Origin of the sequence: Aeromonas sp. SER (assembly GCF_038739615.1) — a bacterium.
Lineage (GTDB): Bacteria > Pseudomonadota > Gammaproteobacteria > Enterobacterales > Aeromonadaceae > Aeromonas > Aeromonas jandaei.
This window is the reverse complement of record NZ_JBCGFC010000019.1, coordinates 1-56,590: the sequence shown is the minus strand read 5'-3', so window position 1 is coordinate 56,590 and position 56,590 is coordinate 1. Positions and strand designations below refer to the sequence as shown.

General features: G+C 61.1%; 54 protein-coding genes and 2 rRNA genes (1 of these 56 cut by a window edge). 20 read left to right on the top strand and 36 right to left on the bottom strand.

Features of this window, described 5'->3' with window-relative positions; genetic code table 11:
* Positions 1–242, bottom strand: the 5' portion of a protein-coding gene (locus AAHA41_RS20595; protein ID WP_201968388.1) for a DeoR family transcriptional regulator. 619 nt of this gene lie to the left of the window's left edge; 242 of the gene's 861 nt are visible here — the first part of the coding sequence; its start codon is at positions 240–242; its stop codon lies beyond the left edge, outside the window.
* Positions 243–516: 274 nt separating this feature from the next.
* On the opposite strand from AAHA41_RS20595, the gene kbaZ reads away from it, so the two are divergent.
* The 10 genes from kbaZ to AAHA41_RS20545 all read left to right on the top strand — a co-directional run bounded on the left by kbaZ (position 517) and on the right by AAHA41_RS20545 (position 10,480).
* Positions 517–1,830 (top strand): tagatose-bisphosphate aldolase subunit KbaZ, encoded by a 1,314-nt coding sequence (gene kbaZ, locus AAHA41_RS20590; RefSeq protein WP_203130044.1) that lies wholly within the window; start codon positions 517–519, stop codon positions 1,828–1,830.
* 12 nt (positions 1,831–1,842) lie between these two features.
* Complete coding sequence (locus tag AAHA41_RS20585; protein ID WP_323070468.1) at positions 1,843–3,012, top strand: SIS domain-containing protein; 1,170 nt, start codon at positions 1,843–1,845, stop codon at positions 3,010–3,012.
* The gene (agaV, locus tag AAHA41_RS20580; protein ID WP_323070469.1) at positions 3,012–3,485 is read left to right on the top strand and encodes a PTS N-acetylgalactosamine transporter subunit IIB; all 474 of its coding nucleotides are present in this window, start codon (positions 3,012–3,014) and stop codon (positions 3,483–3,485) included. Before AAHA41_RS20585 ends, agaV begins: the two co-directional genes overlap by 1 nt.
* A 15-nt stretch (positions 3,486–3,500) precedes the next feature.
* Positions 3,501–4,274 carry a PTS N-acetylgalactosamine transporter subunit IIC gene (agaW, locus tag AAHA41_RS20575; RefSeq protein WP_005354369.1) on the top strand — a complete coding sequence of 258 codons (774 nt, stop codon included), beginning with the start codon at positions 3,501–3,503 and terminating at the stop codon, positions 4,272–4,274.
* On the top strand, positions 4,264–5,142 hold the full coding sequence (gene agaE, locus AAHA41_RS20570; protein WP_139733326.1) for a PTS N-acetylgalactosamine transporter subunit IID: 879 nt from the start codon (positions 4,264–4,266) through the stop codon (positions 5,140–5,142). Before agaW ends, agaE begins: the two co-directional genes overlap by 11 nt.
* A gap of 48 nt (positions 5,143–5,190) precedes the next feature.
* Positions 5,191–5,631: a PTS galactosamine/N-acetylgalactosamine transporter subunit IIA gene (gene agaF, locus AAHA41_RS20565; protein ID WP_323070470.1), complete on the top strand. Its 441-nt coding sequence runs from the start codon at positions 5,191–5,193 to the stop codon at positions 5,629–5,631.
* Positions 5,631–6,830, top strand: a complete 1,200-nt coding sequence (gene nagA, locus AAHA41_RS20560) for an N-acetylglucosamine-6-phosphate deacetylase (protein ID WP_323070471.1) — start codon at positions 5,631–5,633, stop codon at positions 6,828–6,830. The genes agaF and nagA overlap by 1 nt, the downstream gene beginning before the upstream one ends.
* A complete protein-coding gene (locus tag AAHA41_RS20555) occupies positions 6,821–7,675 on the top strand; it encodes a tagatose bisphosphate family class II aldolase (RefSeq protein WP_043849849.1) in 855 nt (284 codons plus the stop codon). The genes nagA and AAHA41_RS20555 overlap by 10 nt, the downstream gene beginning before the upstream one ends.
* Before the next feature lie 104 nt (positions 7,676–7,779).
* Complete coding sequence (gene malX / locus AAHA41_RS20550) at positions 7,780–9,249, top strand: maltose/glucose-specific PTS transporter subunit IIBC (RefSeq protein WP_231556890.1); 1,470 nt, start codon at positions 7,780–7,782, stop codon at positions 9,247–9,249.
* Positions 9,236–10,480 carry a PatB family C-S lyase gene (locus AAHA41_RS20545; protein ID WP_323070472.1) on the top strand — a complete coding sequence of 415 codons (1,245 nt, stop codon included), beginning with the start codon at positions 9,236–9,238 and terminating at the stop codon, positions 10,478–10,480. Before malX ends, AAHA41_RS20545 begins: the two co-directional genes overlap by 14 nt.
* Positions 10,481–10,577: 97 nt before the next feature.
* On the opposite strand, the gene pdxJ is transcribed toward AAHA41_RS20545, so the two are convergent.
* The 10 genes from pdxJ to rpoE all read right to left on the bottom strand — a co-directional run bounded on the left by pdxJ (position 10,578) and on the right by rpoE (position 19,302).
* Positions 10,578–11,315, bottom strand: a complete 738-nt coding sequence (gene pdxJ / locus AAHA41_RS20540) for a pyridoxine 5'-phosphate synthase (protein ID WP_005335389.1) — start codon at positions 11,313–11,315, stop codon at positions 10,578–10,580.
* Positions 11,316–11,399: 84 nt separating this feature from the next.
* The gene (gene recO / locus AAHA41_RS20535) at positions 11,400–12,110 is read right to left on the bottom strand and encodes a DNA repair protein RecO (RefSeq protein ID WP_058056975.1); all 711 of its coding nucleotides are present in this window, start codon (positions 12,108–12,110) and stop codon (positions 11,400–11,402) included.
* Positions 12,111–12,124: 14 nt separating this feature from the next.
* Positions 12,125–13,024 (bottom strand): GTPase Era, encoded by a 900-nt coding sequence (era, locus tag AAHA41_RS20530; protein WP_033112795.1) that lies wholly within the window; start codon positions 13,022–13,024, stop codon positions 12,125–12,127.
* Positions 13,021–13,692: a ribonuclease III gene (gene rnc / locus AAHA41_RS20525; protein ID WP_033112794.1), complete on the bottom strand. Its 672-nt coding sequence runs from the start codon at positions 13,690–13,692 to the stop codon at positions 13,021–13,023. Before rnc ends, era begins: the two co-directional genes overlap by 4 nt.
* On the bottom strand, positions 13,693–14,616 hold the full coding sequence (gene lepB, locus AAHA41_RS20520) for a signal peptidase I (RefSeq protein ID WP_323070473.1): 924 nt from the start codon (positions 14,614–14,616) through the stop codon (positions 13,693–13,695). It abuts the gene before it with no gap.
* Positions 14,617–14,619: 3 nt separating this feature from the next.
* Positions 14,620–16,413 (bottom strand): translation elongation factor 4, encoded by a 1,794-nt coding sequence (gene lepA, locus AAHA41_RS20515; RefSeq protein WP_033112792.1) that lies wholly within the window; start codon positions 16,411–16,413, stop codon positions 14,620–14,622.
* A gap of 117 nt (positions 16,414–16,530) precedes the next feature.
* A complete protein-coding gene (locus tag AAHA41_RS20510; protein ID WP_033112791.1) occupies positions 16,531–16,992 on the bottom strand; it encodes a SoxR reducing system RseC family protein in 462 nt (153 codons plus the stop codon).
* A gap of 101 nt (positions 16,993–17,093) precedes the next feature.
* The gene (locus AAHA41_RS20505) at positions 17,094–18,074 is read right to left on the bottom strand and encodes a MucB/RseB C-terminal domain-containing protein (protein WP_033112790.1); all 981 of its coding nucleotides are present in this window, start codon (positions 18,072–18,074) and stop codon (positions 17,094–17,096) included.
* A gap of 21 nt (positions 18,075–18,095) precedes the next feature.
* On the bottom strand, positions 18,096–18,698 hold the full coding sequence (locus tag AAHA41_RS20500) for an RseA family anti-sigma factor (protein ID WP_033112789.1): 603 nt from the start codon (positions 18,696–18,698) through the stop codon (positions 18,096–18,098).
* A gap of 22 nt (positions 18,699–18,720) precedes the next feature.
* Positions 18,721–19,302, bottom strand: a complete 582-nt coding sequence (gene rpoE / locus AAHA41_RS20495) for an RNA polymerase sigma factor RpoE (RefSeq protein ID WP_033112788.1) — start codon at positions 19,300–19,302, stop codon at positions 18,721–18,723.
* Positions 19,303–19,484: 182 nt separating this feature from the next.
* Between rpoE and nadB the strand changes: the two genes are divergently transcribed.
* The gene (gene nadB, locus AAHA41_RS20490; protein ID WP_041210626.1) at positions 19,485–21,092 is read left to right on the top strand and encodes an L-aspartate oxidase; all 1,608 of its coding nucleotides are present in this window, start codon (positions 19,485–19,487) and stop codon (positions 21,090–21,092) included.
* Between the two features lie 133 nt (positions 21,093–21,225).
* Here nadB and AAHA41_RS20485 read toward each other — a convergent pair whose 3' ends face one another.
* Both AAHA41_RS20485 and AAHA41_RS20480 read right to left on the bottom strand, forming a co-directional pair.
* Positions 21,226–21,603, bottom strand: coding sequence for a protein YgfX (locus tag AAHA41_RS20485; protein WP_323070494.1), 378 nt, complete (start codon positions 21,601–21,603; stop codon positions 21,226–21,228).
* A gap of 19 nt (positions 21,604–21,622) precedes the next feature.
* Positions 21,623–21,892, bottom strand: a complete 270-nt coding sequence (locus tag AAHA41_RS20480; RefSeq protein ID WP_323070474.1) for a succinate dehydrogenase assembly factor 2 — start codon at positions 21,890–21,892, stop codon at positions 21,623–21,625.
* A 111-nt stretch (positions 21,893–22,003) separates the two neighbouring features.
* Here AAHA41_RS20480 and ygfZ point away from each other — a divergent pair, with 111 nt between their 5' ends.
* A complete protein-coding gene (gene ygfZ, locus AAHA41_RS20475; RefSeq protein WP_323070475.1) occupies positions 22,004–22,912 on the top strand; it encodes a tRNA-modifying protein YgfZ in 909 nt (302 codons plus the stop codon).
* A gap of 6 nt (positions 22,913–22,918) precedes the next feature.
* On the opposite strand, the gene AAHA41_RS20470 is transcribed toward ygfZ, so the two are convergent.
* Positions 22,919–23,800 (bottom strand): LysR family transcriptional regulator, encoded by an 882-nt coding sequence (locus AAHA41_RS20470; RefSeq protein WP_041210628.1) that lies wholly within the window; start codon positions 23,798–23,800, stop codon positions 22,919–22,921.
* A gap of 135 nt (positions 23,801–23,935) precedes the next feature.
* On the opposite strand from AAHA41_RS20470, the gene AAHA41_RS20465 reads away from it, so the two are divergent.
* Positions 23,936–24,385, top strand: coding sequence for a PACE efflux transporter (locus AAHA41_RS20465; RefSeq protein WP_323070476.1), 450 nt, complete (start codon positions 23,936–23,938; stop codon positions 24,383–24,385).
* A gap of 106 nt (positions 24,386–24,491) precedes the next feature.
* Here AAHA41_RS20465 and AAHA41_RS20460 read toward each other — a convergent pair whose 3' ends face one another.
* Complete coding sequence (locus AAHA41_RS20460; protein WP_041210630.1) at positions 24,492–24,842, bottom strand: hypothetical protein; 351 nt, start codon at positions 24,840–24,842, stop codon at positions 24,492–24,494.
* A 218-nt stretch (positions 24,843–25,060) separates the two neighbouring features.
* Between AAHA41_RS20460 and cutA the strand changes: the two genes are divergently transcribed.
* The 4 genes from cutA (at position 25,061) to AAHA41_RS20440 (ending at position 28,133) form a co-directional block, all read left to right on the top strand.
* A complete protein-coding gene (gene cutA / locus AAHA41_RS20455) occupies positions 25,061–25,378 on the top strand; it encodes a divalent-cation tolerance protein CutA (protein WP_323070477.1) in 318 nt (105 codons plus the stop codon).
* Positions 25,375–27,159: a protein-disulfide reductase DsbD gene (locus AAHA41_RS20450; RefSeq protein WP_323070478.1), complete on the top strand. Its 1,785-nt coding sequence runs from the start codon at positions 25,375–25,377 to the stop codon at positions 27,157–27,159. The genes cutA and AAHA41_RS20450 overlap by 4 nt, the downstream gene beginning before the upstream one ends.
* Positions 27,149–27,640: a GNAT family N-acetyltransferase gene (locus AAHA41_RS20445; RefSeq protein WP_323070479.1), complete on the top strand. Its 492-nt coding sequence runs from the start codon at positions 27,149–27,151 to the stop codon at positions 27,638–27,640. Before AAHA41_RS20450 ends, AAHA41_RS20445 begins: the two co-directional genes overlap by 11 nt.
* A gap of 79 nt (positions 27,641–27,719) precedes the next feature.
* Positions 27,720–28,133, top strand: a complete 414-nt coding sequence (locus AAHA41_RS20440) for a hypothetical protein (protein WP_042029699.1) — start codon at positions 27,720–27,722, stop codon at positions 28,131–28,133.
* A 63-nt stretch (positions 28,134–28,196) separates the two neighbouring features.
* On the opposite strand, the gene AAHA41_RS20435 is transcribed toward AAHA41_RS20440, so the two are convergent.
* The 12 genes from AAHA41_RS20435 to AAHA41_RS20380 all read right to left on the bottom strand — a co-directional run bounded on the left by AAHA41_RS20435 (position 28,197) and on the right by AAHA41_RS20380 (position 42,338).
* Positions 28,197–28,592 (bottom strand): hypothetical protein, encoded by a 396-nt coding sequence (locus AAHA41_RS20435; RefSeq protein ID WP_323070480.1) that lies wholly within the window; start codon positions 28,590–28,592, stop codon positions 28,197–28,199.
* A 386-nt stretch (positions 28,593–28,978) separates the two neighbouring features.
* Positions 28,979–30,283, bottom strand: coding sequence for an FAD-binding oxidoreductase (locus AAHA41_RS20430; RefSeq protein ID WP_323070481.1), 1,305 nt, complete (start codon positions 30,281–30,283; stop codon positions 28,979–28,981).
* A 158-nt stretch (positions 30,284–30,441) separates the two neighbouring features.
* Positions 30,442–31,521 (bottom strand): class II fructose-bisphosphate aldolase, encoded by a 1,080-nt coding sequence (gene fbaA / locus AAHA41_RS20425; RefSeq protein ID WP_042029694.1) that lies wholly within the window; start codon positions 31,519–31,521, stop codon positions 30,442–30,444.
* 115 nt (positions 31,522–31,636) lie between these two features.
* Positions 31,637–32,800 (bottom strand): phosphoglycerate kinase, encoded by a 1,164-nt coding sequence (locus tag AAHA41_RS20420; protein ID WP_041210638.1) that lies wholly within the window; start codon positions 32,798–32,800, stop codon positions 31,637–31,639.
* Between the two features lie 61 nt (positions 32,801–32,861).
* The gene (epd, locus tag AAHA41_RS20415; protein ID WP_042029692.1) at positions 32,862–33,872 is read right to left on the bottom strand and encodes an erythrose-4-phosphate dehydrogenase; all 1,011 of its coding nucleotides are present in this window, start codon (positions 33,870–33,872) and stop codon (positions 32,862–32,864) included.
* Positions 33,873–33,952: 80 nt separating this feature from the next.
* Positions 33,953–34,882 (bottom strand): ROK family protein, encoded by a 930-nt coding sequence (locus AAHA41_RS20410; RefSeq protein ID WP_323070482.1) that lies wholly within the window; start codon positions 34,880–34,882, stop codon positions 33,953–33,955.
* A gap of 112 nt (positions 34,883–34,994) precedes the next feature.
* The gene (gene hemE, locus AAHA41_RS20405) at positions 34,995–36,062 is read right to left on the bottom strand and encodes a uroporphyrinogen decarboxylase (RefSeq protein ID WP_005335440.1); all 1,068 of its coding nucleotides are present in this window, start codon (positions 36,060–36,062) and stop codon (positions 34,995–34,997) included.
* 180 nt (positions 36,063–36,242) lie between these two features.
* Positions 36,243–37,022: an NAD(+) diphosphatase gene (gene nudC, locus AAHA41_RS20400; RefSeq protein WP_323070483.1), complete on the bottom strand. Its 780-nt coding sequence runs from the start codon at positions 37,020–37,022 to the stop codon at positions 36,243–36,245.
* A gap of 16 nt (positions 37,023–37,038) precedes the next feature.
* On the bottom strand, positions 37,039–37,275 hold the full coding sequence (locus tag AAHA41_RS20395) for a hypothetical protein (protein WP_323070484.1): 237 nt from the start codon (positions 37,273–37,275) through the stop codon (positions 37,039–37,041).
* Entirely contained in the window at positions 37,268–40,432 is a 3,165-nt protein-coding gene (gene putA, locus AAHA41_RS20390) for a bifunctional proline dehydrogenase/L-glutamate gamma-semialdehyde dehydrogenase PutA (RefSeq protein ID WP_236764744.1), read from the bottom strand. The genes AAHA41_RS20395 and putA overlap by 8 nt, the downstream gene beginning before the upstream one ends.
* A gap of 329 nt (positions 40,433–40,761) precedes the next feature.
* Positions 40,762–41,367 (bottom strand): TIGR04211 family SH3 domain-containing protein, encoded by a 606-nt coding sequence (locus AAHA41_RS20385; RefSeq protein ID WP_042029683.1) that lies wholly within the window; start codon positions 41,365–41,367, stop codon positions 40,762–40,764.
* Positions 41,368–41,519: 152 nt separating this feature from the next.
* Positions 41,520–42,338, bottom strand: coding sequence for a potassium channel family protein (locus tag AAHA41_RS20380; protein ID WP_041210645.1), 819 nt, complete (start codon positions 42,336–42,338; stop codon positions 41,520–41,522).
* 32 nt (positions 42,339–42,370) lie between these two features.
* Here AAHA41_RS20380 and AAHA41_RS20375 point away from each other — a divergent pair, with 32 nt between their 5' ends.
* The 3 genes from AAHA41_RS20375 to glnE all read left to right on the top strand — a co-directional run bounded on the left by AAHA41_RS20375 (position 42,371) and on the right by glnE (position 47,151).
* Positions 42,371–43,621: a methyl-accepting chemotaxis protein gene (locus tag AAHA41_RS20375; protein WP_041210646.1), complete on the top strand. Its 1,251-nt coding sequence runs from the start codon at positions 42,371–42,373 to the stop codon at positions 43,619–43,621.
* 79 nt (positions 43,622–43,700) lie between these two features.
* Positions 43,701–44,147, top strand: coding sequence for a GNAT family N-acetyltransferase (locus tag AAHA41_RS20370; RefSeq protein WP_323070485.1), 447 nt, complete (start codon positions 43,701–43,703; stop codon positions 44,145–44,147).
* Between the two features lie 130 nt (positions 44,148–44,277).
* Positions 44,278–47,151: a bifunctional [glutamate--ammonia ligase]-adenylyl-L-tyrosine phosphorylase/[glutamate--ammonia-ligase] adenylyltransferase gene (gene glnE, locus AAHA41_RS20365; protein ID WP_323070486.1), complete on the top strand. Its 2,874-nt coding sequence runs from the start codon at positions 44,278–44,280 to the stop codon at positions 47,149–47,151.
* 90 nt (positions 47,152–47,241) lie between these two features.
* Here glnE and AAHA41_RS20360 read toward each other — a convergent pair whose 3' ends face one another.
* The 9 genes from AAHA41_RS20360 to AAHA41_RS20320 all read right to left on the bottom strand — a co-directional run.
* A complete protein-coding gene (locus AAHA41_RS20360) occupies positions 47,242–47,772 on the bottom strand; it encodes a GNAT family N-acetyltransferase (RefSeq protein WP_069651902.1) in 531 nt (176 codons plus the stop codon).
* Positions 47,773–47,867: 95 nt separating this feature from the next.
* A complete protein-coding gene (locus AAHA41_RS20355; RefSeq protein WP_323070487.1) occupies positions 47,868–50,066 on the bottom strand; it encodes a glycoside hydrolase in 2,199 nt (732 codons plus the stop codon).
* Positions 50,067–50,303: 237 nt separating this feature from the next.
* The gene (locus AAHA41_RS20350) at positions 50,304–51,071 is read right to left on the bottom strand and encodes a DUF2861 family protein (protein ID WP_323070488.1); all 768 of its coding nucleotides are present in this window, start codon (positions 51,069–51,071) and stop codon (positions 50,304–50,306) included.
* 62 nt (positions 51,072–51,133) lie between these two features.
* Entirely contained in the window at positions 51,134–51,781 is a 648-nt protein-coding gene (locus tag AAHA41_RS20345) for a response regulator transcription factor (RefSeq protein ID WP_323070489.1), read from the bottom strand.
* Positions 51,778–53,160 (bottom strand): DUF3404 domain-containing protein, encoded by a 1,383-nt coding sequence (locus tag AAHA41_RS20340; RefSeq protein ID WP_323070490.1) that lies wholly within the window; start codon positions 53,158–53,160, stop codon positions 51,778–51,780. Before AAHA41_RS20340 ends, AAHA41_RS20345 begins: the two co-directional genes overlap by 4 nt.
* 145 nt (positions 53,161–53,305) lie before the next feature.
* Positions 53,306–55,468 carry an AsmA family protein gene (locus tag AAHA41_RS20335; RefSeq protein WP_323070491.1) on the bottom strand — a complete coding sequence of 721 codons (2,163 nt, stop codon included), beginning with the start codon at positions 55,466–55,468 and terminating at the stop codon, positions 53,306–53,308.
* 132 nt (positions 55,469–55,600) lie between these two features.
* Positions 55,601–56,107, bottom strand: coding sequence for an NUDIX domain-containing protein (locus tag AAHA41_RS20330; protein ID WP_323070492.1), 507 nt, complete (start codon positions 56,105–56,107; stop codon positions 55,601–55,603).
* Between the two features lie 183 nt (positions 56,108–56,290).
* Positions 56,291–56,405 (bottom strand): 5S ribosomal RNA (gene rrf / locus AAHA41_RS20325).
* Between the two features lie 110 nt (positions 56,406–56,515).
* A 23S ribosomal RNA gene (locus AAHA41_RS20320) occupies positions 56,516–56,590 on the bottom strand; the annotation flags it as partial.

The window sequence follows — 56,590 nt, the reverse complement described above, 5'->3', positions numbered from 1 at the left end:
TTGTCGGCAATGGTGCGCTCCGGCACCGTCTGGCCCGGCTCGCACAACAGGGCGCCGCCGTAGGCGCGCACGGCCACCCCCTGCTTCTCCAGAAAGGCCAGATCGTTGCGGATAGTCACGGTAGAGACCTGATAGTGACTCGCCAGCTCGTTGACCTGAACGCTGCCATTGCTGCGCAGCTGCTGAATAATCCGCTCCCGCCGCTCGCTGGTTCCGAGCGCACCTTTTTCGCTTGTTTGCATAGTTCTTCTGCCGGAATGCTGTAGTGAAAGATCGCTTTCACTTCGTTACGTTTGCATATTAACGCTCAGCGAAGGTGCCAAATCAAGCCTTCATTACGCTTTACCACCACTCTCACCATCTTTCCCTACTATTCAAACCCTTTCGATACCTTTCTTTTTGTGATCCCTTTCAAGATCTGACGACTCTTTTGTTTCGTTTTCTTTTCCTCCCCACTACCGTAAAGAAAAGAAATCGAAAGAACATTTCCATACGCAGCAACCAAGGGACATCAAAATGAAATCCATGCTGGCACTGGTCGAAAGACATAAACAGGGAGAACAGACCGGGATCTACGCCGTCTGCTCCGCTCACCCGCTGGTGCTGGAGGCCGCGCTGCGGCTGGCCGCCGAAGGGGATGAGCTGCTGCTGGTCGAGGCCACATCCAATCAGGTGGATCAGTTTGGCGGCTATACCGGCATGACCCCCGCTGACTTTCGCGATCGTCTCTACGAGCTGGCGGCACAGTGTCACTTTCCGGCGCAGCGTCTCATTCTGGGGGGCGACCATCTGGGCCCCAACCGCTGGCAGGGGGAACCGGCCGAGCAGGCCATGGCCCATGCCGGGGATCTCATCGCCAGCTATGTCGCGGCCGGGTTCAAGAAGATCCACCTCGACTGCAGCATGTCCTGTCAGGGCGATCCCGTTCCCCTGACCGATGAGCTGGTCGCTGAAAGGGCGGCACGGCTGGCGCAGATCGCCGAGCAAACCTGTCTGGCCACCTTTGGCGAGAGCGATCTGGTCTATGTGATTGGCACCGAGGTGCCGGTGCCGGGCGGTGCCCATGAAGATCTTGCCGAGCTGGCGGTCACCACGCCGGAGGCGGCACGCCACACCCTCGAGGCCCATCAACAGGCCTTCAGCAAGGCGGGGCTGGCCCATATCTGGCCGAGGGTGATCGGTCTGGTGGTGCAACCCGGCGTCGAGTTTGACCATACCCGCGTCATCGATTACCGGCCCGAAAAAGCGGCCCCTCTTAGCCGGATGATCGAAGCCTATCCCCACATGGTATTCGAGGCCCACTCCACCGACTACCAGACTCCCGAGGCTTACCGCCAGCTGGTACGCGACCACTTTGCCATTCTCAAAGTCGGCCCAGCCCTCACCTTCGCCCTGCGCGAAGCGCTGTTTGCCCTTGCCGCCATCGAGGAGGAACTGGTGGTTGCCAAGGCCTGTTCCGGTCTGCGCAAGGTGATGGAAGAGACCATGCTGGAGCGACCCGACTTCTGGCGTAGCCACTATCAGGGCAGTGCCAACGAGTGCCGGCTGGCCCGTGGCTACAGCTATTCGGATCGCATTCGCTACTACTGGCCCGATAGCCGGGTCGATGAGTGCTACGCCAGATTGCTGGCCAATCTGGCGGCGGAGCCAATCCCGCTCCCCCTGCTGAGCCAGCATCTGCCCCTGCAGTATCGCAAGGTGCGTCAGGGCACGCTCTCGGCCAATCCCCATGACCTCATTCTCGATCAGGTGCAGGAGGTGCTGCGGCACTACGCCAGCGCCTGCACTGCGGCCTCTCGCCGCCATTCCCAGCTCGACCCCGTTGTATAAGGAGTTGCAGACATGATCCTTGGTTATTCAGAAGAGATGTTGCGCAGTGCCAATGGCCTGGCGACTGCCCGTGAAATTCGCCAGCAACCCGCCACCTGGCGCGAGACCCTCACCATGGTCGAGGAGTGCCGTCCAGCATTGACCCGTTTTCTGGCCCCCCTGCTCGCCCGACAAGAGCTGCGCATTATCCTGACCGGGGCTGGCACCTCCGCCTTTGCCGGTCGGGCGCTCGCCCCCTATCTCTCGGCCCACCTGCATGCCCGGGTCGAGGCGATCGCCACCACGGATATCGTCACCGACCCGGCCGAGTATCTGGCCGAAGATTGCCCGACCCTGCTTATCTCCTTTGCCCGCTCCGGCAACAGCCCCGAGAGCGTGGCGGCGGTCGAACTGGCCAGCCAGCTGCTCAGCGACTGCCACCATCTGGTACTGACCTGCAACGGTGAAGGGGCGCTCTATCGCCGCTGCCAGCAAGATGCCCACTCTCTGGCCCTGCTGATGCCGCCCCAGACCAATGATCGCAGCTTCGCCATGACCAGCAGCCTGACCAGCATGATGCTGAGCTGTCTGGCTCTCTTTCTGCCAGAGCGGTTCAACCGCCAGCGCTGCGAGCAGCTGGTCACCACCAGTGACGCCATTCTGGAGCAGGTCGTACAGCGCGTACCGGCCTGGAGCGAGCCGTTGCCCGAGCGGGTCATCTATCTTGGCAGCGGCAGTCTGCAAGGGGTGGCGCAGGAGGCGGCACTCAAACTGCTGGAGCTGACCGCCGGCCGTCTGGTCGCCATGTTCGATTCCCCCACTGGTTTTCGCCACGGTCCGAAATCGGTCGTCAACGAACAGACGCTCATCGTGCTGCTCATCTCCAACGACCCTTACACCCGGCAATACGATCTGGATCTGCTGCGCGAGCTGCGAAGCGATGGCAAGGCCGCCCGGGTGGTCGCCATCGCCGACCAGCACCATCCCGCCATCGAGGAGGGGGAGCACATCTATTTGCCCGCCACCCTGCATGGCGACGATGCCCAGCTCGCCTTCTGCTACCTGCTCTATGCCCAGTACTACGCCTTCCATACCTCGCTGGGACTGGGGATCAGCCCGGACAATCCCTGCCCCACCGGTCAGGTCAACCGGGTCGTACAGGGGGTCAATATCTACCCGTTCCACCAAGAAGGAGTGCTGTGATGCCCAATATCGTATTGAGCCGGATCGATGAGCGTCTGATCCACGGTCAGGTCGGCGTCCAGTGGGTCGGCTTTGCCGGTGCCAATCTGGTGCTGGTTGCCAACGACGAAGTGGCAGAGGACCCCATCCAGCAGAACCTGATGGAGATGGTACTGGCCGAAGGCATTGCAGTGCGGTTCTGGCCGATCCAGAAGGTGATCGACAACATCCACAAGGCGGCAGATCGCCAGAAGATCCTGCTGGTCTGCAAAAACCCGACCGATTTCAACACCCTGGTTCAGGGAGGTGTCCCCATCTCCCGGATCAACGTCGGCAACATGCATTACGCCGACGGCAAGCGTCAAATCCACAAGACCGTATCCGTGGACGAACAGGACATCACCGCATTTCGCGCCCTGCGGGACGCCCGTGTCGAGTGCTATGTCCAGGGCGTGCCGACCGAACCGGCACAGGACATTTTCAATTTGCTCTGATTAAGGACAATTGTGATGGAAATCAGTTTGTTACAAGGTCTGCTGCTTGGCATCCTGGCGTTTTTCGCCGGACTCGACCTGTTCAACGGTCTGACCCACTTCCACCGTCCCGTGGTGCTGGGGCCGCTGGTTGGCCTCATCCTCGGCGACCTGCCCACCGGTATTCTGGTGGGCGGCACCCTGGAGCTGGTCTGGATGGGGTTGGCCCCGCTGGCGGGGGCGCAACCGCCCAACGTCATTATCGGCACCATAGTCGGCGCCACCTTCGCCATCACCACCGGGGTCAAACCGGATGTGGCGGTCGGCGTTGCCGTTCCCTTCGCCGTGGCCGTGCAGATGGGGATCACCTTCCTCTTCTCGGTGATGTCGGGGGTGATGTCCCGCTGCGATCGCATGGCCGAAGCGGCTGACGTGCGCGGTATCGAGCGGGTCAACTACCTGGCACTGCTGGCGCTGGGCACCTTCTACTTCCTCTGTGCCTTCCTGCCCACCTACTTCGGGGCCGAACATGCCAAGGCGGCCATCGACGTGCTGCCCGCCCGCCTCATCGACGGCCTCGGCGTTGCTGGCGGCATCATGCCCGCCATCGGTTTTGCCGTGCTGCTCAAGATCATGATGAAGAACGTCTATATCCCCTACTTCATCCTCGGTTTCGTCGCTGCCGCCTGGCTCCAGTTGCCGGTACTGGCCATCGCCGCCGCCGCGCTGGCCATGGCCCTGATCGACTTCATGCGCACCACCACCCCGCAAGCTCGTCCAGTTCAGGAGGAAACCGAAGATGGCATCTAACAACACAGCTGCGCGGATCATCTCCAGCGCCGAACCGCACAATACCCGGCCACAATCCGACGACACCTATGAAGATCAGCAGCTTGGCGCCGAGCTGACCAAGCAGGATATCAACCGCTTTGCCTGGCGCTCTCTGCTGTTGCAGGCCTCCTTCAACTATGAGCGGATGCAGGCCTCCGGCTGGCTCTATGGGTTGCTGCCGGCACTGCAGAAGATCCACACCAATCAGCGGGATCTTTCGCGGGCCATGAAAGGGCACATGGGCTTCTTCAACACCCACCCCTTCCTGGTCACCTTCGTGATGGGGATCGTGCTGGCGATGGAGCGCTCCAAGCAGAACGTCAACAGCATCCAGAGCACCAAGATTGCCGTCGGTGCACCGCTCGGCGGGATCGGCGATGCCATGTTCTGGCTCACCCTGCTCCCCATCTGTGGCGGCATCGGGGCAGATCTGGCGCTGCAAGGCTCCATCATGGGTGCCGTGGTCTTCTTCCTGCTGTTCAACGTGGTCCACTTCGGCCTGCGTTTTGGTCTGGCGCACTACGCCTACCGCATGGGGGTTGCGGCCATTCCGGTCATCAAGGCCAATACCCGCAAGGTGGGGCATGCCGCATCCATCGTCGGTATGACGGTGATCGGCGCGCTGGTCGCCACCTATGTGCGTCTTGGCACCACGCTGGAGATCACTGCCGGTGATGCAGTCGTTAAGCTGCAGGCGGATGTGCTCGACAAGCTGATGCCCGCCTTCCTGCCGCTGCTCTACACCCTGGCAATGTACGCCCTGATCCGCAAAGGCTGGAGCCCGCTGCGCCTCATCGTCATCACGGTGGTACTCGGTATCGTCGGCAAGTTCGCCGGTTTCCTCTAATCCGGAGCCGGCAGCAAGCCGGCCCCCTTTGCAGTAAAGGAACAGACTATGTTGGGCATCATCATTTGTGGTCATGGCGGTTTCGCCAGCGGTCTGGAGCGCGCCATGCTGCAGATCCTCGGCGAACAGGACGCGGTTATCGCCATCGACTTTCCCGAGAGCTCCACCACCGCCCTGCTGCAGGCACAGTGCGAAGCGGCGCTGGCAGAGGTCGACAAGGGGGATGGCGTGGTTTTCCTGACCGACCTGCTCGGCGGCACCCCGTTTCGGGTCGCCTCAACCCTCTCACTGCACCAGCCAGAGCGGGAGGTTATTACCGGTACCAACTTGCAGCTGCTGCTGGAGATGGCGCTGGAACGCGATGGCCTCAGCGCCCGTGAATTCCGCCAGCAGGCCCTTGATTGCGGCCACCGGGGTCTCACCTCGCTGGCAGATGAGATGAGCAAAGAACGTCAGACAGATGCCGCTCTCGTCGAGGAGGGCATCTGATGGCCTCACGGATCCGTGCCCGTCGCATGCTGACCGAACAGGGTTGGCTGGAACATCAGGAGCTCACCCATGAAGGGGGCATCATCACCGCCATCGCTCCCATCACGGATGGAAAGCCGGCGCGGGATGTCGAGCTGCTGGTGCCTGCGCTGATCGATGGTCATGTCCACGGCGGAGCTGGCGTCGATGTCATGGATAGCGATGGCAATGCCTTGGCTACCTTGTCGATGGCCAAGGCGGCAGAAGGGGTCGGCGCTTTTCTTGCCACCACGGTCACCGCCCCACTCCCCGAGATAGAGCAAGCCCTTGTCCGGATTGCCGACGGCGTTGCCCACGGCATGCCGGGCGCCGAGCTGCTCGGCTGCTATCTGGAAGGCCCCTACTTCACTCCGGACAACAAGGGCGCCCACGATCAGGCGCTGTTTCGGGAGCTGGATATTGCCGAACTGACCCACCTGCAAGAGCTGGCGCGCGGCAGCCTGAAGGTGGTCGCACTGGCACCGGAAAAGCCCAATGCCATCGCAGCCATTCACCATCTTGCCGCAAACGGCGTGCGGGTAATGCTGGGCCACTCGGCGGCGGATCACGACACCACCATGGCGGCACTGGCAGCGGGCGCCTCCGGGCTGGTGCACTGCTTTAACGGCATGCGCGGCCTGCACCACCGCGAACCCGGCCTGGTCGGTGCGGGCCTTGTCCATCCCGCAGCCTGGCTGGAGCTGATCGCCGATGGCCATCATCTCCACCCGAGCGTGCTCAAGCTCTGTCACTGCTGCGCCGGCCAGCGCCTGCTCTTGGTCTCCGATGCGATGCGCGCCGCCGGTATGCCCGACGGTCACTATCTGCTTGGCAACTATCGGGTCGAGATGAAAAACGGTGTGGTACGCACCGACACCGGCGGCCTGGCGGGCAGCACCCTCACCCTGCTTGGCGCCGTACGCAACATGGTGCAGCTGGCGAACGTACCGCTCGATGAAGCCATCGCAATGGCCTCGCTGGCACCAGCAAAGATGCTCGGCATTGCCGATCGTCTCGGTTCACTGGCGGTTGGCAAACAGGCCAACCTGCTCGCCCTCACCACTGAACTCAATCAACAACACATCTGGGTAGCTGGCCGGGAGATAAACCCGCCCCAGCTCTCCTCCCTTTTCTCAGGATCTCGCGTCAATCAGGACGCTCAGGAGTCACTATGTATCTGATCTCTTCCCATGAAATGCTCAAAGATGCCCAGCGCCGCGGTTATGCCGTACCGGCTTTCAACATCCACAACCTGGAAACCGTGCAGGTGGTGGCCCGCACCGCCGCTCGCATGCGCTCTCCGGTGATCCTGGCTGGTACCCCGGGTACCTATCGCCATGCAGGGGTCGAGTATCTGGTCTCCATCTGTCAGGCCGCCGCCCATGAGTACCGTATCCCGCTGGTGCTGCATCTGGATCACCACGAAGACGAGCAGGACATCCACTACAAGGTCGAAGCGGGTATTCGCTCCGCCATGATCGATGCCTCGCACTTTCCGTTTGAAGAGAACATCGAGAAGGTGCGCAGCGTGGTGACCTTCTGCCACCGCATGGGGGCCAGCGTCGAAGCGGAGCTGGGTCAGCTGGGCGGTCAGGAGGATGACCTCATCGTCGATGCCGCTCATGCCAAATTTACCGACCCGCTCAAGGCGGCCGAGTTTGTCCGCCGCACCGGTATCGACTCGCTGGCCGTGGCCATCGGCACCGCCCACGGCCTCTACAAGGAGGAGCCCCGCCTCGACTTCGCCCGCCTCGCCGCCATTCGCGAGCAGGTGGATATTCCGCTGGTGCTGCACGGCGCCTCCGGCGTACCGGAAGCCGATGTGCGCCGCTGCATCGAACTCGGGATCTGCAAGGTCAACGTTGCGACCGAACTGAAGATCGCCTTCGCCGATGCGATGAAAGCCTTCCTTGGCTCTCATCCGGATGCCAGCGACCCGCGCCAGTATCTGGTGCCCGCCATGGCCGCCATGGAGGAAGTCGTCGAGGCGAAAATCCGTATGTGCATGAGCAATAACAAGATTTGATAACAATAAAATTACGGTAACAGGTCTGGGAGATAATAATGATGGCTCGCGCATCCTTGCGAAATAAGGTATGGGAATTTGCCCAGAGTTTGGGGAAAACATTCATGTTTCCCGTCTCTCTGATGGCATTCATGGGATTACTGCTGGGGGTGGGATCATCCATTACCAGCCCCTCCACCATAGATAATTTTCCTTTTCTTGGTGGAGAATATACCCAGCTCGTCTTCAATCTGGTGGCAACCGTAGGCAGCTTCGGCTTTACCTATCTGCCCATCATGTTTGCCATCGGAATTCCGATGGGATTGACCGAAAAGAACAAGGGTGTCGCGGCCTATTCCGGTTTCGTCGGCTATATGGCGATGAATATCGGAATCAACTTCTATCTTGCCAGTACCAATCAACTGGCTTCGCCGGAAAATATCAAACTGGCGGGGCAAGCCATGGTGATGGGGGTTCAGACCCTCTCCATGGGGGTGCTGGGTGGCATAGTGTCGGGGATCGTGACCTACTTCATCCATCGCCGTTTCTATAACCTCAAACTGCACGACGCCTTCTCGTTCTTCAGCGGCTTGCGCTCCGTGCCCATCATCACCGTGCTGGTCATGTCGCTGATAGGTCTCGCCATGCCGCTCTTCTGGCACTATGTGGCGCTCGGTATTACTGCGGTCGGCAACATGATCATCTCTGCCGGCTCTTTTGGTGCCTTCCTCTACGGAGTGGCCATTAACCTGCTCAAACCGCTCGGTTTGCACCACATCATGCTGGCCATGGTGCGCTTTACCCCGGCAGGCGGTACCGAGCTGGTCAATGGCGAAACCATTTCCGGCGCTCTCAATATCTTCTTCGCCCAGTTGAAAGCGGGTGACCCCATCAGCCCGGCAGCAACCGCCTTCCTGTCGCAAGGGTTTATGCCGACCTTTATATTCGGTCTGCCTGCTGCAGCGTTGGCCATGTATATGGCAGCCACGCCCGGCAATCGAACCAGAATCAAGAGCCTGATTATCTCCGGGGTACTGGTCTCTATCGTGACCGGTATTTCCGAGCCCATCGAATTCCTGTTTCTGTTTGTCGCGCCGGTACTCTATCTGTTCCATGTCTTTATGACCGGCGCCGCGCTCTTTGTGGTGGCCATGTGTGGCGTCACCATCGGCAATACCGATGGCAGTGCACTCGACCTGCTTATTTTCGGCATCATGCAGGGCTGGCAAACCAAGTGGTATCTGATTATTCCCATTGGCCTTATCTGGTCTGCCATCTATTTCACCGTCTTCTACTGGTACATAAAGAAATATGACATCAAGACCCCCGGCAGGGATGAGGTCGATGATATCCAGATTGCGAAACACGACCCGGCCGTGATCCTGAGCGCCCTCGGTGGCAAGGAGAATATCGTCAGTCTGGACAACTGCGTTACCCGGCTGAGACTGGTGGTACACGACATGGGCAAGCTGCAGGAGAAGATCCTGAAACAGGCTGGCGCTCTCTCCGTTGTAAAAATCGACGAGCACAGCGTGCAGGTCATCATTGGCGCTCAGGTTCAAACCGTGAAGGATAATCTCGATGCTCTCCTGTAAAGATCGGGAGGCTCTGCGCCTCCCCAACCCCTCTACCGACTTGCAACCCTCCCGTTTCGACGAGCTGGCAGATCGCATCAGCGACAAATGCCGCAAGTGGGATATGAAAGTTATCGAGAGCCGCTTTGGCCCCGTTCCTGCAGACAGCATTCCCATGTGGATTGCCGATATGGATTTCAAATCACCGCCGGCTGTAGCTCGCAAGTTCAGCGAAATCATCAGCTGGGGCACCTTCAGCTACACCCACTGCATCGATGATTTCTACGAGGCGATCATCAACTTCCAGGCCCGCCACCACAAGGTCGCCGTGGAGCGGGAGTGGATCACCCTCTCCTATGGCACCGTCTCCACCCTGCATTACACGGTGCAGGCATTCTGCCAGCCGGGCGACAGCATCATCATGAACACCCCTGTCTATGATCCCTTTGCCAAGGCGGCCGAAAGGCAGGGGGTCAAGGTTGTCGCCAACCCGTTAGCCCTGAGCAAAGGGCGATACCGGATCGATCTGGCGAAGCTGGAGGAGCAAATCATTGGCCACAAGCCCAAAATCTATTTTCTCTGCTCACCCCACAACCCGTCGGGCAGGATCTGGAGTCAGGCCGAACTGGAAGCCGTTGCCGACATCTGCCTGCGCCATCAGGTGTTGATGATGGTCGATGAAGTGCATGCCGAGCACATCATCCATGGCGAATTCGTCTCCTTTCTGGCACTGGAGGAGCGTTACCGCAACAACATGATGCTGATGAGCTCGCCCAACAAGGCATTCAATCTGGGCGGATTGAAAACCTCCTACAGCATCATTCCAAATCCGCAGATCAGAAGCCGGTTCAGAGCTCGCCTTGAGCAGAACTCCATCACCTCTCCCAACGTATTCGGGCTCTGGGGAATTATCACCGCCTATAACGAGTGCGATGAGTGGCTGGCTGACTTGAATCTCTATCTGAGAGAAAACTACACCCTGCTGGCGCGCTACTTCAGGGAGAACCTGCCCGACTTCCAAGTCATGCCGATGGATGCCTCCTATCTGGTCTGGGTCAATACCAAAGGGAGCGGAATGAGCGCAAGCGAGGTGACCCGCAGGTGGGCAGTCGAAGCGGGGGTCATCATCGAAGATGGCTCCCACTACGTCAGCGATGGCGAAGAGTATGTGCGGATCAACATAGGCACCTCCCGCCAGCTGCTCGGTGAGGCGCTGCAGCGTCTGGGAAGATGGGCACAGCAGCAGGTCTGACGGCTGTCGATATTCCCATCGGCAGAAACAACAAAAGGGACGCCATGGCGTCCCTTTTGTTTCATATGGGCACTGTGCGTTGCCAGTGCCCGAACCATCAGATCCCCTGACGGGCTTCCTGCATCAGCAGGCGCATATCGCTCACGGCCTTGGCCAGACCGTCGAAGGCGGCGCGGCCGATGATGGCGTGGCCGATGTTGAGCTCATAGAGCTCGGGGATGGCGGCGATGGCCTTGACGTTGTGGTAGTGCAGACCGTGGCCGGCATTGACCTTGAGCCCCTTGCCAGCGGCATAGGAGGCACCGGCGGCGATGCGCTTGAACTCGGCGTTGCGCTCGGCATCGGTAGTTGCATCGGCGTAACGGCCAGTGTGGATCTCGATAAAGGGAGCACCACTCTCGGCAGCCGCATCGATCTGAATGGGATCGGCATCGATAAAGAGCGAAACCTGCGCCCCCACCGCGGAGAGACGGGCAACGGCATCAGTCACCTTGTCCAGCTGACCGGCCACGTCCAGACCGCCCTCGGTGGTCACTTCGGTGCGCTTCTCCGGCACCAGACAGACGAAGTGAGGCTTGATGCGGCAGGCGATGCCGATCATCTCTTCGGTCACCGCCATCTCCAGGTTCATTCTGGTCTGGATGGTCTGGCGCAGGATCTCCACATCGCGGTCGGTGATGTGGCGGCGATCTTCACGCAGATGCACGGTAATGCCATCAGCCCCGGCCTGCTCGGCCACGAAGGCGGCCTGTACCGGATCCGGATACTGGGTGCCCCGGGCGTTGCGCAGGGTGGCGATATGGTCGATGTTCACACCCAGATAGATTTCACTCATTGAGAACTCCTTGAAAGGCTTCATCTGTTGACTGCGCGGTCAGCGAATCACCCCGCGCCAATATCCGTATGTCTGTAATCTGTGTCAGCCTTGCATGCTGGCTTTGCGTTTTAAAAACAGCTCCCGGCTCTTTAGCTGACGCTTGCCCAGATAGGGTTGCAGTGCCAGTCGGCTGAAACGTTTGGCCGCCTGCAGCAAGGGAGGGGAATCGAAACGTCCCTCGGCAAAGGCGAGCAGGTGGGCACCGAGAAACAGGGTACGGGGATCCGGCGCCCGCTCGCAAGCAACAAAGCCCAATTCACGCTCGAAGCCATAGAGCAGGGTCGGTTCGATGGGCGACTCGTCGTCCGCCGTGTATTCGAAATCCACCGCATAGCCGAGCGCCTGCAGCAGCAGAAACTCGAAGCGGCGCAGCGGCAGCTCAGGCGTCTCGCCGTCAGCAAGCGCCATGATGGCACGGGCATAGGCATCGAACACTTCGGGGAACGGGGTGTGCGCTTCCAGCAGGTAGTAGACCAGCTCGTTGAGATAAAGGCCGTAGAAGAGGCGATCGCCGCCGAGGCGCAGGGAGTGGTCGGGACATTCGACCTGGGTAAGGTTCTTGAGATCCCCCTTGCCGCGCCAGGCGATGGTGAGCAGGGTAAAGGGTTGCAGCAGCCCCTTGAGAGGGGAGCGTGGCCCGCGAGAACCGCGAGCCACCAGAGTAAAGCGGCCACTATCCTGGGTGAATACCTCGACCAGCTGGCTGGTCTCACGATAGGGCCGGCTATGGATGACGAAAGCCGGGGTCAGCAATCAGTCAGCGCCACTTAATCGTCACCGTAGCCAAGGCTGCGCAGGGCGCGCTCGTCATCGGCCCAGCCTGACTTGACCTTGACCCACAGCTCGAGGTGCACCTTGTTCTGGAACAGCCGTTCCATATCGAGGCGCGCTTCGGTGCCGATGGTCTTGATCTTCTCGCCCTTGTTGCCGATGACCATCTTCTTCTGGCCATCGCGCTCGACCAGAATGAGGCCGTGGATGTGATAGATACCGCTCTCTTCCACCTTGAAGCGCTCGATCTCCACCGTCACCGAGTAGGGCAGCTCCTCACCGGTGAAGCGCATCAGCTTCTCGCGGATGATCTCGGAGGCCATGAAACGGGAAGAGCGATCGGTCACGTAATCTTCCGGGAAGAAGTGGACGTTTTCCGGCAGCAACGGCTTGGCCCACTCGCGGATCTTCTCCACGTTGGTACCCTTCTGGGCACTGATGGGCAGGATATGGGCGAAGTTCATCTGCTGGCCCAGCCACTCGAGGTGGGGAAGCAGCTCCTCCTTCTCCTTGACGTTGTCGATCTTGTTGACCGCCAGCACCACCGGGCACTTGAGATTGCGCAACTTGCCCAGCACCATCTCGTCATCTTTGGTCCAGTGAGTACCGTCCACCATGAATACCACCATGGCCACGTCCCCCAGCGAACTGGTGGCGGCGCGGTTCATCAGGCGGTTGATGGCCCGTTTCTCTTCAATGTGCAGACCCGGGGTATCGACATAGATGGTCTGGTAGTTATCCTCGGTGTCGATCCCCAGGATCCGGTGACGGGTGGTCTGGGGTTTCTTTGAGGTGATGCTGACCTTCTGGCCAAGCAGCTTGTTGAGCAGGGTGGACTTGCCCACGTTGGGGCGGCCCACGATGGCGACAAAGCCGCAGTAGGTTGTATCTGTCATGACAGTTTTTCCAATGCTTGCTGCGCCGCGGCCTGTTCGGCCTTGCGGCGGCTGGTGCCGACCCCTTTGATCGGACCATCCAGACCTTCCACGTCACACTGGACGGTGAACTCCTGGTTGTGGGCTTCGCCCTTGACGTTGGTCACTGTATAGGTCGGCAGGGATTTGCGGCTTCCCTGCAGAATTTCTTGCAGACGGGTCTTGGGATCCTTCTGCTCGATGCCCGGCTTGATCTCCTCCAGACGGCTGGTGTACCAGCCCAGCAGCAGAGTGCGTACTGTCTCGAGATCACTGTCCAGATAGACGGCGCCAATCACCGCCTCGACCGTATCGGCCAGGATCGATTCACGGCGAAAACCGCCGCTTTTCAGCTCGCCCGGCCCCAGGATCAGGTGATCCCCGAGGTCAAACTCGCGCCCCAGCTCGGCCAGGGTCTTCTCGCGCACCAGAGTGGCACGCATCCGGCTGAGATCCCCTTCCGCCGCTTGCGGGAAGCGGTGGAAGAGATCGTCGGCAATCACCAGACTCAAAATCGAGTCACCCAAAAACTCCAGTCGCTCGTTGTGACGGGAGCCGGCGCTGCGGTGAGTCAGCGCCCGGGTCAGCAGTTCCAGATCCTGAAAGACGTGTCCGAGACGGGACTGCAGTCTGTTCATCTTGATATTCATTTACTTGATTCCGCCAATGCGGTTGAAGCGCACCCCTGTCGGTACCCAGCTTGGCAGCAGGGAGCCCTCTTCGCGCTCGAATTCAAAACTTATCCAGATAGCGACCGCCTTGCCGACCAGGTTCTGCTCGGGCACAAAGCCCCAGAAACGGCTGTCGGTACTGTTGTCACGGTTGTCGCCCATCACGAAATATTGCCCCTCCGGTACTACCCACTCATCAGGATAGGTGCCGGGCTGGCGATAGTAACGGCCAACCATATCGGGCATCAGCGGGTTGCGCAGGGTCTCGTGGGAGACATCGCCCAGCTGCTCGGTATAGCGGTCAAGGGGGATCCCCATCTGGGTAAATTCGCCTCTTTGTTCAAACTTGACATCGAGCTTCTGGAAGCCCGGGCACGTTTTCCCCTCCTGCTCCTCGCACTTGGGCCGGATCATCAGCTCCTTGTTGCGATAGATGACCCGATCCCCCGGCATGCCGACCACCCGCTTGATGTAGTCCACCCGCGGTTCGAGGGGGTATTTGAACACCACCACATCGCCGCGCTTGGGCTCACCGGTCTCGAGGAACTTGGTGTTGGTCACCGGGTCCCGCAGACCATAGGCAAACTTCTCCACCAGGATGAAATCGCCCACCAGCAGAGTGGGCATCATGGAGCCTGACGGGATCTGGAACGGTTCAAAGATGAACGAACGCAGGATCAGCACAAAGGTGATGACCGGGAAGACCCCGGCGGTCTGTTCAATCCAGACCGGAACGGGAGCCACCTTGGCCAGGGTTTTGTCATCCAGATGAGCGCCGCCATGGGCACGGGCCACGGCAATTTTGGCGGCTCGCTGTCTGGACCAGATCATCTTGTCCAGACACCAGATAACACCGGTGATCGCGCAGACCACCACCAGGATCAGGGAAAACGTGCTTGCCATCTATTAATCCTTTCCGACGTGGAGAATCGCGAGGAAGGCTTCCTGCGGCACGTCGACACGGCCGAGGGACTTCATCCGCTTCTTACCTTCTTTCTGCTTGTTCAGCAGCTTCTTCTTACGACTCACGTCACCACCGTAGCACTTGGCGGTTACGTCCTTGCGCAGTGCCTTGACGGTGCTGCGCGCGATGATCTGGTTGCCGATGGCCGCCTGAATCGCGATATCAAACATCTGGCGCGGGATCAGCTCGCGCATCTTCTCCACCACCTGACGACCGCGATACTGGGCGTTGTCCTTGTGGGTGATGATGGCCAGCGCGTCGACCCGCTCACCGTTGATCATGATGTCCAGACGGACCATGTCGGAGGTTTCGAAACGCTTGAAGCCGTAGTCCAGCGAGGCGTAGCCGCGGCTGGTTGACTTCAGGCGGTCGAAGAAGTCGAGCACCACTTCCGCCATCGGGATTTCATAGGTCAGCGCCACCTGCTTGCCGTGATAGACCATGTTGGTCTGCACGCCACGCTTCTCGATACAGAGGGTGATCACGTTGCCCATGTACTCCTGCGGCAGCAGGATGTGACACTCGGCGATCGGCTCGCGCATCTCCTTGATGCTGGTGATGGCAGGCATCTGGGCCGGGCTGTCGATGTGGATGGTGGAACCGTCGGTCAGCTCGATCTCGTACACTACGGTCGGCGCCGTGGTGATCAGATCCAGATCGTATTCACGCTCCAGACGCTCCTGAATGATCTCCATGTGCAGCATGCCGAGGAAGCCGCAACGGAAGCCGAAGCCCAGCGCAGTGGAACTCTCCGGTTCGAAGAACAGGGAGGCATCGTTCAGGGAAAGCTTGTCGAGGGCGTCACGGAACGACTCGTAGTCATCGCTGGAGATGGGGAACAGACCCGCATACACCTGCGGCTTCACCTTCTTGAAACCGGCCAGCGCCTTGTCGGCACCGTTCTTGGCCTGAGTCAGGGTATCGCCCACCGGCGCGCCGTGGATGTCCTTGATACCGCAGACAACCCAACCTACCTCGCCGCAACCCAGCCCGTCGGTGTCCACCTGCTTGGGCGTGAAGATACCGATACGATCGACACCCCACACCTGACCGGTGCTCATCACCTTGATCTTGTCGTTCTTCTTCAGGGAACCGTTCTTGATCCGCACCAGAGAGACAACGCCCAGATAGGAGTCGAACCAGGAGTCGATGATCAGCGCCTGCAGCGGCGCGTCCGGATCACCTTCCGGTGCCGGGATCTTGGCCACGATCTCTTCCAGTACCAGATCGACCCCAAGGCCGGTCTTGGCAGAGCAGCGCACCGCATCGACCGCGTCGATACCGACGATGTCTTCGATCTCCTCGGCAACCCGCTCGGGTTCTGCGGCTGGCAGGTCGATCTTGTTCAGTACCGGCACCACTTCCAGATCCATCTCCATGGCGGTGTAGCAGTTGGCCAGAGTCTGTGCCTCAACCCCCTGGCCGGCATCTACCACCAGCAGCGCCCCTTCACAGGCCGCCAAAGAGCGGGAGACCTCGTAGGAGAAATCCACGTGGCCCGGGGTGTCGATAAAGTTCAGCTGGTAGGTGTTACCGTCTTGTGCCTGGTAGTTCAGGGTCACACTCTGCGCCTTGATGGTAATGCCGCGCTCGCGCTCCAGATCCATGGAGTCAAGCACCTGAGCCTGCATCTCGCGGTCGGACAAGCCACCGCAAGTCTGGATCAGACGGTCCGACAGGGTCGATTTACCGTGGTCGATGTGCGCAATAATCGAAAAGTTACGAATGTGTTTCATCGAGCAAGAGTCACTCAAAATTGGTTTAAGGTCGGTTATGGAGGCGCGATTTTACTGGATAACCCGGCTGACGGCCATTCTTTAGTCGCCAACGCCAGTGAAATAGCGCCTGTTCGGTCAGGAGAGGGTACGGACGGGAACCACAACGCCGAGCATGCGGGGGCCATAACGCCCCTCATCAAGCCGGCCGGAAAAGTAACGAACCAGTAAAAAGCCGCCAGCGCCACCCAGCAGAGAGGCCAGAATGGTAATCCCCTCCCCCCCCGAGAGCAGCGGCGCCAACCAGAGTTGCCCCAGCAGAGCACTCGCCAGCAGGCAGAACAGCGGCAGCACATAGACCAGCGCGGCCCCGCGCAGCAGGCTCTCCTGCGGGATGCCGAGCCGAATCTGCTGGCCAACGCTCACCTCGGCGGTAAGGCGAACCCGCAATCGTGGGGCTTTCAGGGGAAACGCCTTGGCGACAGTGCCGGTACCGCAACCGGATTGCTGCTGGCAGCCGTTGCAGGCAGAGCGCCGTTCGCACTCCACCCAGGCATGATCACCCTCAATGGCTACTACGGTCGCCAGCTCTTCACTCATCTCGTTCACGGCAACACCTCGTACTCATGCAATGAGCTGGATCTGAACACGACTCACAGCCAACGGCAAGCAGCGCGCCACTGTGAGCCCAGAGCATGGACTCACTGCACGGCCTCGTTGCGAGCCAGCGGCTGCACCGACTCGGCAATCCGTTTGGCGGTTTCGGCAGGCACTTCCCCGACCACGGTGATCTCAACCCCCACCTCGTTGACGAAGCTCACCAGCGAGGTGGCGCCCTGGCGGATCAGCTGCTGGCGCACCGCCTGCTTGGGATCGACCCGGGAGACATAGACCGAGAGATCCACCAGCCCGTCGGAGAGCATCATGTAATCCACCGGCATACTGGTGGTCACCAGCTGGTGCCTGTCCTGCGACAACACCTTGAAGCCATCTGGCAACCAGGTCACCTGCCAGTTCAGCTGCTGCTGCGGTGCCGGATAGGCATCTTCCAGCGCCAGCGCCGGGGGCAACTTGCTGTTGGCCAGGGTCACCAGCCAAGGGGCAGGCTTGTTCTGCAGCTCCAGATCCACCCCCAGCAGCTGCTCGACCAGATTGCCTTCCCGCTCCACCATGTCGACACGCAGCAGCAGATGGCTCTGCTCGTCAACCCAGAGCATGAAGCCGTACTTGTCGGCCTCCTTGGGCACCAGCCTCACCACCTGAGCCACCACACCCGCGACGCGGCTGCGGCCGGCCAGTACGGGATCATAGCTCTGCAATACCCGGGAGAGCGGCATGCTAACCAGACTCGACCAGATACCTGGGAAGCGGGCATCCTTCAGGGTGTAGGGGTCATGGCTGTTTTCAAAGAAGGTGTATTCGTTCTCGCGCTGCAGATACTCGATCGCCTTGCCGTCGAGGTAGCTGAGATGAGCCACTTCTTTGCCATTGATCACGGCGTGGCTGATGCGGATCGGTTCAAGACGCCCCTGACGGGCCTTGACCATGGACAACTCGAAATTCTGTTGATGCACGGCACTCTGCATCTGCTGCAACAAGGCCTCGGCCGACTTGTCGTCGGCCGAGGCCTTGGCACTGATTAGCAGGAGAGAGGCCAGCAAAATACGGCTGGACTGGCGCACGTTTGTATCCCTGACAACTCGTTATTGTTGGATCTGTCTGTCTTGCAACAGGCGTTGCTGTAACTGGTGATCACGCAGGAAGGCGTTGATGCGTTCGCGCTGCTCCTGCATCTGCTGTTCGGTCATTCCCTGTTGCGGCCGAACGCGGTTGCCCTCTTGCGGATAGTGGACGCTCACTGGCGCGGCACTGCCACCGATGGGGATGGTATTGAGCACAGGGTTGTTCGGCACGCCGTCCTGACCCTGATACTGCTGCACCCCGAAGATAACGGCGGCGGCCACAGACGCTGCGATGGCATATTGCCCCAGCTGTTGGCCAACTCGACGAAACAGGGGCACCACATTGGAATCTGTCTTGACCGGTGCAACGACCGGTTGCGCCACCGGAGCGGCCTCGACCGGCTTGGGTGCCAGTATGGTCGGCTCATCCTCCAGCGCAGCCATGATGCTGTCACTGAGATCCAGTTGCAGATTGACCGGCAGGTCACCCCGCATGGCATCGCCAATCAGGTGGTAACGACCCCAGGTATCTTGCAAGCCGGAGTCCATCTCCAGCTCGTTCAGTACCTCTGCGTCACTCAGCTCACCATCCATCAGGGCAGAGATTTGCTCTTTGTTTGCCATAAGTTAACCCGTCTTTCCCCAGTTAATTCTCGATCAGAGGTTGCAGCTTTTTGTCGATTGCTTCCCTCGCCCGGAAGATACGGGATCTGACCGTACCCACTGGGCAATCCATGATTTCGGCAATCTCTTCATAGCTCAGCCCTTCCAGTTCGCGAAGGGTGATCGCTGTCCTCAGGTCTTCCGGCAATGCCTCAATGGCTGAAAACACGGTGCGTTTGATCTCGTCAGTCAGCGCCAGGTTTTCCGGGGTTGAGACCTCTTGCAAGGCTTCACCGCCACCATAAGACTCCGCTTCGTCAGCCTCCACATCACTGCTCGGGGGCCTGCGCCCCTGGGAGGTCAGATAGTTCTTCGCCGTATTCACGGCAATTCGGTACAACCAGGTGTAAAAAGCACTCTCGCCACGGAATGTCGGCAATGCCCGGTAGGCTTTTATAAACGCCTCTTGCGCCACATCGGGCACGTCGCCGGGGTTGTTGACATACCGGGCAATCAGGTTGACCACCTTATGCTGGTATTTTTTTACCAACAGGTTGAAAGCTGCTTTGTCGCCGCGCTGGACCCGTTCAACCAGCTGTTCGTCCAGTAGATTCTGGTCGCTCATCAGAGCCGTAAAACCCCCATCAGGTTATCGTTCTTCTTTTCCGGCCCTTCCTAAGCGCACAAGTTCAGACAGGGAGAATCAGAGAAAGTTCGAATCTGTTTAAAAAAATGTGATGCAGGCTGCATCCTCGCCCCCGCTTGGGCTACCATGGTGCCAGTTCTTAATCCAGGCCAATGATACTTATGAAAGCAAGTGTTGAATACCTTTGCGACGTACTGATCATTGGCAGCGGTGCCGCTGGTCTGACTCTCGCATTGCGATTGGCAGACCAGGCCAAAGTCCTGGTTCTGAGCAAGGGGCCCATCAGTGAAGGGGCCACTTTCTATGCGCAAGGAGGCATCGCTGCCGTGTTCGACGAGACCGACAGCATCGAATCCCACGTGAGCGACACGCTCAACGCCGGGGCCGGGTTGTGTGACCCGGCCGTGGTCGAGTTCACCGCCCGCCACGCCCGCGAGTCAATCCAGTGGCTCATCCAGCAGGGGGTCCCCTTCGATCAGGAGGAGAACGCCGACGGCGAATCCCAGTACCACCTGACCCGCGAAGGAGGCCACAGCCATCGCCGCATCTTCCACGCGGCGGATGCCACCGGCAAGGCGGTGCAACTCACCCTGATTGATCAGGTTCGCGCTCACCCCAACATCCAGCTGATGGAGCGCTTCAACGCAGTCGACCTCATCACCACCCGCAAGCTCGGTCTGCCGGGCAACAAGGTGCTGGGCGCCTATGTCTGGAACCGCAATGCCGAACAGGTCGAGGTGGTTCGCGCCCGCTTCGTGGCGCTGGCCACCGGCGGCGCCTCCAAGGTCTACCAGTACACCTCCAACCCCGATGTAAGCTCTGGCGATGGCATCGCCATGGCATGGCGCGCCGGCTGCCGGGTGGCGAATCTGGAGTTCAACCAGTTCCACCCCACCAGCCTGTTTCACCCGGACGACCCCAACTTCCTGCTGACCGAAGCGCTGCGTGGCGAGGGGGCCTATCTGCGCCGCCCGGACGGCAGCCGCTTTATGCCTGAGTTTGACGAGCGTGCCGAGCTGGCACCGCGGGATATCGTCGCCCGCGCCATCGACCACGAGATGAAGCGACTCGGGGCGGATTGCATGTATCTGGACATCAGCCACAAACCGGCCGATTTCATCATCAAGCACTTCCCGACCATTTATGAGCGCTGCCTCGCGGTTGGCATCGACATCACCAGGGAGGCGATGCCCATCGTGCCAGCCGCCCACTACACCTGCGGTGGCGTGATGATCGACAACAACGGCCAGACCGACATCCCCGGCCTCTACGCCATCGGCGAAGTGACCTACACCGGTCTGCACGGTGCCAACCGGATGGCCTCCAACTCCCTGCTGGAATGCGTGGTCTACGCCCATCAGGCGGGAGCCGACATTCTGGCCAAGCTGCCGATGAGCGCCGAGCCGCCGCGCCTGCCCGCCTGGGACGAGAGCCAGGTGGAGGATTCTGACGAACTGGTGGTCATTCAGCACAACTGGCACGAGCTGCGGCTGATGATGTGGGACTATGTGGGAATCGTGCGCACCAACAAGCGCCTCGCCCGGGCCAAGCGCCGCATCGATCTGCTCAAGCAGGAGGTGCAGGAGTACTACGCCCACTTCCGGGTCTCCAACAACCTGCTGGAGCTGCGCAACCTGTTGCAGGTGGCCGAGCTTATCGTCAACTGCGCCCTGCAGCGCAAGGAGTCGCGCGGCCTGCACTACAACCTCGATTACCCGGAGATGCTGCCGGACTCGAAACCGACCGTACTGACCCCGGAGCGGGATTGATCCCCTCTCCTGCCATACCAATGACCCCGCTTCGGCGGGGTCATTTTTTTAGGGCAATCCGGGACAAACCGTCGAACAGAGAGCCTCCCTCGTTGCTTGTGCAAAGAGGTAACTAGGGAAAATATGAGATCGCTCAGCGCCGGTCGGCGGGAAAGTTGATTGCCCGGGCCAGCAGGCGGTAGTGATCGGGAACCAGCGCATCGGCGAAGAGCCAGAGCACGCAAGGGCGCCCCTGCTCCGGATGCAATTCAAGGCGCAGCACGCCGGGTAGAATGCGGCTCTTGTTGCCGAGCCGATAGGATACGTTCTGCCAGCGCAGCCACTGGCCATCCCACTCCAGCTCGAACGGAGTACGAGGCAACGCCCGCCAGCTCAAGGCTAGCGCCAGCAACCAGACGGGAGCAAACAGCGCCCACTGCCAGCCGGTTACGAGGGTGCTGACCGGCCAGAGCAGCAACAGAGAGAGGGCCACCAGCCAGTAGCACTGATGGCGGGAGGGGTGAACAGGGATGATCACCCGCTCCACGACATCAGGCCTGACGGTCGTGACGGGCCTGATTGCGCTCCAGGATCAGCTTGATCATGGCGCTGAAGGCGGGATCGGCCGGCACAGCGTGCCCCATGGTCCAGCGGAACAGGTCCGGGTCATCGCTCTCCAGCAGGCGGATAAAGGTCTGCTGATCGGCTTCGCTCAGGGAGTCGAACTCGTGTTCGAAAAAGGGCATAAAAACAACATCCAGCTCGAGCATGCCACGGCGGCAGGCCCACTTCAGGCGGGATTTTTCAACTGGGCTCAACATGGAACTCTCCTTACAAAGACCCGGGGATGGTACCAGCTGGATTTTCCGGCTGACAAACATTAGTTACGTCTTTACCATGCAGGTCACATACTTTCTCTCTGGAATACCATCGTGAGCCTGCAACCCCCTGTTTTTCCTGCCGAGCCGACCCGCTTCGCCCTGACCAAGATAGCCATCACCCGACTGAGTGGTCAGGATCGCGTCAAATATCTGCAAGGTCAGGTCACCTGCGACGTCAACGCCCTGCAACCGGGGCAGAGCACGCTGGGTGGTCACTGTGATCCCAAGGGCAAGCTGTGGAGCGATTTTCGCCTGCTCTGCCTTGAAGAGAGCCTGCTGCTGCTGACTACCCCCTCGGTACTGGAGCGCCAGCTGCCGGAGCTGAAAAAATTTGCCGTCTTCTCCAAGGTGGAGATTGCCGCCGACGAACGCCACGCCACCGGTCTGGCTGGCAAGGGCACCGATGCATGGATCGCCGCGCAGTTTGGTCTGGAGCAGAGCGGTTTGGTCGCTTGCGGCATGGCGGTGAAGATCGAACAGGATCGCTGGCTGCTGGTGAGCAGTGAGCAAGCCGATGCGCTGCCGGCGGGTGACGAATCCCTCTGGTGGGGGCTCGAGATCAAGGCCGGCCTGCCGCACATGGAGGCGGTGCATCAGGGCGAGTTCATCCCGCAGATGCTCAACCTGCAGGCGCTCGACGGCATCTGCTTCAACAAGGGCTGCTACATGGGGCAGGAGACGGTGGCTCGCGCCAAATATCGCGGCGCCAACAACCGCGCCCTGTTCCTGCTGGCGGGCAGTGCCAGTGAGCCGGTCAATGCGGGCGATACCCTGGAGATCCAGCTCGGTGACAACTGGCGTCGCAGCGGCATGGTGCTCAACGCCTGGCAACATCAGGGTCAGGTGTGGCTCACCGCCGTACTGCCGAAGGATACCGAGGCTGACGCCCGTTTTCGCCTCAAGCAGGAGGAGAGCTCCCTGCTCACCCTGCAACCCCTCCCCTACGAACTGACCGAGTAAGGTCGGCTAGCGAGGCACCCGCGCCAGCAGGGCCTCCTTCAGCCAGCGCCCCGCCTGCCCCAGCGGGCGGGCGCGATGCCACTGCAGCTCCAGCGCCAACGCATGGCTGGCGATAAAGTCGGGCTCAAGCACCACCACTTCGCCCCGCTTCAGCGGCTGATGCAGCAGAAATTCCGGAATCGCGGACCAGCCAAGGCCCCGCTTGACCAGCTCCAGCACCCCGAGATCCCCCTCGACCCACCACACCTGAGCCGAGATGCGAAAACGCTGGCGCTCGCTCCCTTCCCGTCTGCCGGTCACCATCAGCTGGCGTGCCCCCTGCAAATCGACCTCCCGCAGCGGCTGCTTGCGCGCCAACGGATGATCCGGCGACACCACCAGCGGCATGGTCACCTCCCCCAGCGAACGGGCAACAATCTCCCGCTGGGGATGCACCTTTTGATAGCTGATGCCAAGCTGGGCCCGCCCAGTCACCAGCATCTCGGTCACATCCTCCATCAGCGGGAAGAGCAGCTCCAGCTCCACGGTCGGATAGCGGGTGGCGAACTCCTCCAGCAGGGTGCCGAGCCAGGGGAGGTGAGAGTCATCGTCGATGGCCAGGGTCAGGCGCGTCTCCACACCTGCCGCCAGTTCGCCGGCAATGGATTGCAACCGCTCACTCTGGGCCAGCAGGATCCCCGCCTCCTGCACCATGCGCGCCCCCGCCTCCGTCAGCTGCGGATAGCGACCACTGCGGTCAAACAGGGTCAGCCCCAGATCGATCTCCAGATTCGAGATGGCGCTGCTCACCACCGACTGCGCCTTGCCCAGCTTGCGGGCAGCGGCGGAGAAGGAGCCGCTCTCGGCGGCGGCCAGCAAGATTTTCAGTTGTTCCAGCGATGGATTCACCCTTCGGCTCCTCTTTTTAGCCCCCGGTAGGCCAGTCATCTATCTATTTTAGCGATAGATACCAACGTGAAACCATCGCAATTTAGCGATAGATTGCCCCCGTGTTTTCAACGTGACTGTTCAAGAGAGTGATTTATGCGTACCCGTAACGACCGCATCCGCCAAGCCATCGGCTTTGAAGTGATTGGCCTGTTCATTGCCGCCCCGCTGGCCAGCTGGGCGACCGGCATTCACCTCAGCCACATGGGGCCACTGGCGCTCTTCTTCTCGGTGATGGCGACCCTCTGGAACTACATCTACAACATCGGGGTCGACAAACTGCTGCTCAAATATCAGGGCCACACCTACAAGAATGTCTGGCAGCGGGTGGTGCACGCCATCGGCTTCGAAGGGGGTCTCCTGACCGTGGCCCTGCCGGCCATGGCCTGGTGGCTCAACGTCAGCATGCTGGAGGCGCTGGTGCTGGATCTGGGCTTCGTTGCCTTCTATCTGGTCTACGCCTTCGTCTACAACTGGGTCTACGACAAGGTATTCCCAATCCCGGTCGAGTCGATGCCGCACCTGCAGCAGAATGCACTGGGTTGAAGAGAAACCGGCAACAAACGGTAAAAACAGGGCACCATCATGAAACCTGATGATGGTGCCGGAGAGGAGGTCGGGACGCGCTGACCGGGCGGTCAGCGGTAGGGGATCAGGCTTGTGCCTTGGCGGCTTCGCTGCTCTCGGCCTCTTCGCTCTCCTGTTGGGCCTGGGCGGCCTGCAGGGCTTCCAGTTCGTTCTGGTAGTCGCTCAGGATCTGCTGGGCCACGGCCATGTCACCCTTGTGCTTGCGCTCGAACAGATGGTGCTGCACCACGCCGTTGAGATACTCCACCGTGATGGGCTGCTCAAGGGTTCCCATCAACTCCTCTTTCTCCAGCTCGGCATTGATTTCATCGGCGGTCGTGCGCAGCAGCCCGGCCAATTGAACCAACATGCGGCGCTCACCTTCGCGCAGCAGGCTCAACATGCGGTTTCTCTGCTGCTCATTCTGTTGGGTCATACATTTCCTTACGTCGATAGGGAACAATCCCGCTCATTCTGCCCTGTCCCCGAGACAGCGTCTATCTCATGCCCCCCACTAATTTTCGGCGTTCGCTCACAAATGGCGCCAGATGCTATTTGCTCCGGCTCTGGGGTATAGTAGCCGCTGATTTTCGGGATATTTCTGCAGCAAAAGGGTGTCCCGCCAGCTTATTCATCGAGGCGAACTTCTCCGTTATGACCGATGCCATTGTGGTGCTCTGCACCTGCCCCGACCAAACCAGTGCCGACCTCCTCTGCGAACAGCTGCTGAACCGCCAGCTGGCCGCCTGCATCAATCAGCTGCCGGGAGTAACCTCCGTCTACCGCTGGCAGGGCAAGGTGGAGCGGGCGCCCGAGATCCAGCTCGTCATCAAATCCCGCCAGCCGCTCTTTGCCGAACTGCAGGCGTGCATTCTGGCCCATCACCCCTATGAGGTGCCCGAGCTGCTGGCGCTACCGGTGAGCGCCGGCCTGCCCGCCTACCTCGCCTGGCTCAAGGAGGAGACCCCATGATGCGCTGTCGCCTGTTCACCCTCCTGCTGGTGCTGCTGACGCTGGCCATAGCCGGACTCGCGCCAGCCCGGGCCAGCGGCACCGATATTCTCGGCTCCCTCGGCCTTGCGGCGAACGCCAAACCGACGTTCCTCAAGGTGGATGAGGCGTTTCGCCTCGAGAGCGAACAGCGGGGTGATCAGCTGCTGCTGACCCTCAACATCGCTGACGACTACTACCTCTATCGCCACAGCCTGCGCTTCAAGGGAACCAACCTCAGCTTCAGCGACCCGGCGCTGCCGGAGGGGAGCGAGCATGAGGATGATTTCTTCGGCAAGACCCGGGTCTACTACCAACAGGTGACCATAGCCGTGCCACTGCGAGAGGTGGGCGAGCACGCTACCCTGCGCCTCACCTATCAGGGCTGTACCGATGGTCTCTGCTACCCGCCGACCGACAAGCTGATCGAGGTTGCCCCGCTCGCCGCGTCTGGCACGGATAACCCGCAGGTGGCCAATCCGTCGCTCAGTCAGCAGGATCAGCTGGCCGCCGCCCTCGGCAGCCAGGGCTTCTGGCTCAGCGTCGCCGCCTTCTTCGCACTGGGGCTGGGACTTGCCTTTACCCCCTGCGTCTTCCCCATGTACCCCATTCTGACCGGCATCATCGCCGGTGCCGGCCATCGCCTCTCCACCAGCCGCGCCTTCCTGCTCTCCATGGTCTATGTGCAGGGGATGGCGGTGACCTACACCCTGCTCGGACTGGTGGTCGCCTCGGCAGGGCTGAAGTTCCAGGCCGCGCTGCAACACCCCTACGTGCTGATCGGCCTCTCGCTGATGTTCGTGCTGCTCGCCCTCTCCATGTTCGGGCTCTACACCCTGCAGTTGCCGAGCAGCTTGCAAACCCGGCTTTCCGGCCTCTCCAACCGCCAGCAGGGCGGCTCGGTCGCCGGGGTCGCCATCATGGGGATGATCTCCGGGCTGGTCTGCTCCCCCTGCACCACGGCCCCGCTCTCGGGGGCGCTGATCTACGTGGCCCAGAGCGGCGATCTCTGGCTTGGCGCTGCGGCGCTCTATGCCCTCTCGCTCGGGATGGGGCTACCGCTGCTGCTGCTCGGCACCTCGGGTGGCAAGCTGCTGCCCAAGGCGGGCGCCTGGATGGATGTGATCAAGCAGCTGTTTGGCTTCGCCCTGCTGGCGGTGCCGATCCTGCTGCTGTCACGGCTCTGGAGCGATCAGATCACCACCCTCGCCTGGCTTGGCTGGGGACTGCTGCTGTGCGGCTATCTCTATCACCACAACCAGCACCAGCCCCACTCGGTGGCCAAGAGCCTGCGCGGCTTCGTGCTGCTGCTGGCGATGATCAGCGCCGTAGTGGTGGGCAAGGATCTACTGCAACCGCCCGCTACCGGCACGGTCACGACGGCCACCAACCAGAGTGCCCCGCAGTTTGTCCGCATCAAGACCCTGGCTGACCTCAAGGTGCAGCTGGCTGCCGCCAGCGGCAAGCCGGTGCTGCTCGACCTCTACGCCGACTGGTGCGTTGCCTGCAAGGAGTTCGAACACAAGACCTTCAGCGACCCGGCAGTGCGCGAGCGTTTCGGTCAGATGGTGCTGCTGCAGGCGGATGTCACCGCCAACGACGATGCCGATGTCGAGCTGCTCAACACCCTCAATGTGCTCGGACTGCCGACCCTCATCTTCTTCGACCGTGAGGGCAAGGAGCTAACAGGCCTGCGGGTCACCGGCTTTATGGGGCCGGCGGAGTTCCGCGATCACCTCGACAGGGTCAGCCATGCCAAGTGAGCTGCGCCGACTGCAGGCAAGCGATGCGCCGGCCTTGCAGCGGCTGCTGGAACTGGCCCCAGCCTATCAGGCGGCAGTGAGCGATGAGCCTCTCTCCGCGCAAGCCGCAGAAGAGGAGCTGGTAGCCTGCCCACCCGACCTGCCGCTCTCTGCCAAGCATCTCATCGGTCGCTGGGAGGAGGGAGTGCTGACCGCGGTGGTGGATCTGCTGCGTGGTTATCCCGACCCGACCACCGCCTATCTGGGGCTGTTGCTGGTAGGGGAACCCTGGCAAGGGGCTGGTCGTGGTCAGGCGCTCTATCGCCACGCCAGCTCACTGGCGCGCTCATGGGGAGCCACCCGGCTTCGCCTGTCGGTCATTGCCAGCAATGAATCCGCACTCTCTTTTTGGCAGCGCAGAGGGTTCACCGAGTGCTATCGTCGCGAGCTGGCCGGCTATCGGGCCGAGGCCATCGTGCTGGAACGCGCACTGGAACCGTGAGCCGAGGTTTGCCACCGCCCGTTCGCGTGGCACAATCTGCCCTCCCGTTTTGCTCTTTTTGCACCTGTTCGGAGTTTTGATGAAAAAGTGGTTCATCCCCCTGCTGGCCCTCTGGCTGTTTGGTTGTAGTGCAGGGCCCGGAGAAGATGTTATCCGCCAGCAGGTTACCGCCAAGTTGCTGGCCGAAACGGATGCCAACCTGTTCGATATCAGCGACTTCACCATCCTCGGCAAGGAGGAGCGGATGGAGGGGGTCTATCTGGTCAAGGTAAGCTACCAGCTTCACTTCAAACAGGGACTGGATCAGCTGCAGGTGCTGCACGACGAAGATCTGATTTATGACCGTGTCGGCCCCTTCCAGCAGGAGATGGGACTGATGGAGCTCGAGCGCAAATATGGCGAGTTCGAAGCGGGTCAGGTGCTGCCGCAAGAGGCCGAGGTGTGGATGATGAAGGGCGAACAGGGGTGGCGACTGGCTGAACCGGCGCAATAAAGGGCTGACCGCCCCTTACTCTCTGCAAGCTAGGCAACGGCAGCTCTGCCGTGGTTGACCAGCTCAGACCTGGGTATCGACCCGATACCCTTTTTGGTCTGCGGGTTCACCCGGCAGCTTGCTGGCCAACCCCGACAGCACATCCTTGAGGGTGATCCCGCTATCTGCCGCACCGCTGCTCTCCAGCAGCTTGGTCAGCTGGCTCTGCAAGGGGTCAATCGCGTCGTTCTGCCCGCCTTGGCTGCTCTCTTTGTCCTTCCCACCTGGTTGATCCAGCGTCTCCAGCAGACGCGCCAGATTCCGTTTCAGCGGGCTCTCGCTGTTGTCGGCGAGCGCAATCTTTCGTTGTTCCTGTTCTTGCCGCTGTTGTTGCTGCAACGCCAGTTGCTGCTCCTGCTGCTGTTGCAGGGCTCCCATCATGGTATTGATGAACGCCTCCAGCGAGTCCTTGATTGACATATGGCTGCCGCCTCCCTCTCCTTTCGACGACACTCCGAGATTATCCAGCACAGAGCCAAGATCGCGCACCATCCGGCTGTCACTGCCAGTTGATGACGACAGCGTCGTCCTCGCCAATGGCTGCGCGATATAAGATCCCTGCCGTTGCACCAGCGGGCTGGGCCCGCCTGACGCGACCACATTCATCTCCATCTCTGCCCTCCTTCACATCTTTTTCGGCCAGCGAACCCGCTCTTGTTCACCTGACTCGGCATCACTCTCACACCTAAAAGATAGCGCCAACCGGAAGGGATTGGCGCTAACGCATTTTTTGGTCTATCAGGCTGTGCGCTAGTGCAGTGCCGCTATAAACAAGGGCTGGCGGGGCACAGTGCCCCGCCAGTGACTCAGAAGATATCCTTGAAACGGTGCCACAGCATCCCCAGCGCCAGCAGCGGAGAGCGCAGCGCCGGGCCTCCCGGGAAGGTGATATGGGGCACGCTGGCGAAGAGATCGAAACCCCGGCTCTCGCCGCGGATCGCCTCGGCTACCAGCTTGCCCGCCATATGGGTGGCATTGAGACCATGCCCCGAGTAGGCCTGGGCGTAGAGCACATTGGGATGATCCTTGAGACGGCCAATCTGCGGCAGCCGGTTGGCGCCAATCCCGATCATCCCGCCCCACTGAAACTCGATGGCGGTGCCAGCCAGCTCGGGGAAGACCCGCAGCATCTTGGGCAACATAAAGGCCTTGATATCCTTCGGGTCTCGCCCCGAATAGTTGCAGGCCCCGCCAAACAGCAGACGACCGTCGGCGGAGAGGCGGTAGTAGTCGAGCGCCACGTTCTGATCGCACACCGCCATATTTTGCGGCAGCAAGCGCTGGCGCAAGCGGCGATCCAGCACCTCGGTGGCGAGAATGTAGGAGCCGGCCGGCAGCACCCGTCCTCCCAGCTCCGGATTGAGGTCATTGAGATAGGCGTTGCAGCCGATCACCAGATAGTCGGCAGTGACCCGGCCGTGGGCGGTGGTCACTTCAACCTGCTTGCCGTAATCGATATGGGTCACTCTGGAGTGTTCAAACAGGGAAACCCCGAGGCTGGCTGCAGCGCGCGCCTCGCCGAGCGCCAGATTGAGGGGATGGAGATGGCCGGAGCCCATGTCGATAAGGCCGCCGATATAGCGATCCGACCCCACCACGCTATGGATATCTGCGCGCGGAACCAGCTTGAGTTCGTGCTCATAGCCCAGACTCGCCAGATGGTCGAGATCCTCCTCGAAGCCGGCCAGATGGCGCTGACGGGTGGCCAGATCGCAGTAACCCCAGGTGAGGTCACACTCGATATTGAAACGCTCGACCCGCTCGCGTACCAGCTGCACCGCCTCCAGCCCCATCAGGTCGAGCTCGCGTACCCCTTCCTCACCAATCCAGCGGGCGAACTGGCTGGTATCGTGGCCGATACCGCGAATAAGCTGGCCGCCGTTACGCCCGGAGGCGCCCCAGCCGATGCGGTTGGCCTCCAACAGCACCACCTTGTAGCCTGCATCAGCCAGGTTGATGGCGGTGTTGAGACCGGTAAAACCGCCGCCGATAATGCAGACATCCGCTTTCAGCTCGGCCTCGAGTTCCGGCCACTGCTGCGGATCGTTGCGGGTCGCGGCGTAGTAGGAGGCCGCGTGCTCCTGATATCCGATGTGCTTTCCTGCCTGCATGTTCAGCATCCTGCCTTGTTGCAAATTGTTTAATAAAATAAGCAAACTTGTTTCGATAATACCCAGCTACGGCACGGCAAACCAGCTACCACGGATCACAGAAATGCAAAAGGCGCCCCGAAGGGCGCCTTTTCATGCAATCAAGGTGCTGTAACGAATTACAGTACGTCGATGGCGTTCAGGTCGGAGAAAGCCTGTTCCAGACGCTTGATCATGGAAGTCTGACCTTCACGCAGCCATACGCGCGGGTCGTAGTACTTCTTGTTCGGCTTGTCGGCACCTTCCGGGTTGCCCAGCTGACCTTGCAGGTAAGCTTCGTTCTTCTTGTAGAAGTGCAGCAGACCTTCCCAAGTAGCCCACTGGGTGTCGGTGTCGATGTTCATCTTCACTACGCCGTAGGAGATGGACTCGCGGATCTCTTCCAGAGTGGAACCTGAACCACCGTGGAATACGAAGTCCAGAGACTTGGCCGGGATGCCGAACTTCTCGGAAACGTACTTCTGGGAAGCGTCCAGGATGGACGGGGTCAGTTTGACGTTACCCGGCTTGTATACACCGTGTACGTTGCCGAAGGAGGCAGCGATGGTGAAACGCGGGCTGATCTTGGACAGACGCTCGTAAGCGTAGGCAACATCTTCCGGCTGGGTGTACAGAGCGGACTGATCCATGTGGCTGTTGTCGACGCCGTCTTCTTCGCCACCGGTGCAACCCAGTTCCAGCTCCAGAGTCATGTTCATCTTGGCCATGCGGGTCAGGTACTCGCAGCAGATGTCGATGTTCTCTTCCAGAGACTCTTCGGACAGATCCAGCATGTGGGAGGAGAACAGCGGCTTGCCGGTTTCAGCAAAGTGCTTCTCACCCGCTTCCAGCAGACCGTCGATCCACGGCAGCAGCTTCTTGGCAGCGTGGTCGGTGTGCAGGATTACCGGCACGCCGTAGGCTTCGGCAACAGCGTGAACGTGCTTGGCACCGGAGATGGCACCCAGGATGGCAGCTTTCTGACCTTCCAGCTTCAGACCCTTACCGGCGGTGAACACGGCACCACCGTTGGAGAACTGAACGATAACCGGCGCTTTAACCTTGGCGGCAGCTTCCAGTACGGCGTTCACGGAGTCGGTACCAACACAGTTTACGGCCGGCAGAGCGAAGCCGTTCTCTTTAGCGATGGCGAACACTTTCTGAACGTCATCACCAGTGATCACGCCGGGTTTTACGAAGTCGAAAATTTTCTTAGACATGTTTAATCGTCCTGTCTCGTATGCCGTTAATAAAAAATGGGGGGTTCATCATGAACCGGCACAGCGGGCACATGATAAACGAAACGGGAGGCTTTTGCCCCCCGTTCCGGGTCAATTAGGCTTTGGCGCGCTGTTCCAGAATCTCAACAGCCGGCAGAACCTTGCCTTCTACGAACTCCAGGAAGGCGCCGCCGCCAGTGGAGATGTAGGAGACTTTGTCAGCGATGCCGAACTTGTCGATGGCAGCCAGGGTGTCACCACCGCCAGCGATGGAGAAGGCCGGAGAAGCAGCGATGGCTTCAGCGATAACCTTGGTGCCTTCAGCGAACTGGTCGAACTCGAACACACCAACCGGGCCGTTCCACAGGATGGTCTTGGCGTTCATGATGATGTCAGCCAGAGCCTTGGCAGAATCCGGGCCGATGTCGAAGATCATGTCGCCGTCGGTCACATCGTTAACAGACTTGATGGTGGCAGGAGTGGACTCGGAGAACTCGGCGCCTACAACCACGTCGGTGGTCACAGGAATGTTGGTCTCGGCAGCCAGTTTCTTGGCGGTGTCGATCAGGTCGTGCTCGCACAGGGACTTGCCGACATTGTGACCGGCAGCAGCGATGAAGGTGTTGGCGATGCCACCACCGACAACCAGCTGGTCAGCGATTTTGGAGAGGGATTCCAGAACGGTCAGCTTGGTGGAGACCTTGGAGCCGCCAACGATGGCAACCATCGGGCGCTCGGGCTTCAGCATGGCTTTGCCCAGCGCTTCCAGTTCACCAGCCAGCAGCGGGCCGGCACAAGCGACCGGAGCGAACTGAGCCACACCGTAGGTGGAGCCTTCGGCGCGGTGAGCAGTACCGAACGCATCCATTACAAAGACGTCACACAGGGCGGCGTATTTTTTGGCCAGCTCTTCGGTGTTCTTCTTCTCGCCTTTGTTGAAGCGGCAGTTTTCCAGCACAACCAGCTCACCGGCAGCGACTTCTACGCCATCCAGGTAATCCTTGGCCAGGCGAACCGGGCAGGACAGAGCGTCTTTCAGATAGTTGACAACCGGCAGCAGAGAGAACTCTTCGTTGTACTCGCCTTCGGTCGGACGACCCAGGTGGGAGGTGATCATCAGCTTGGCGCCCTTTTCCAGAGCCAGCTTGATGGTCGGCAGGGTAGCAACGATACGTGCATCGGAGGTGACCTTGCCGTCTTTTACCGGCACGTTCAGGTCAGCACGGATCAGAACGCGTTTGCCCGCCAGATCCAGGTCAGTCATCTTGATAACAGACATATTCAGTCCTCTATATTTTCCAGGTAATGTTAAAAACAGTAACCTTTCGCCCGGGGCAGGCTCAGCCTGCAACCATCATGGCCCGGGTGGTATCCAGCATCCGGTTTGCGAAGCCCCATTCGTTATCGCACCACATCAACATCTTGACGAGGTTGGCATCGCTCACTCGGGTCTGGGTACCATCAATGATGCATGAGTGCGCATCATGATTGAAGTCTACGGAGACCAGCGGTTCTTCCGTGTAATCCAGAATACCGTGTAATGTACCTCTGGATGCCCGTTGCAGGGCTTGATTTACGTCACTAACTGTCACTTTTTTACGAACAGTAATACTGAGATCCATCGCTGTTACATTGATGGTCGGCACCCGCACCGCGATCGCCTCGAACTTGCCGGCGAAGTGGGGCAGGATACGCTCCAGCCCCTTTGCCAGCTTGGTATCCACCGGAATGATGGACTGACTGGCAGCGCGGGTTCGGCGCAAGTCACTGTGGTAGGCATCGATGACTTGCTGATCATGCATGGCCGAATGAATTGTCGTAATAGTACCACAATTTATCTCGAATTCTCGATGCAATGTTTCAATCACCGGCACCACGCAGTTGGTGGTACAGGAGGCGTTGGAGACGATCCGCTCGCGCCCCGTCAGCACCTGATGATTGACCCCGTAGACGATGGTGGCGTCCACATCCGCTTCAGCCGGATGAGAGAACAAAACCTTGCCCGCCCCCGCCGCCAGATGCAGCTCGGCATCGGCCCGCGAGCCAAATACCCCGGTGCAGTCGAGCACCACATCCACCCCCAGCGCCCGCCACGGCAAGTTCGACGGATCCCGCTCGGCAAACAGGGAGATAAGATCCTCCCCCACCAGCATGCTGTTGCCAGCCAGCTGCACCGGATAGTGAAAACGACCGTGGCTGGTATCGAAGCGGGTCAGGTGCACCATGGCTTCGGGAGCCGCCAGCTCGTTGATGGCGACGATCTTGATGGTCTTGTCGCGCCCGCTCTCGTAGAGGGCTCGCAGTACATTGCGGCCGATCCGTCCGTAACCGTTGATGGCAATCTTGATCATCTGGCAGCCAGTTCCTTACCACAGATTTGCTAGCACATGGGCTAGAGAAAAGAGCAGCCAACCGGCTGCCCGGGCCCGGCTCACGACAGCAGGGCATCCTTGAATTCACCGCGGGCCAGCAGTGCCGCCCCGAACACCCCGGCACTGTCACCAAGGGCTGGAGCAATAATGGGGGCACTGAAACGGGGATTAAAGAGGAAGGGCAAAATAGTCTGTCGTCCCACGCTGTAGAGGCTCTGCACGTTACCGACCCCGCCGCCGATGACAATAACATCCGGGTCGAGAATGTTGACCACATTGGCCAGCGCCTGACCAAACAGCAGATGCAGCCGGTCGATGGTGAGCCTGGCCACATGATCGTGGGCTGTGGCAGCCGCGATTTGCGCCAGCGAGAGGCGACGCTTGGCCTTGGACTCGTACCAGGCCTCCAGTGCCGGGCCGCTGATCAGGGTCTCGACGCAGCCGTGCTTGCCGCAGTAGCACTCGGGGCCATCGGGAGAGAGCACGTTGTGACCCCACTCGCCGGCGATGCCGTGATGACCGTTGAGGATGCGGCCGTTGATGACGATGCCGGAGCCGACCCCGGTACCCATGATGATGCCGAACACCACTTTCGCATTGGGATGGTGCTGGCGCACCGCCCCCAGATGGGTTTCTGCCAGCGCGAAGCAGTTGGCGTCGTTGGCAATCAGCACCGGCACGCCGAGCCGGCGCTCCAGATCCTCCTTGAACGGCTTGCCATTGAGCTCGGTGGTGTTGCAGTTCTTCATCAGACCGGTCTGCGGATCCCGCGCCCCCGGCGTGCCCATGCCAATGACGGTCGGGCGCTGGCCAATCTTCTCGGCGCACTCAGCTACCAGCCTGGCGATCTGGCCGATCATATGGTCATAACCGCCGGCACGCTCGGTGGGGATGCGGTGGCGCAGCAGCACCTCGTCGCCATCCAGCACCACGCATTCACACTTGGTACCGCCAAGATCGATACCCCAATCCAGTGGCTTGCTGCTCATCTTGCCTCCTGCACGGACGCCACGCGCTCGTCGTCGCAGCGCCATTTTTTAATGTAAAACGGGGCCTGACGGCCCCGGATATCAAACAAACTCTTCTTCTCTCGCCTCGGCCTTAGCGGCCGTGGTACTGGGCGGAGAGCTCGTGTACCGCGTTGACGAACACGCCAGCGTGCTCCGGGTTCACATCCTGATGGATACCGTGGCCGAGGTTGAAGACGTGGCCATTGCCGTGACCGAAACCGGCCAGAATGGAGGCGACCTCTTCACGGATGCGAGCCGGGGTAGCGTAGAGCATGGAGGGATCCATGTTGCCCTGCAGCGCCACCTTGTCACCGACCCGACGCTTGGCGTCGGCAATGTCGGTGGTCCAGTCCAGACCCAGCGCATCGCAACCGGTGGCTGCAATCTGCTCCAACCACTGACCACCGTTCTTGGTAAACAGGGTGACCGGCACGCGGCGACCGTCGTGCTCGCGGATCAGGCCGTCAACGATCTTGTGCATGTACTGCAGGGAGAAGTCGCGGTAATCGCGCGGGGTGAGCACGCCGCCCCAAGTGTCGAACACCATGACCGCCTGCGCACCCGCCTTGATCTGGGCGTTGAGGTAGGCAATCACGCTGTCGGCCAGCTTGTCGAGCAGCAGGTGCAGGGTTTGCGGCTCTGCGTACATCATCTGCTTGATCTTGGTGAATGCCTTGGAGCTGCCCCCCTCCACCATGTAGGTGGCCAGGGTCCATGGGCTGCCGGAGAAGCCGATCAGCGGCACTTCGCCCTTCAGCTCGCGGCGGATGGTGCGCACCGCGTTCATCACGTAGCCCAGCTCATCCTCCGGATCCGGAATGGGCAGCGCCTGCACGTCGGCCATGGAGGTGATCGGACGCTCGAAACGCGGGCCTTCGCCCTGCTCGAAGTAGAGACCCAGCCCCATGGCATCGGGCACAGTGAGGATGTCGGAGAAGAGGATGGCGGCATCGAGCGGGTAGCGGCGCAGCGGCTGCAGGGTGACTTCACAGGCCAGCTCGGCGTTGCGGCACAGGGACATGAAATCCCCCGCCTGGGCGCGAGTCGCCTTGTATTCCGGCAGATAGCGCCCTGCCTGGCGCATCATCCATACCGGCGTCATGTCTACATCCTGACGCAGCAAAGCGCGCAGGTATCGATCGTTCTTCAGCTCTTTCATCCCAGTTCCTGAATTCATATCACGCATAAAATGGCGGTCATAATACCACTTTGCCCAGTCAAGCGGACTGCCCAAAACGTGGCAAATGGGTGATCGGTTGCAAAGATGTGAAGGGGCGCAAACCAGAGCGCCCCGTTTTTAAAAAGAAGTGCAAAAAGGTTGGCGAAAAGATAAGCGCCGTTACCCCTCGCCAGCCAGTGACAACTCGATCAAGCGCCGGGCGATGGTGCCGTGAGGCGGCAAACGCGGCAGCCGGTCGGCGGTAAAGAAAGCGGCGGCCACCAGTTCGTCATCCTGCACCTTGATCTCGCCGCTCTCGTAGTCGGCGGTAAAACCCATCATCAGGCTGTGGGGAAAGGGCCAGGGCTGGCTCGCCACATAGCGCACATTGCGCACCCGGATGCCGCTCTCCTCGAACACCTCCCGTGCCACGCACTGCTCAAGGTTCTCTCCCGCCTCCACAAAGCCGGCCAGCACGGTATACATGGGATCGTCCGCCTGATAGTGACGGCGATGAGCCGCCAGCAGGATCTCCGGCCCCTTGCGCACCGCCACGATAATGCAGGGGGAGATGCGCGGATAGACGCTGTGCCCCTGCTGGCACACCTGCGCCCACTCCCCCATCTTCGGGGTCATGGGGGCGCCGCACTCGCCGCAGAAACGGTGGGTGCGGCGGAAGGTGGCGAGCTGCCAGGCGCGGCCCGCGAGGCGAAAGCCCTCCTCGTCCCCCGCCACCATCAGCTGGCGCAGGGGGGCCATCATCATCGTGTCGGCCTCAGACCCCAGATCCAGCAGATAGCAGGGCCGCCCCTGCCACTCATCAAAACGCTCGAAACGGGCACCGGCCAGCTCTGCGGGCAGGCACGCCTTCACGCCGCTCGGCACCTGACCCGCCTCATCGAGCAGGATTTGATGGTCACCCGCCACGACAAACCAGCGGGCTTGTTCAGTTAATGACATCGGATAAACACTCTCGTTAAGTCAGATTAAACAACGCCACGGTCACAGCAGGCTGCAGCAGGGGCAAAATAGCGCGAATGGGCCCCATCTTACGACTGGCAAGCGCCACTGACGACCCCGCCGCCACAACAAAATCGCCTCCGATCTTCGCCCCGCCGGGGCCAAAACCGGCGAGCAAGAGGAGCACATCAACAAAGAGGCCGCCCGAAGGCGGCCTGCTGTCAATCGTTCTTTCGCTGCGCCGATCAGGCATCGCCCATCGCCAGCAGGGAGGCGTTACCGCCCACCGCCGTGGTGTTGATGGTGCGGGTCTTCTCGGTAACGAAGCGGCTCAGGTAGTGAGGGCCGCCCGCCTTGGGACCGGTGCCGGAGAGCCCCTGCCCGCCGAACGGCTGCACCCCGACCATGGCGCCGATCTGGTTGCGGTTGATGTAGACGTTGCCCACATTGATGCGGCTCGCCAGCTCCTCGGCGTGGGATTCGTTGCGGCTGTGGATCCCCAGCGTCAGACCGTAGCCGGTGCCGTTGATATCGCTGATCACCTTGTCCAGATCCCGGGTGGCGTAGCGCACCACGTGCAGGATGGGGCCGAACTGCTCCTTGGCCAGCTCGCGGATGGAGCCGATCTCCAGCGCGGTCGGCTGGACAAAGTGCCCTTCCATGGTCGCGGCCGGCATCGGCGCCTGCGCAATCAGGCGAGCGCGCGGCACCATGTAGGCGAGGTGCGCATCGAGACCGGCCTTGGCATCGGCATCGATCACCGGGCCGACGTCGGTGTTGTGCTCGGCCGGGTTGCCCACTTTCAGCTCCTGCATGGCGCCGGTGAGGATCTCCAGCACCCGTTCGGCGATCTCCTCCTGCAGGTAGAGCACCCGCAGGGCCGAACAGCGCTGACCGGCGCTCTGGAAGGCGGCGCTCACCACGTCGCGCACCACCTGCTCCGGCAGGGCGGTGGAGTCGACGATCATGGCGTTCTGGCCGCCGGTCTCGGCGATGAGCGGCAGGATGGCGCCATCGCGCTGGGCCAGAGTCATGTTGATCAGCTTGGCGGTCTCGGTGGAGCCGGTGAAGCAGACGCCGCCGATGCGCGGATCGGCTGTCAACTTGGCACCGACGGTGGCACCGTCACCGGGCAGCAGCTGCAGCACGTCGCCCGGAATACCGGCCTGATGTGCCAGCGTCACCGCCAGATGGGCGATAAGGCCGGTCTGCTCCGCCGGTTTGGCGATGACGGTGTTGCCGGTGGCCAGCGCCGCAGCGATTTGGCCGAGGAAGATCGCCAGCGGGAAGTTCCACGGGCTGATGCAGACAAACACGCCGCGCCCCTGCAGGAACAGCTCGTTCTGCTCGCCAGTGTAACCGGGCAGCAGGGTCGCCTGCCCCATCAGGCTGCGGGCCTGCACCGCGTAGTAGCGGCAGAAATCCACCGCCTCACGCACCTCGTCGATGCCATCTTGCAGCAGCTTGCCCGCCTCGCGGGTACAGAGGGAGACGAATTGCTCGCGGTTCGCTTCCAGCAGATCCGCCAGCTTCTCCAGCGCGGCAGCACGCTCGCTCACCGGGGTTTCACGCCAGCGCGGGAAGGCTGCGTGGGCAGATGCCAGCGCCTGTTCCACCGCCTGCTCGTCGGCCCAGTGGATCTTGCCGACGGTGAGGCTCACATCCTGCGGGCTCAGCACGGTGCGTGCCTCGCTGCGCTTGAGGGTCTCGCCATCGACGATGGGGCCCGCCAGCCACTGCTTGCTCTCCAGCTCTTTCAAGCGGGCGAAGAAGGGGCGCTGGATGGAGAGGATGTTCATGTTGACGCCGCTGGAGTTCTTGCGGTCGCTGAACAGGTTCACCGGCTGCGGAATGCGGTCGTTGGCAAAGCCGGAGTAGCGCTTGAGGGTGCGCAACGGGTGCTCGGCCAGCGAATCCACCGGGGTGTTGGGATCCACCAGCTTGTGAACGAAGGAGGTGTTGGCCCCGTTCTCCAGCAGGCGGCGCACCAGATAGGGCAGCAAGTCCTTGTGGGCGCCGACCGGCGCGTAGATGCGGCAGTGCAGACCGGGATTGTCGCTCAGCACGGCGTTGTGCAGCTCCTCGCCCATGCCGTGCAGGCGCTGGAATTCGAACTGGCGATCACCGGCCATCTCCAGAATGCTGACCACGGTATTGGCGTTGTGGGTGGCGAACTGGGGAGCGATAAAGCCGCGAGTCGGCTCGCTCAGCAGGTAGCGGGCGCAGGCGAGGTAGGAGATGTCGGTACCCGCCTTGCGAGTAAAGAGCGGGTAGCCGGGCAGGCCCGCCTGCTGGGCATATTTCAGTTCGCTGTCCCAGTAGGCGCCTTTTACCAGTCGCACCGGAATGAGGTCACCCTGCTCGCGGGCCAGCGCGGTCAGCCAGCAGAGTACCGGCAGCGCACGCTTGGAGTAAGCCTGCACCACCATGCCGAGCTTGCCCCAGCCACGGTTGGCGTCGGAGCGGTAGAGCTGCTCGAACAGATCGAGAGAGAGCTCGAGGCGGTCCATCTCTTCGGCATCGATGCTGATGGCCACATCCTTGTCGCGGGCCAGACGCACCAGCCCCACCAGCCGCTCGCACATCTCGCCGAGCACCCGCTCGCGGTTGGCTACGTCATAGCGCGGATGGAGCGCCGAGAGCTTGATGGAGATGGAGGGGGCCGGGCCGCCGTCGCTGATCCGCTCGTTGCCCACCGCCTCGATGGCGTTGCGATAATCGGTCAGATACTTGTCGGCATCCTGCATGGTCAGCGCCGACTCACCCAGCATGTCGTAGGTGTGGGTGTAACCCAGCTCGCGGGATTTGCGGCTCGCCTTGAGCGCCTCTTTCATGTCGCGCCCCAGCACGAACTGCTTGCCCATGATCTTCATGGCGGCGTACATGGCGGAGCGCACCACCGGCTCCCCCAGCTTGTTGACCATGCGCCCCAGCAGGTTGGCCGGGTTGCCGTCGAGCTTTTTATCGAGCTTGATGATCTTGCCGGTCAGCATCAGCCCCCAGGTGGAGGCGTTGACCAGGGTGGAATCACTCTTGCGGAAATGGGATGACCAGTTGGCGCCGGAGAGCTTGTCCTTGATCAGGGCGTCGGCGGTCTCGGCATCGGGAATGCGCAGCAGCGCCTCGGCCAGACACATCAGGATAATCCCCTCCTGGGTATCCAGGCTGTACTCCTGCAGGAAGGCGTCGATACCGTCACCGGAGCCGCTCTCCTTGCGCACCTTGGTCACCAGAGTACGGGCACGCTGGGTCACCTGCTCCAGCGAGGCGCCATCCCCCGGCAGCATGGCCGACAGTTCGGCCAGATAGGCATTTTCATCCACCACGTAGTTCTGGGTGATGGCTTCGCGCAGGGCGGCCAGATCAGAGGGGATATAGTCAGCGGCAAGCACTTGAGTAGCTTTGAACATATGGGGTCTTCCTGTACGCCCTAAGGCTGATATCGACAAAGGCGGTCGCGCCGCCGAAACGCCGACAATGTATACAATATCCTCCCCTATATGAAATGAATTTGTTGCCACTCTTTAACAAAGATCGCTAATTCACCCCGTTCATTCCCTTTTGAAGCCAGCCTGCCAGTAAACATGAGGGTCATCTGACTTCATTTTGTATACGATCTGCCTCCACCCTGTCGCAAAGCAGCCACGCATCCCGCCCAATAGCGGATGTCTCCAATGCGCCCAAAAAAAGAAGGGCCGCCACGGCGACCCTTCTCAGCAATTCAGTCAGCCAGAGGCTGTCAGTTCATCCAGCGATCGCCACGGCTGCGACGGCGGGGCAACATGGGCAACAGAATGCCAAGCAGGATACCGGCACCAACCATGGCACCACCACGGATGAACCAGTCCATCTGCATGTCGTGCTCCTGGTTGTCGTAGCTCTGGGTCAGGGCATCGTTCTGCTCTTTGAGATTGTTCATCTCTTCACCCTGGCTGGCCAGCTGAGCCTTGAGGGCGGCAATCTCCTTGCTCTGGGCAGCGATCTGACCATCCTTCTCGGCGAAGCGTTTCTCGTTGTCGCCGTTGAGGTTTTGCAGGCGGGCCTTGAGCTCGTCACGCTCCTTTTCTACCTGCGGCAGCTGCTCGCGCAGGCTGATCTGGCTCTGCAGTTCGCTGCTTTTGATCCATCCATCACGGCCGCGACCGTCCACCACCTGAGTGAAACCGGCCTCGCCGTTCACCGCCTTCACCTCCAGCGGTTCACCAGCCTTGACGCTACCGAGGATCCGGTACTGGGTACCCGGACCATTGTGGATAAAGGTAAAGATGTTGTCTGAAACATAACGGGTATCGGCCAGTGCCTGTTGGGCACACAAGCAGATAAGAATCCCGAGAAGGGCGCGCATGGTTGATCGATTCTCTTTTTCAGGTTTGGACAAGAGGTTGAATGTTAAGCCGCCAGCAGGTTAAAGGACAAGCAAAGAAAAAGCACCTCCCCCGCTCTGTCACAACCGATAGCTGGGAGCTGGCTCGCAACTTGCGCTCCCGTACGACAACCTTACTTCTTCTTGAGCTCGCGCACCTCGTCGCGCAGTGCCCGCAACTCGCGCAGCAGCTGCTCCTGCTGGTTGTTGTAGTGGTGACGCCACTTCTCGGTTTCGCTCTCCTTGGCCGGCTGCAAAAAGATGCTGGCCATGAAACCACTGATGGCACCAAACAGGCCAACCCCGAACAGGATCAGCAGGCTGGCGACAAAGCGTCCCTCCTCCGTCCGCGGCACCAGATCGCCGTAGCCCACGGTCGACAGGGTCACCAGCGTCCACCAGAACGCATCGTAGGGAGTCTGGATCTCGCTGCCGGGCTGGCCCGACTCAATCCAGTACATGACGCCGGAGCCCACCCCCAGCAGCAGGAAGAAGAGGAACAGGATGCCGGAGAGAGTGGTCTCGTTGCGCTCGCGGCGGAACATGGACCAGAAATCCGGGTGCTCCTTAAACAGTTGATAGACCCGCCACAGCTGGAGCAGTCGGGCCCAGCGCAGCTGTTCCACCATCGGCAAGCTGCCCGGCAGATAGATCCAGTTGGCCTTGAAGAAGGCTTTGCGATCGGGGGCCCTGAGCCAGCCATAGGCAAAGTGGGCGATGAAGAAGTAGCAGATCAGGCTGTCGAGGTCATAGAAGAGCTGCAGGGTCTGGGGGGTCAGTGTCTGATGGCCCCACCAGCGGGCTGTTACCAGTAACACCGAGACTATCGACAGAAATGCCATCAGCAAATCCATCGCCCGCAAGTGAGTTAAGTGATGCCGCATACATTTTCCAACTTTAAACACGGTGCAAATTAATAAAAGAGAAGATAATGCCGATAGCCTTGAGGGCAAAGGAAAAAGCGATTTTCAAAGGAGATTTTACGATGCAGTTGAACCTGCTGGAGAAGCGGATGAGCAACATTCGGCTGGTGCCGAAAGTGGTGTTGCTGATGGTGATCAGTACCATTTTGCTACTGACCAAACTCTGGTTTGATGCCAACAATCTGGAGGCCACCCTGCTCACCGAGGGGCTGGATCCGGAAAAAGCCAACGCCATTGCCGACCGCCTGCTCTGGAGCGGCCTGATGGAGACCACCATCATGGGGCTGCTGTTCGTTATCCTGCTGATGACCGGCTCCCGTCTGATGGTCAAGCAGGTACACTATCTGGTCGATCTGCTGGAGCGTTTTGCCAAGCGGGACCTCAGCCACAAGGTACTGCTCCGCTCCCGCGACGAGTTCGGTGACATCGCCAAGGCGGTCTCCCACTCGCAGGAGAATCTGAAAGCGGTCTTTGGCAGCCAGCGCGCCGCCTGCAAGGAGCTCAACGACATCGCCTCCCAGGTGACCCTCTGCATGGAGGAGGCCAACGAGGCGATCAGCGAAGAGTTCGCCCAGATTGAGCAGCTGGCCAGCGCCATGAGCCAGATGGTCGGCGCCATTCGCGAGGTGGCCTCTCACGCCGATCAGGCCTCCCGGGCCACTGCCGAGACCAGCCAGCTGGCCGAAGCGGGGAGCCGCTGCGTGGCCGAGACCGTCAACACCATCGACACCCTCTCCGGCAACATCCAGCGCTCCGCCAACGTGGTCAACGAGGTGGAACACGGGGTCGAGCGGATTGGCTCGGTAGTCGACACCATTCGCGGCATCTCGGAACAGACCAACCTGCTGGCGCTCAACGCCGCCATCGAGGCCGCCCGCGCCGGTGAAGCGGGCCGCGGTTTTGCCGTGGTGGCCTCCGAAGTGCGCGAGCTGGCCAACCGCGCTCAGGCCGCCACCGTCGAGATCCAGAAGATGATCGAGCAGTTGCAGGGCAATGCCCGTCAGGCTGGCGAGCTGATGGCCCAGAGCGTGCAGCAGGCCGACAAGGGGGTTGCCCAGGTGACCCAGGCGGGCGATCAGCTCGCTACCATAGTGGAGCGGGTACAGGGCGTGGCCGACATGAACCGCCACATCGCCGCCGCTTCCGATCAGCAGAGCTCGGTGGCCGAGGAGATGCGCGGCAATCTGGAGCAGGTCAAGCAGATCGCCGAAGGCTCCGTGGTGGTGCTGCGCGAATTGCAGGAGGCCTCGGTACTGGTAGAGCAACACAGCCAGGAACTGGATGGCCAGATCCAGTCCTTCAAGCTCGCCTGACTTTCCCGCTCCAATCCGGTTAGACTGGAAGGCCCCGCGAGGGGCCTTTCTCATTTCTGACCCACGGCAAGGAGCCAACATGCAGCAGAGCACGACGCACTCACCCATCGAGATCAGTGACGACAAGGGGCGGCTCGATCTGCCGCTGATCCACCGTTTTCTCTCCGAAGAGGCCTATTGGTGTCGCGGTATTCCCCACAGCACTGTGGTGCGGGCCATCAACCACTCCCTCTGCGTTGGCGGCTATGTCGATGGTCAGCAGGTTGCCTTTGCCCGGGTCATCACCGACAAGGCTACCTTTGGCTATCTGGCCGATGTCTTCGTGCTGCCTGAGTATCGCGGCCGCGGTTACAGCAAGGCGCTGGTGGCCGCCATTGTCGACCATCCCGAGTTGCAGGGGTTGCGCCGCCTCTCCCTCGCCACCTCGGATGCCCACGGCCTCTACGCCAGTTTCGGCTTTGCCCCACCGGCCACCCCGGGCAGCCTGATGGAGATCTACGATCCCGCCATTTACCAGCGCACCTGAATGACTGGCTGCCGATAATTCCCGCCGGATCATGCTTCTCGCCCCTGCGCTGTGACGCGGGGGCCTGACAGTGCTAGATTGGCAGCCAGCTTTTTATCCGGCAGTTTCGTTAACCACAAGGACGGCAACCGTGGCCCAGCACTCTCCCTCTTTCTCCGCCTTCTCCCCCCTGCTGCAGGAGCTGGCCCAGCGCCAGTGGCAACGGCTGACTGAACTGGCCCCCGACTATGGCAATCAGCCCGAGCCGGTGCGCCAAACCCTGCTGACCCTGCTCGGTCTCTCCGATTTTGTCGCCGACTCTCTCTTCAAACAGCCGGAGTTGCTGACCGAACTGCTCGCCTCCGGAGATCTGGAGCGGGTCGAACGCTGGCCCGCCTACCAGAGTGACCTCACTGCCCTGCTCGCCGAGGTAAGCGATGAAGAGGCGCTCAAGCGCATCCTGCGCCAGTTCCGCCGCAGCCGCATGCTGGTGATCGCCTGGCGCGAGCTGCTGGGCCACGCGACAGTAGAAGAGAGCTTTATCCACCTCACCAAGCTGGCGGATACGCTGATCTGCTCCGCCCGCGACTGGCTCTACGCTAAACAGTGCGGCGAGCTGGGCACCCCGATGGACGGCAACGGCAACCCACAGCCGCTGCTCATTCTCGGCATGGGCAAGCTCGGCGGTGGCGAGCTCAACTTCTCCTCGGATATCGACCTTATCTTCACCTTCCCCGAGAACGGCTACACGGTTGGCGGGCGACGCGAGCTCGCCAACCAGCAGTTCTTTATCAAGCTCGGTCAGCGCATCATCAACGCCCTCCACCAGCCCACTCAGGATGGTCAGGTGTTCCGGGTCGACATGCGACTGCGCCCCTTTGGCGATGCGGGGCCGCTCGCTATCTCCTTCGCCGCCATGGAGGATTATTACCAGCACCACGGCCGCAACTGGGAGCGCTACGCCATGGTCAAGGCGCGGGTATTGGGCCCCCAATGCGAGCACGCGGTCGAGCTGGCCGAGATGCTGCGCCCCTTCGTGTTTCGCCGCTATATCGACTTTGGCGTTATCGACGGCCTGCGCCAGATGAAGGCGATGATCGCCGCCGAGGTGCGCCGCAAGGGACTGGAGGGCAACATCAAGCTGGGGGCTGGCGGCATCCGTGAAGTGGAGTTTATCGCCCAGGCGCTGCAACTTATTCGCGGCGGTCGTGAACCTGCGCTACGGGTGCGCCACCTGCCCGAAGCGCTGGCCGCCATCGCCCAATGTGGCGCCCTCGAATCTGCCCATTGCGATCGCTTGCTGGATGCCTATCGCTTCCTGCGCCGGGTCGAGAACATATTGCAGGAGATCGGCGATCAGCAGACCCAAACCCTGCCCACCGAAGAGCGGGATCGCCAGCGGCTGATCGCTGCCCTCGGCTTTGCTGACTGGGGCGCCTTTATGGCTCATCTCGATGAGGAGATGGCCGCCGTCCATCAGGAATTCGCCGCCGTGGTGGGGGAAGAGAAAGAGGCCCCCGCCCATCTGGAGCAGCTCTGGCTCGATCTGTGGCGCACCGAGCTCGACGCCGCCGAGCTGGAAAAACTACTGACCGCGCAGGGGGTGGCCGAGCCCGCCCCGCTCTGTGCCGCGCTACTGCGTTTCAAGGAGGAGTACAAACGCCGTCAGGTGGGGCCGCAGGGGCGCATCGCGCTGGACTGGCTGATGCCGGAGCTGCTGCGGCTGGTGGTAGCCAGTGAGCAACCCGCCCGCCTGTTCGAGCGGGTGTGCGAGTTGCTGACTCGCATCTTCACCCGCAGCGCCTATCTGCAGCTGCTGGCGGAAAACCCGGGCGCCCTGCGCCAGCTGGTGCGGCTGTGCGACGCCAGCCATCTGGTGAGCGAACAGCTGGCCCGCTACCCCATTTTGCTCGATGAGCTGCTCGATCCCCAGCACCTCTACCACCCCACCCCGCTCGACCAGTACAAGCCCCAGCTGCGCCAGTTCCTGCTGCGCATCCCCGAAGAGGACGTGGAGCAGCAGATGGAGGCGCTGCGTCAGTTCAAGCAGGTGCAGCTGCTGCGCATCGTGGCGGCCGACATCGCCGGCGCCCTGCCGCTGATGAAGGTGAGCGACCACCTCACCTGGCTGGCGGAGGCGATCACCGAGGAGGTGGTCAATCAGGCATGGGCCCAGATGAGCGAGCGCTACGGGGTACCGCCCGAGGTGGCGGTGAGCGGTCAGCGCGGCTTTGCGGTGGTGGCCTATGGCAAGCTGGGTGGTATCGAGCTCGGTTACGGCTCGGATCTCGATCTGGTGTTCCTGCACGGCGGCGACCCCAACAGCTACACCGACGGGCGCAAACCCATCGACAGCCGCCAGTTCTACCTGCGTCTGGCACAGCGGATCCTGCACCTGTTCAGCACCCGCACCCCATCCGGCATTCTCTACGAGATCGATATGCGGCTGCGCCCCTCCGGCGACTCCGGCCTGCTGGTCTCGTCGCTGTCGGCCTACGAGCAGTACCAGCAAAACGAGGCGTGGACCTGGGAACATCAGGCGCTGGTGCGGGCTCGCCCCATCTATGGCGATGACGCCATCGTTGCCGAGTTTGCCCGCATCCGCCGCGATGTGCTGGCCAGGGAACGCGACCTGCCGACCCTGGCCCGCGAGGTGCGCGAGATGCGCCACAAGATGCGGGATCACCTGCTCAAGGCCGGCGCCGGCGAGTTCGACCTCAAGCAGTCACCCGGCGGCATGGTGGATATCGAGTTTATCGCCCAGTATCTGGTGCTGGCCCACGCCTGCGGCGAGCCCGATGCCCTCACCCGCTGGTCTGATAACGTGCGCATCTTCGACGAGTGCGTGATGGCAGGAGTGCTGACCCTGGAGCAGGCGGAGGGGCTGAAACAGGCTTATCTGGAGATCCGCAACCTCGGCCATCGCCTCAACCTCTCGGAGATCTCCCGCAAGGTGAGCGATGATCAGCTGCAGAGTGAGCGCAGCCATGTGCTCACCGTCTGGCAAACCCTGCTGGGGGAGTAATTCCCGCCAGCGGCAATATGAGAAAGGGCCCGCCTGAATTGCTTCAGGCGGGCCCTTCTCTTATCGGTAAAACAGCATTCTTGCGGCTGCTCAGCCGTGATCCATCACCGTCTCCACCAGCATGCTGTTGAAACGCTGATAGGCCTCTTCCTCAAGGAGCCCCGGATAGCTCAACACCCGCAGCGCATGACCTTGATAGTCAGGATGATAGGGTGGGTGGAGATGGGCATAGTCGTTGAGACAAAAGCCCAGCCCCTGATAGAAGCGCAGACGACGAATGGCAATCTCATCCTCTGGCGGATCGATCTCGAGAATGACGGTTTTGCCTGCCCGCTCGCAAAATTCGGCCAGCAGGCGGCTGCCGTAGTTGCGGCCGCGCAGCGCCGGATTGATGGCCAGATGTTCGATATAGATCTGCTCACCGCACGCCCACCAGAAGATGAAACCGAGCAGCAGGCCGTCCTGATAAAAGATTTGGCAGTGATAGCGAGGATCCCGCATCTTCTGTGGCTGATGCTGTGACTGGCGCTGCTCGTAGCGGGGAAAACTCTCGCCATAGATCTGCCAGACCAGCGGCCACGCCGGATGGTTTACCTCTCTAATCACTTCACTCTCAATCATCAGAACTGCCTCTCGTTTATTTTGCAGAACGTTCATCTATACATGAAAAGTTCTGCCACATCATCCTCTGATAAAATAGAAGCCAGAACGCCCGATTAGCGGGCGCCATCCGGTTGCGAGACAAACTGCTGCTGGCTGCCATCTGGCAACAGCGCCAGCACGCTTTGAGCGGCCAGTTTGATCCCTGCCAGCTCGGTGGCCGAGCCGAAGTTGGCAATCAGTCGAGTGCCATCGACAAACTCGCTCTGCTGCACCACGCCTCTTTTATCGAGCCAGCGAAAACCGGTGAGGGACTGGTTGTAGAGCCGCTCATGCAGCGGGCGGAAGAAGGCATCGAGCCCCTTGAGATAGGGAATGCGCACGCTGGCACTATCCAGACTGAGGTTGAGCAGCGGCGGCACGTTGTAGAGCTGCTGCAACAGCTCGGTGACCTGACGGCTCTCCCTGAACTTGAGGCTATCCATCGTCCAGTGGTGGGTGGTCACTATGCTGTCGTGAAAGACGCTCTGGAACAGCGGCAACCGCAGCGCCGGATCGAAGTAGAGCCCCTGATACTCAGGTTTTAGGTGGCTCTGGCGAAAGAAGAACGCGGGCTGATAGTCGGGATACCAGGCCCCCAGATAGTAGGGAGAGCGCTTGTTGCGGCGCATATCGGGATCCTGCCAGCCAAAACCGCTGGTCTGGGGGCCGTGGGCAAAGGCCGCGGTGCGATTGGCAACCGCGCCGCCCTCCTCGGAACCCACCAGCACACCTTGACTCCTGGCAATCCACGCCATCCCGGCCATCCGGTTTTGCGCATCCTGCGCCTGGCTGGTCGGCTTGGCCGGGTCGAAGTCGTCAAACACCATGCCGGTCGCCGCCACATCGAGGAACCAGCTGTTGTAGTGGCTCGCCTGCTGCAACCAGGGTACGCGCTGTTCCATCACCGGGCGCACGCAGGCCTGATTGGTGTAGACGCCGCTATTTTGAAAGCCGCTCTTGCGCCGTCCGTTCTCCAGCATGATACCGCAATGCAGATAGCTATCCTGCCCCATCTGGGCGGTGAGCCAGCTCTGCTGGCGATTCCCCTCAGGCAGCGCGGTATCGTAAGAGTCGTAAGGGGCGATGAGATAGCCCGCCTGTTTGGCAAGTTCAATCCCCTCTGGCGCAGCAAAACCAGCGGTCCACTGGGGCAGACCCAGCCAGAGTCTGGGTAGTCCAGCCTGCTTGAGAGCGGCGATCATCTTGGCCGAACTGCCATCACCCCAGCTCTGTGGCTCGTTGAGCGCAGCCCCCAGTTGCGTGGCCGCCAGCGTGCGCCGGGCGGCGAAATCAGCCGCTTGCTGACCCGGATGGCGCAGCGCCAGCGCCTGCTCCACTCCGGCCAGCACCAGATTTTGCAGGTAGCGGTTGCGCTCAAGATCGGGTGCTTGCAGCGCCGTTTTACTCTCCCCCTTGAGCCAGTCAACAGGGATCAGGCGGCGCAGCGCGGGCCAACTCTTCACATCCTGTGGCACCAGCAGTCGCTCGCCCCAGAGATAGAGGTGAGAGGCGCCAATCAGCCGCTTGCCATCCGGTACTGCCGCCAGCTTGCTCTCGAGCGAGACCAGCTCACCCCGTTCCTGCAGCCAGCTGCGATAGGCCTTGCCCGCCGCCAGCCAATCACTGCCCGGTTGCAGCAACACCGCCACCTCATAGGGGTCGGCCAGATTGAGGCGATTGACACTATGGGTCGCCGTCAGGGCAATGCCATCTTTCCTGGGCGTAAAAGTGAGCCTGTTGTTGAAGGGGTTGGCAAAGAGGATCGCCAGCTGCTGATCCCCGTGATCCAGCCCGACCAGCGGCAGGGTGAGATTTTCGGTGGTATTGATCCCCTGATACTCCTGCGCCAGCGCCTTGCGCCACGCAGTGTGCGTAGCCGGAATGCGGAATCCCTCGTGGATCGGCAGCATCAGCGCCTGCGCCCCTGCCGGTACCCGCGGCCACACCAGCTCGCCAGCAGTTGCACGGCTGAGGGTAAGGATCAGACGGTTACCCTCAAGGCGAGCCAAGGCACGCACCTCGCCATCGGCACGAGTCAGCCAGCTGGCACGCTCCCCCTCCTGCTGCAAGGCGGTGACCGGCTGACGCGGACCGGGGGAAGAGATGGCAAGGTGCTGGCCCGAGGGTAGGATAGCCTCGGCCGCCAGAGTGGCGGGATCCAGCTCGATACGCCACTGATCGTTGGCCAGAGTCAGCGCCTCGGCAGGCAGGGAGAACAGCGGCATCAACAGCAGCAGGCGGATCCGGCTCGTTAGCACGGGGAAAGAGGTCATGGTCGGTGATTCCTGATACAAACGGGAGCCGCCATTGCAGCAGATCGGCAGGCTCAGATTGTCAGGGCAATGTCAGGATTAAGCCCAGAGCCAAAACGGAGAGGCTGCTCTGCCATTTCCTGTTTGATAGCCACCACCATCCACTGGCCAATTGTTGCAAATAACATCAGCAAAAATTAACAGTCATTGCACCTGCCAAACAATCTTTGCCAGAAGCAGCGACTCAATCACCCGGCATCACTCCACCGGCCCCGCCTGACTGTGAGTCAGCTGCAACACCAGCTGTCCGCGCTGGCTGGTTTGCACCAGCGAGAGGGTGCGCCAACTGTCGGGCGTGGCGGCAGGCCAATCCACCTTGCCATCGAGAGGCAGACGGTTCCACCACAGCAGGGAGTATTGCGGGCGGGCCAGCACAGCCTGATCGAGCCAGAGCGGAGTGCACGAAGCGGGATTGGCGGGGGGATTGGCCACCGCCAGCGGCGAGCGGGAGAGCCAGTCCAGATCCTGCACCGCAGGCAGCGGCAGCACTACCTGCCACTCCTTGCCCGCCACCGTCAGCCGCAGCTGATAGAGTCCGGCTGGTAAAGGTGTCGGTAGATCGGCCCCCACGACCCTGACCCCTTTATTCTCTTCCGCCTCCCACTGGGCGCCAGCAAGTCGGTCACGGCCAGCGAGATCGATAAGTTCAGCGGCAGTGATGGGCCCCTCCCCTGTCAGCTGCACCCGATAGTCCCGCAGCAGCGGCGCATCGCGCTGGATCAGCTCAAGGCGCAGCTCGCTCACCCCATCAGGCAAGGTCAGCGGGAAATCCTTGCCGCAGTGCTGGGCACTGAGCGCGGCCAGCATCCCTTGCCAGCTACGGCGCTCGGCATCGCTGTTGAGGGCAGGCCAAGCCTGTTGCAAAGATTGCCAGGCATGCCGGTTATCCCCCTGCAACAGCGCCAAAGTAGCCGGTTGCAGCGGGTCGGCGCGTTCGGTGTCCAAGAGGCGTTCGGTTGCAATCACACTGCCTGCATTCAGAAGGCCGACGCTTAGAGCCAACAGCAGTCCAGCCCGCGTTGCATGCATCACGTTGGCACCTCCAGCCGGTAGCCGATGCCGCGCACCGTCTCGATGGCCAGTCCGGGCAGCTTCTGGCGCAGTTGCAGAATATGGGTATCAACGGTGCGGGTGGAGGGAAACGCCTGATAGCCCCACACCCGGTTGAGGATCTCCTCCCGGCTCAGCACCCGCCCCGCCATCCGCACCAGCAGGGTGAGCAGGGCAAACTCGGTGGGGGTAAAGCTCACCTCCGCATCCTGCCAGCTCGCCTGCATCCGGGCGGGGTGGAGCTGCAAGCCGCCCACCGCCTGAGTGCCATCCCCCAGCTGGCGCAGCTGAGCCCGGATCCGCGCCAGCAGCTCGTCGTGGGAGAAGGGCTTGGTGAGGTAGTCACGCGCCCCCGCATCGAGCCCGGCCACCCGATCGCTCACCTCCACCCTTGCGGTGAGCACAATCACCGGCAGCGCCTTGCGCGCCAGCCACAGGGGCAGCCAGTCGAGGGCATCCCCCTCCGGCATAGTGCGATCCAGCAGCACCAGATCCGCCGCCAGCCACTGCTGCTCCGCAGCAGCCAGGGTGTCGCACCAAAGGCAGCGATACCCTTCGCGGGTCAGATAGCGTTGCAGGTTCTCCGCCAGCAGCGCCTCGTCTTCGACAAGCAGGATGGTCTTCATGATTCGGGGTCGCTCCAGAGTTGGCAGGGCAGCGTCAGGGTGAAGGTGGTGGGCGGGCCGGATAGGGCGAGGCGCCCGCCAAGACGGCGCAGCAGATGGCGCACGATGGCAAGCCCCAGCCCCAAACCATCGGCACGGGCACCGCGGTGCAGCAGGGTGGCGAGCCGGTAATTTGGCAGCTCGCCGCCATCGCTGACCGCGAGGATCAAACGCCCCGCCTGCCAGCTGGCACAGATCCGAACCGGCGCGCGGCCATGCTGGCTGGCGTTGCGCAGCAGGTTGTCGAGGGCGAGATCGAGCCAGTAGAAGGGGAGCGCCAGAGTCATCTCCCGCTCAAGGCAGAAGGTGGCGTCATGCCGCTCGCAAGCCAGGGTGAGCCACTCGGTGAGACTGACCGCCACCCGCTCATCTTCCAGAGTCTCAGCCGCCAGATAGTGGCGACTGGCCTGTGCCAGCTGATGCAGGCGGGCGACACTGCCCAGCAGCTGACCCACGCTCTGTTGGGCGGAAGGGGGCAGCCGGTCGAAATCGTGGCGCAGCTCCTCGCTGATGCCGGAGAGCGCCATGATGGGAGTGCGCAGCTCGTGGGTCAGCATCTGCAATGCGACGCGCCGCTCCCGCAGCAGGCGCCAGCGCTGCCAACTGGCCCACCCCAGCAACAGGATAAAGCCAAGCGTGCTGGCCAGCGCCAGCCACTGCCAGTGCAGCGTGGGGCGCTCGTTGAGGCAGATCCCCCCAACCCGCTCCTGGCAGGAGCCATCGACCCGGCTATCCAGCGTCACACCAAGCCGCTCGGCCAGCGGTAGCCACTGCCCGGCACCGTAGCGACGCCACTGTCCATCGGCAAGCAGCCAGAGCTGACCCGATTGCAGCAGCCAGCGTTCGCCCCGCAGCAGGGCGTCGAGGTTGTCATCGCCGAGCTCGCCAAGCAGCCCCAGCTGATCGCGCCGCTCCCGCACATGGAGCAGATGGTCGAGCCCGGCCGCCGGATGACCTGCCAGCCAGCGGGCAGCGCTGGAGCCACCCAACGGATAGACGGGGTGAGCGGCAAACCAGCGGGCCGAGGGTACAGCCCCTTGGCCGCAAAGCGCCCGCAGCAGCGGCAGCCACTCGGCGGGCAACTCATTCTCTGTCCCGCACTCCTGTTGATAGCGATAGATGGCCTGCAACTGGCGCAGCGGATAGCGCTGCCAAGCGGGATAGAGGGAGTCGGGAGCAATCAAGCGCCGGTCGAGCCGCTGCACCTCGTCAAGAGGCAGCGCCTGTTCTGGAGTCTGTCTGGCCAGCTCGCCCGCAAGACGATCTGCCAGCGGCCCGGCCAGCACCGGAGAAGCCATGCCATAGCAGATCAGGGAGCAGAGCAGCAGGATCAGGCGCATGGGTTCAACTCGAGATGACTCCGGATCAAGGCGCAGCAGATCACTGCGCCATAAAAAATGTCAGCGCCATTTTTCAATGGCGCTGACATCCGGTCAACCGCTAACGGCATTTACGCGGCTCCCGCCAGCCCATATGAACCGCCACCTATTTGAACAGTCCCTTGAGCAGCTGGTCAGCCACACCTTTGACGGCCTCGTTGTCGGCCTTGTCACCCAGCAGCTTCTTGAGGCCGCGTTCGGCCTCCTTGCGCGCCTTGTCCTCCAGCAACTTGTTGTTGCTGAGCAGCGCCTTCACATCGAGCTGGTAGCTGGGGGCTTGCCAGTGGCCGCCGATCCGCACCGGAATGGTGATCTCCTTCAGCTCGTCCACATCCTTGCCCCCCTGCCCCTTGCAGCTCTCGACGATGGAGGTGAGGAACAGGAAGTCGAGGCTCTCCGGCACCAGCGCCGTCTGCCCCTCGCCCTTGACCCGCAAGGCCGGGGCAAAGAGCTGGATGTCGTTGCTGCGGGCGATGCCATCGGCAATCTGGAAGCTGGCGGTCAGGGCGCTGAAATCGGTCTTGCGCGCCTCCTTCACCTGCTCGGCCCCCTTGCCGCTGAGGGTAGCCCGCGCCTCGCGGATCATCTCAGGCAAGTTGATGCCGTGCAGGGCGCCGTCGCTCAGTTTCAAGGTAACTTTGCCCTGCATCCCGTTGCGCAGGGCCAACTCAGAGATACCACGCCCCTGCACCTGCACATCGAGATCGCCCTTGCCCTCCAGCAGATCACTCTGAGCCAGAGTCTGCAACAAGGGACGAATGTTCACCCCGGCCACCTGCTTGTGCACCTTGTAGGTGGCGGGTTGCTGGCGCGCGTCGAGTACCCCGTTCGCGTTTACCTGACCACCTGCCACGGTCGCGCTGAACTGTTTGAGCGTCAGCAGCCCTTTGGCCAGAGCCACCTGCAGATCGACAGCACCGAGATCCAGCCCTTTCAGACGCAGGCTGCCGAGTTGCAGCCGACCATCCAGATCCACCCCTTTGAGCGCGCCCAGATCCGGTTCGACCGTAGAGAGGGCTTCGCTCTTGCCAGTTACTACTTTATTGCCACTTGCAGCTGTGCTGGCAACACCGGCCGCCGGTTTGTCCTCTTTCGCCTGCGCAGGTGTGGTCGGTACCGATTTGGCGAGCCATTTGTCGAGATCCAGCTTCTCCCCCTTGAGATCGAAGTTGATTACGGGAACGGCACCAAGCTGCACGGTTCCATCACCACTCAACAGCGCCTCATCGGCACTCATCACCAGCTTGCTCAGGGTAATCAACTGTTTGTCGAGCTCGGCACGGGCAAACCCGGCCAGTTTCAGCTTCATCTGCGGACGTGGCAGCGCATCACCTTCCAGCGCTGCCGTCAGCAGCACATCGGAGAGCTCGGCCAGCTTCATCTCTTTATCGAGCCGTCCCTTGAGCGTTCCTTCCAGCGAACCAGCCAGTAAAGCTTGCTGCCCCTCACCCTTGGCTCCTTTCAGCGCCAACGTGAGATTGCTCCACTCACCCAAGGCCAGTCGGTCTCCCTTGATGGAGAAACTGTCGAGTCGCAGGGCCGGGTCACTCAGGCTGCCAGTGAGGCTTAAGTCTTTCAGTTCACTGGCCATCACCTCCTGCGCCAGCTTGATCTGGGTCTGCCCTTTAACATCGAAAGCGAGCTTGTCGGCACTCCCCTTGGCGGCCAGCGTCACGGGTACCCACTGACCGGTGGCCAGCTGCCCCATATCGAGATCGAGGCGATCCAGTCGCAGCGAGGTGCCGCTGCGATCATCCTGTACCAGCGCACTGGCCTGGGAGAGTGCGACACCCTGCAAGCTGATCTGCCAGGGCTTGCTATCAGCGGTTGGCGCAGGGGTTGCGAGGACGACAGGTTCGCTTGCATCAGCAGTGGCATCTTTGATCAGTCCGCTCAGATTGGAGCTGCCATCCGCCTTGGTCTGGATAAAGAGATGGGCGCCACTCAGGGTCACCTTGCCAATCTCCAGACGATGTGAGAGCAGCGGCAACAGGGCCACCGAGGCCTCGCCCTGTTCGAAACGAACCAGATCCGGCTCGGCAAAACCGGCCGGATTGCGCAGAGCCACCTTCTCCAGCGAGAGGCCGAGACTCGGCCAGAAACGCCAGTCAATCTCCCCCGCCATCACCAGTTCCCGGCCCGTGCTCTTGCGCACCTGTTCAGCCAGTTGGGGCTTGAATTGATTGGGGTCGATAAGGCTTATCAACGTCACTATGGCCAGCAAGGCCGCCACGGCGATGCCGAGCAAGATGAGAACTATCTTCTTCACGATATGCTCCTTGAATCCGGATCCACTGCTGACTATACCACTCACCGTCTGACGAATGGCGTCTGCGGGACAAAAGCGGACAAGGATGAGACAGGGATGGTCGCTGCCAATCCCCATCGTCATCAGCAAGGATCAGGCTTGCAAAGGGGATTGCTGCAACCACGCCATCGCGGTGCGCGTCGACTCGAAAGCAAAGCGGGGCAAGGGGATATCGCTGATCTTCAGCCACTGACAGGCGGCCACATCGTCAGCCGGCTGGATGACCGGTTTTTCGCTCAGCACGATGGCGAAAAAGGTGTCACAGGTGTGATAGGTGATGCCATCGTAGGGGTAGATATTGGGGAATGAACCGAGGTAGGTAAAAGGTTGGGCGCTGACATCGAGCCCCAGCTCCTCCTGCAGCTCGCGCACCAGCGCCCCCTCCAGCGACTCGCCGGGATCGACAAATCCGCCTGGCAGATCCAGCAACCCCTTGCCCGGATTGCCGGCACGCACCGCAACCAGCACCTCGTCCTGCCAGCAAAGCGCCACCATCACAGCCGTCGCCACATTCTGGAAAAAATGAAAACCGCAGCCACAGCGAAACTCTTTGGGGCTGACGCTCTGCAAGGTTTGACCACCACATTTTGGACAAAACATGGGCTATCTCCGACGAAATAAAGCGCCATTTTAAGCTGTTGCGACCGTTTTTTATGAGTAAAACAGACGGGGAAAACGAGGAATTCAAAGGAAGAGGAATAAAACGGGGCAATTATCAGGCGATTTGCGGATTTTCAGGCAATAAAAAACCCCGCTCGATGAGCGGGGTTTCTTGTATTGGGTGCCTGGCAGTGTCCTACTCTCGCATGGCGAATGCCACACTACCATCGGCGCTACCGCGTTTCACTTCTGAGTTCGGCATGGGATCAGGTGGTTCCACGGCGCTATTGCCGCCAGGCAAATTCTTAATCTAGAAAGCTGACGTGAATAACGACTGGTCGCTATCACTGAATTTGAGTAGTTCGCTTGGTATTTGCTACAAGCCTTAGAACACTTCTTGGGTGTTGTATGGTTAAGCCTCACGGGTAATTAGTATGGGTTAGCTCAACACGTCACCGCGCTTACACACCCCACCTATCAACG

Excerpts from the sequence above, each read along its gene's own strand:
- AAHA41_RS20360 (WP_069651902.1), bottom strand. The coding sequence starts at position 47,772 with ATGATTGAGAGTGAAGTGATTAGAGAGGTAAACCATCCGGCGTGGCCG.
- pdxJ (WP_005335389.1), bottom strand. The coding sequence starts at position 11,315 with ATGAGTGAAATCTATCTGGGTGTGAACATCGACCATATCGCCACCCTG.
- epd (WP_042029692.1), bottom strand. The coding sequence starts at position 33,872 with ATGATCAAGATTGCCATCAACGGTTACGGACGGATCGGCCGCAATGTA.
- fbaA (WP_042029694.1), bottom strand. The coding sequence starts at position 31,521 with ATGTCTAAGAAAATTTTCGACTTCGTAAAACCCGGCGTGATCACTGGT.
- AAHA41_RS20465 (WP_323070476.1), top strand. The coding sequence starts at position 23,936 with ATGCGTACCCGTAACGACCGCATCCGCCAAGCCATCGGCTTTGAAGTG.
- AAHA41_RS20445 (WP_323070479.1), top strand. The coding sequence starts at position 27,149 with ATGCCAAGTGAGCTGCGCCGACTGCAGGCAAGCGATGCGCCGGCCTTG.
- AAHA41_RS20345 (WP_323070489.1), bottom strand. The coding sequence starts at position 51,781 with ATGAAGACCATCCTGCTTGTCGAAGACGAGGCGCTGCTGGCGGAGAAC.
- AAHA41_RS20545 (WP_323070472.1), top strand. The coding sequence starts at position 9,236 with ATGCTCTCCTGTAAAGATCGGGAGGCTCTGCGCCTCCCCAACCCCTCT.
- AAHA41_RS20375 (WP_041210646.1), top strand. The coding sequence starts at position 42,371 with ATGCAGTTGAACCTGCTGGAGAAGCGGATGAGCAACATTCGGCTGGTG.
- AAHA41_RS20460 (WP_041210630.1), bottom strand. The coding sequence starts at position 24,842 with ATGACCCAACAGAATGAGCAGCAGAGAAACCGCATGTTGAGCCTGCTG.
- era (WP_033112795.1), bottom strand. The coding sequence starts at position 13,024 with ATGACAGATACAACCTACTGCGGCTTTGTCGCCATCGTGGGCCGCCCC.
- agaE (WP_139733326.1), top strand. The coding sequence starts at position 4,264 with ATGGCATCTAACAACACAGCTGCGCGGATCATCTCCAGCGCCGAACCG.
- hemE (WP_005335440.1), bottom strand. The coding sequence starts at position 36,062 with ATGAAAGAGCTGAAGAACGATCGATACCTGCGCGCTTTGCTGCGTCAG.
- rpoE (WP_033112788.1), bottom strand. The coding sequence starts at position 19,302 with ATGAGCGACCAGAATCTACTGGACGAACAGCTGGTTGAACGGGTCCAG.
- putA (WP_236764744.1), bottom strand. The coding sequence starts at position 40,432 with ATGTTCAAAGCTACTCAAGTGCTTGCCGCTGACTATATCCCCTCTGAT.
- nadB (WP_041210626.1), top strand. The coding sequence starts at position 19,485 with ATGAAAGCAAGTGTTGAATACCTTTGCGACGTACTGATCATTGGCAGC.
- agaV (WP_323070469.1), top strand. The coding sequence starts at position 3,012 with ATGCCCAATATCGTATTGAGCCGGATCGATGAGCGTCTGATCCACGGT.
- AAHA41_RS20440 (WP_042029699.1), top strand. The coding sequence starts at position 27,720 with ATGAAAAAGTGGTTCATCCCCCTGCTGGCCCTCTGGCTGTTTGGTTGT.
- AAHA41_RS20435 (WP_323070480.1), bottom strand. The coding sequence starts at position 28,592 with ATGTCAATCAAGGACTCGCTGGAGGCGTTCATCAATACCATGATGGGA.
- AAHA41_RS20340 (WP_323070490.1), bottom strand. The coding sequence starts at position 53,160 with ATGCGCCTGATCCTGCTGCTCTGCTCCCTGATCTGCTATGGCATGGCT.
- agaW (WP_005354369.1), top strand. The coding sequence starts at position 3,501 with ATGGAAATCAGTTTGTTACAAGGTCTGCTGCTTGGCATCCTGGCGTTT.
- AAHA41_RS20410 (WP_323070482.1), bottom strand. The coding sequence starts at position 34,882 with ATGAGCAGCAAGCCACTGGATTGGGGTATCGATCTTGGCGGTACCAAG.
- rnc (WP_033112794.1), bottom strand. The coding sequence starts at position 13,692 with ATGAATATCAAGATGAACAGACTGCAGTCCCGTCTCGGACACGTCTTT.
- lepB (WP_323070473.1), bottom strand. The coding sequence starts at position 14,616 with ATGGCAAGCACGTTTTCCCTGATCCTGGTGGTGGTCTGCGCGATCACC.
- AAHA41_RS20355 (WP_323070487.1), bottom strand. The coding sequence starts at position 50,066 with ATGACCTCTTTCCCCGTGCTAACGAGCCGGATCCGCCTGCTGCTGTTG.
- cutA (WP_323070477.1), top strand. The coding sequence starts at position 25,061 with ATGACCGATGCCATTGTGGTGCTCTGCACCTGCCCCGACCAAACCAGT.
- AAHA41_RS20500 (WP_033112789.1), bottom strand. The coding sequence starts at position 18,698 with ATGGCAAACAAAGAGCAAATCTCTGCCCTGATGGATGGTGAGCTGAGT.
- AAHA41_RS20420 (WP_041210638.1), bottom strand. The coding sequence starts at position 32,800 with ATGTCTGTTATCAAGATGACTGACCTGGATCTGGCGGGCAAACGCGTT.
- AAHA41_RS20450 (WP_323070478.1), top strand. The coding sequence starts at position 25,375 with ATGATGCGCTGTCGCCTGTTCACCCTCCTGCTGGTGCTGCTGACGCTG.
- nagA (WP_323070471.1), top strand. The coding sequence starts at position 5,631 with ATGGCCTCACGGATCCGTGCCCGTCGCATGCTGACCGAACAGGGTTGG.
- nudC (WP_323070483.1), bottom strand. The coding sequence starts at position 37,022 with ATGTCATTAACTGAACAAGCCCGCTGGTTTGTCGTGGCGGGTGACCAT.
- AAHA41_RS20385 (WP_042029683.1), bottom strand. The coding sequence starts at position 41,367 with ATGCGCGCCCTTCTCGGGATTCTTATCTGCTTGTGTGCCCAACAGGCA.
- kbaZ (WP_203130044.1), top strand. The coding sequence starts at position 517 with ATGAAATCCATGCTGGCACTGGTCGAAAGACATAAACAGGGAGAACAG.
- AAHA41_RS20430 (WP_323070481.1), bottom strand. The coding sequence starts at position 30,283 with ATGCAGGCAGGAAAGCACATCGGATATCAGGAGCACGCGGCCTCCTAC.
- AAHA41_RS20585 (WP_323070468.1), top strand. The coding sequence starts at position 1,843 with ATGATCCTTGGTTATTCAGAAGAGATGTTGCGCAGTGCCAATGGCCTG.
- agaF (WP_323070470.1), top strand. The coding sequence starts at position 5,191 with ATGTTGGGCATCATCATTTGTGGTCATGGCGGTTTCGCCAGCGGTCTG.
- AAHA41_RS20330 (WP_323070492.1), bottom strand. The coding sequence starts at position 56,107 with ATGTTTTGTCCAAAATGTGGTGGTCAAACCTTGCAGAGCGTCAGCCCC.
- AAHA41_RS20555 (WP_043849849.1), top strand. The coding sequence starts at position 6,821 with ATGTATCTGATCTCTTCCCATGAAATGCTCAAAGATGCCCAGCGCCGC.
- AAHA41_RS20510 (WP_033112791.1), bottom strand. The coding sequence starts at position 16,992 with ATGAGTGAAGAGCTGGCGACCGTAGTAGCCATTGAGGGTGATCATGCC.
- AAHA41_RS20395 (WP_323070484.1), bottom strand. The coding sequence starts at position 37,275 with ATGCCTGATCGGCGCAGCGAAAGAACGATTGACAGCAGGCCGCCTTCG.
- AAHA41_RS20370 (WP_323070485.1), top strand. The coding sequence starts at position 43,701 with ATGCAGCAGAGCACGACGCACTCACCCATCGAGATCAGTGACGACAAG.
- AAHA41_RS20480 (WP_323070474.1), bottom strand. The coding sequence starts at position 21,892 with ATGTTGAGCCCAGTTGAAAAATCCCGCCTGAAGTGGGCCTGCCGCCGT.
- lepA (WP_033112792.1), bottom strand. The coding sequence starts at position 16,413 with ATGAAACACATTCGTAACTTTTCGATTATTGCGCACATCGACCACGGT.
- malX (WP_231556890.1), top strand. The coding sequence starts at position 7,780 with ATGTTTCCCGTCTCTCTGATGGCATTCATGGGATTACTGCTGGGGGTG.